Annotated in this window: 53 protein-coding genes (1 of these 53 running past the window's edge); 32 read left to right on the forward strand and 21 right to left on the reverse strand. The window is 71.6% G+C overall.

From position 1 onward, the window contains the following. Nucleotides 1-122 precede the first annotated feature (122 nt). Nucleotides 123-392 carry a 30S ribosomal protein S15 gene (gene rpsO / locus ACFRAL_RS15930; RefSeq protein WP_039401864.1) on the forward strand — a complete coding sequence of 90 codons (270 nt, stop codon included), beginning with the start codon at nt 123-125 and terminating at the stop codon, nt 390-392. Nucleotides 393-509: 117 nt separating this feature from the next. Here rpsO and ACFRAL_RS15935 read toward each other — a convergent pair whose 3' ends face one another. Next, nucleotides 510-1,529: a 2-oxoglutarate and iron-dependent oxygenase domain-containing protein gene (locus tag ACFRAL_RS15935; protein WP_336399068.1), complete on the reverse strand. Its 1,020-nt coding sequence runs from the start codon at nt 1,527-1,529 to the stop codon at nt 510-512. 71 nt (nt 1,530-1,600) lie between these two features. Beyond that, nucleotides 1,601-2,743, reverse strand: coding sequence for an epoxide hydrolase family protein (locus ACFRAL_RS15940; protein ID WP_378884759.1), 1,143 nt, complete (start codon nt 2,741-2,743; stop codon nt 1,601-1,603). A gap of 69 nt (nt 2,744-2,812) precedes the next feature. Here ACFRAL_RS15940 and ACFRAL_RS15945 point away from each other — a divergent pair, with 69 nt between their 5' ends. After that, on the forward strand, nt 2,813-3,763 hold the full coding sequence (locus ACFRAL_RS15945) for a helix-turn-helix transcriptional regulator (RefSeq protein ID WP_378884762.1): 951 nt from the start codon (nt 2,813-2,815) through the stop codon (nt 3,761-3,763). A gap of 12 nt (nt 3,764-3,775) precedes the next feature. On the opposite strand, the gene ACFRAL_RS15950 is transcribed toward ACFRAL_RS15945, so the two are convergent. From ACFRAL_RS15950 to ACFRAL_RS15970, 5 genes are all read right to left on the reverse strand, one after another. Continuing rightward, complete coding sequence (locus ACFRAL_RS15950; protein WP_378884765.1) at nt 3,776-4,951, reverse strand: acyltransferase family protein; 1,176 nt, start codon at nt 4,949-4,951, stop codon at nt 3,776-3,778. Nucleotides 4,952-5,056: 105 nt separating this feature from the next. Beyond that, nucleotides 5,057-5,974 (reverse strand): carbohydrate ABC transporter permease, encoded by a 918-nt coding sequence (locus ACFRAL_RS15955; RefSeq protein WP_378884768.1) that lies wholly within the window; start codon nt 5,972-5,974, stop codon nt 5,057-5,059. Continuing rightward, nucleotides 5,974-6,909, reverse strand: coding sequence for a carbohydrate ABC transporter permease (locus tag ACFRAL_RS15960; RefSeq protein ID WP_378884771.1), 936 nt, complete (start codon nt 6,907-6,909; stop codon nt 5,974-5,976). The genes ACFRAL_RS15955 and ACFRAL_RS15960 overlap by 1 nt, the downstream gene beginning before the upstream one ends. 1 nt (nt 6,910) lies before the next feature. Further along, nucleotides 6,911-8,197: an extracellular solute-binding protein gene (locus tag ACFRAL_RS15965; RefSeq protein WP_336399062.1), complete on the reverse strand. Its 1,287-nt coding sequence runs from the start codon at nt 8,195-8,197 to the stop codon at nt 6,911-6,913. Between the two features lie 37 nt (nt 8,198-8,234). Beyond that, on the reverse strand, nt 8,235-10,403 hold the full coding sequence (locus ACFRAL_RS15970; protein ID WP_378884774.1) for an alpha-galactosidase: 2,169 nt from the start codon (nt 10,401-10,403) through the stop codon (nt 8,235-8,237). Between the two features lie 123 nt (nt 10,404-10,526). Between ACFRAL_RS15970 and ACFRAL_RS15975 the strand changes: the two genes are divergently transcribed. The 3 genes from ACFRAL_RS15975 to ACFRAL_RS15985 all read left to right on the forward strand — a co-directional run bounded on the left by ACFRAL_RS15975 (nt 10,527) and on the right by ACFRAL_RS15985 (nt 13,629). Continuing rightward, nucleotides 10,527-11,642, forward strand: a complete 1,116-nt coding sequence (locus tag ACFRAL_RS15975) for an ROK family protein (protein WP_378884777.1) — start codon at nt 10,527-10,529, stop codon at nt 11,640-11,642. Nucleotides 11,643-11,768: 126 nt separating this feature from the next. Next, complete coding sequence (locus ACFRAL_RS15980; protein ID WP_336399102.1) at nt 11,769-12,980, forward strand: LLM class flavin-dependent oxidoreductase; 1,212 nt, start codon at nt 11,769-11,771, stop codon at nt 12,978-12,980. A gap of 1 nt (nt 12,981) precedes the next feature. Next, nucleotides 12,982-13,629, forward strand: a complete 648-nt coding sequence (locus ACFRAL_RS15985; RefSeq protein ID WP_336399059.1) for an FMN reductase — start codon at nt 12,982-12,984, stop codon at nt 13,627-13,629. A 10-nt stretch (nt 13,630-13,639) separates the two neighbouring features. Here ACFRAL_RS15985 and ACFRAL_RS15990 read toward each other — a convergent pair whose 3' ends face one another. Both ACFRAL_RS15990 and ACFRAL_RS15995 read right to left on the reverse strand, forming a co-directional pair. Beyond that, nucleotides 13,640-14,482 carry a DNA/RNA non-specific endonuclease gene (locus tag ACFRAL_RS15990; RefSeq protein WP_378884781.1) on the reverse strand — a complete coding sequence of 281 codons (843 nt, stop codon included), beginning with the start codon at nt 14,480-14,482 and terminating at the stop codon, nt 13,640-13,642. A 26-nt stretch (nt 14,483-14,508) separates the two neighbouring features. Further along, nucleotides 14,509-15,117, reverse strand: a complete 609-nt coding sequence (locus tag ACFRAL_RS15995) for a VTT domain-containing protein (protein WP_336399057.1) — start codon at nt 15,115-15,117, stop codon at nt 14,509-14,511. A gap of 139 nt (nt 15,118-15,256) precedes the next feature. Between ACFRAL_RS15995 and ACFRAL_RS16000 the strand changes: the two genes are divergently transcribed. After that, on the forward strand, nt 15,257-17,230 hold the full coding sequence (locus ACFRAL_RS16000; protein ID WP_378884785.1) for a GDSL-type esterase/lipase family protein: 1,974 nt from the start codon (nt 15,257-15,259) through the stop codon (nt 17,228-17,230). A gap of 9 nt (nt 17,231-17,239) precedes the next feature. On the opposite strand, the gene ACFRAL_RS16005 is transcribed toward ACFRAL_RS16000, so the two are convergent. After that, the gene (locus ACFRAL_RS16005) at nt 17,240-17,950 is read right to left on the reverse strand and encodes a response regulator (protein ID WP_336399055.1); all 711 of its coding nucleotides are present in this window, start codon (nt 17,948-17,950) and stop codon (nt 17,240-17,242) included. Then, nucleotides 17,947-19,215 carry an ATP-binding protein gene (locus ACFRAL_RS16010; RefSeq protein ID WP_378884789.1) on the reverse strand — a complete coding sequence of 423 codons (1,269 nt, stop codon included), beginning with the start codon at nt 19,213-19,215 and terminating at the stop codon, nt 17,947-17,949. The genes ACFRAL_RS16005 and ACFRAL_RS16010 overlap by 4 nt, the downstream gene beginning before the upstream one ends. A 182-nt stretch (nt 19,216-19,397) precedes the next feature. Here ACFRAL_RS16010 and ACFRAL_RS16015 point away from each other — a divergent pair, with 182 nt between their 5' ends. Beyond that, the gene (locus ACFRAL_RS16015; RefSeq protein ID WP_336399053.1) at nt 19,398-20,849 is read left to right on the forward strand and encodes a cation:dicarboxylate symporter family transporter; all 1,452 of its coding nucleotides are present in this window, start codon (nt 19,398-19,400) and stop codon (nt 20,847-20,849) included. 51 nt (nt 20,850-20,900) lie between these two features. Here ACFRAL_RS16015 and ACFRAL_RS16020 read toward each other — a convergent pair whose 3' ends face one another. Both ACFRAL_RS16020 and ACFRAL_RS16025 read right to left on the reverse strand, forming a co-directional pair. After that, nucleotides 20,901-21,086, reverse strand: coding sequence for a hypothetical protein (locus tag ACFRAL_RS16020; RefSeq protein WP_336399052.1), 186 nt, complete (start codon nt 21,084-21,086; stop codon nt 20,901-20,903). A 64-nt stretch (nt 21,087-21,150) separates the two neighbouring features. After that, nucleotides 21,151-21,333 carry a DUF5302 domain-containing protein gene (locus ACFRAL_RS16025; protein ID WP_336399051.1) on the reverse strand — a complete coding sequence of 61 codons (183 nt, stop codon included), beginning with the start codon at nt 21,331-21,333 and terminating at the stop codon, nt 21,151-21,153. Between the two features lie 331 nt (nt 21,334-21,664). Here ACFRAL_RS16025 and ACFRAL_RS16030 point away from each other — a divergent pair, with 331 nt between their 5' ends. The 3 genes from ACFRAL_RS16030 to ACFRAL_RS16040 all read left to right on the forward strand — a co-directional run bounded on the left by ACFRAL_RS16030 (nt 21,665) and on the right by ACFRAL_RS16040 (nt 25,997). Further along, complete coding sequence (locus tag ACFRAL_RS16030; protein ID WP_378884794.1) at nt 21,665-23,944, forward strand: polyribonucleotide nucleotidyltransferase; 2,280 nt, start codon at nt 21,665-21,667, stop codon at nt 23,942-23,944. Nucleotides 23,945-24,234: 290 nt separating this feature from the next. After that, nucleotides 24,235-25,272, forward strand: a complete 1,038-nt coding sequence (locus tag ACFRAL_RS16035; protein WP_378884797.1) for an aldo/keto reductase — start codon at nt 24,235-24,237, stop codon at nt 25,270-25,272. Between the two features lie 122 nt (nt 25,273-25,394). Further along, nucleotides 25,395-25,997, forward strand: coding sequence for a histidine phosphatase family protein (locus ACFRAL_RS16040; RefSeq protein ID WP_336399048.1), 603 nt, complete (start codon nt 25,395-25,397; stop codon nt 25,995-25,997). A 10-nt stretch (nt 25,998-26,007) separates the two neighbouring features. On the opposite strand, the gene ACFRAL_RS16045 is transcribed toward ACFRAL_RS16040, so the two are convergent. Beyond that, nucleotides 26,008-26,481, reverse strand: a complete 474-nt coding sequence (locus ACFRAL_RS16045) for a GNAT family N-acetyltransferase (RefSeq protein WP_378884800.1) — start codon at nt 26,479-26,481, stop codon at nt 26,008-26,010. A gap of 71 nt (nt 26,482-26,552) precedes the next feature. Here ACFRAL_RS16045 and ACFRAL_RS16050 point away from each other — a divergent pair, with 71 nt between their 5' ends. Continuing rightward, nucleotides 26,553-27,368, forward strand: a complete 816-nt coding sequence (locus tag ACFRAL_RS16050; RefSeq protein ID WP_378884803.1) for a 4-hydroxy-tetrahydrodipicolinate reductase — start codon at nt 26,553-26,555, stop codon at nt 27,366-27,368. Beyond that, a complete protein-coding gene (locus ACFRAL_RS16055) occupies nt 27,365-27,814 on the forward strand; it encodes a hypothetical protein (protein ID WP_378884806.1) in 450 nt (149 codons plus the stop codon). Before ACFRAL_RS16050 ends, ACFRAL_RS16055 begins: the two co-directional genes overlap by 4 nt. A gap of 15 nt (nt 27,815-27,829) precedes the next feature. Here the strand turns inward: ACFRAL_RS16055 and ACFRAL_RS16060 are convergent, their stop codons facing one another. From ACFRAL_RS16060 to ACFRAL_RS16075, 4 genes are all read right to left on the reverse strand, one after another. Continuing rightward, nucleotides 27,830-28,768, reverse strand: a complete 939-nt coding sequence (locus tag ACFRAL_RS16060; protein WP_378884809.1) for a TIGR01777 family oxidoreductase — start codon at nt 28,766-28,768, stop codon at nt 27,830-27,832. Then, complete coding sequence (locus ACFRAL_RS16065) at nt 28,761-29,186, reverse strand: OsmC family peroxiredoxin (RefSeq protein WP_336399043.1); 426 nt, start codon at nt 29,184-29,186, stop codon at nt 28,761-28,763. Before ACFRAL_RS16065 ends, ACFRAL_RS16060 begins: the two co-directional genes overlap by 8 nt. Before the next feature lie 103 nt (nt 29,187-29,289). After that, nucleotides 29,290-29,832 (reverse strand): DUF4395 domain-containing protein, encoded by a 543-nt coding sequence (locus ACFRAL_RS16070; protein ID WP_378884812.1) that lies wholly within the window; start codon nt 29,830-29,832, stop codon nt 29,290-29,292. Next, nucleotides 29,825-30,262, reverse strand: coding sequence for a TlpA family protein disulfide reductase (locus tag ACFRAL_RS16075; RefSeq protein ID WP_378884815.1), 438 nt, complete (start codon nt 30,260-30,262; stop codon nt 29,825-29,827). Before ACFRAL_RS16075 ends, ACFRAL_RS16070 begins: the two co-directional genes overlap by 8 nt. A gap of 128 nt (nt 30,263-30,390) precedes the next feature. Here ACFRAL_RS16075 and ACFRAL_RS16080 point away from each other — a divergent pair, with 128 nt between their 5' ends. The 17 genes from ACFRAL_RS16080 to dapF all read left to right on the forward strand — a co-directional run bounded on the left by ACFRAL_RS16080 (nt 30,391) and on the right by dapF (nt 46,632). Further along, nucleotides 30,391-31,200, forward strand: coding sequence for a thymidylate synthase (locus ACFRAL_RS16080; protein ID WP_378884818.1), 810 nt, complete (start codon nt 30,391-30,393; stop codon nt 31,198-31,200). Next, entirely contained in the window at nt 31,197-31,721 is a 525-nt protein-coding gene (locus ACFRAL_RS16085) for a dihydrofolate reductase (RefSeq protein ID WP_378884821.1), read from the forward strand. The genes ACFRAL_RS16080 and ACFRAL_RS16085 overlap by 4 nt, the downstream gene beginning before the upstream one ends. Nucleotides 31,722-31,740: 19 nt before the next feature. Further along, on the forward strand, nt 31,741-32,505 hold the full coding sequence (locus ACFRAL_RS16090; RefSeq protein ID WP_378884824.1) for an SDR family NAD(P)-dependent oxidoreductase: 765 nt from the start codon (nt 31,741-31,743) through the stop codon (nt 32,503-32,505). 68 nt (nt 32,506-32,573) lie between these two features. Further along, on the forward strand, nt 32,574-33,551 hold the full coding sequence (dapA, locus tag ACFRAL_RS16095; RefSeq protein WP_336399037.1) for a 4-hydroxy-tetrahydrodipicolinate synthase: 978 nt from the start codon (nt 32,574-32,576) through the stop codon (nt 33,549-33,551). A 72-nt stretch (nt 33,552-33,623) separates the two neighbouring features. Continuing rightward, nucleotides 33,624-35,300 (forward strand): ribonuclease J, encoded by a 1,677-nt coding sequence (locus ACFRAL_RS16100; protein WP_378884827.1) that lies wholly within the window; start codon nt 33,624-33,626, stop codon nt 35,298-35,300. Between the two features lie 70 nt (nt 35,301-35,370). After that, nucleotides 35,371-35,865 carry a GNAT family N-acetyltransferase gene (locus ACFRAL_RS16105; protein WP_336399035.1) on the forward strand — a complete coding sequence of 165 codons (495 nt, stop codon included), beginning with the start codon at nt 35,371-35,373 and terminating at the stop codon, nt 35,863-35,865. A gap of 81 nt (nt 35,866-35,946) precedes the next feature. Continuing rightward, entirely contained in the window at nt 35,947-38,673 is a 2,727-nt protein-coding gene (locus tag ACFRAL_RS16110; RefSeq protein ID WP_378884831.1) for a DNA translocase FtsK, read from the forward strand. A gap of 50 nt (nt 38,674-38,723) precedes the next feature. After that, complete coding sequence (gene pgsA / locus ACFRAL_RS16115) at nt 38,724-39,296, forward strand: CDP-diacylglycerol--glycerol-3-phosphate 3-phosphatidyltransferase (protein WP_336399033.1); 573 nt, start codon at nt 38,724-38,726, stop codon at nt 39,294-39,296. After that, a complete protein-coding gene (locus tag ACFRAL_RS16120; protein ID WP_378884834.1) occupies nt 39,293-39,796 on the forward strand; it encodes a CinA family protein in 504 nt (167 codons plus the stop codon). Before pgsA ends, ACFRAL_RS16120 begins: the two co-directional genes overlap by 4 nt. 162 nt (nt 39,797-39,958) lie before the next feature. Beyond that, nucleotides 39,959-40,267, forward strand: a complete 309-nt coding sequence (locus tag ACFRAL_RS16125; protein ID WP_109211855.1) for a helix-turn-helix domain-containing protein — start codon at nt 39,959-39,961, stop codon at nt 40,265-40,267. A 41-nt stretch (nt 40,268-40,308) separates the two neighbouring features. Continuing rightward, nucleotides 40,309-40,530, forward strand: coding sequence for a DUF3046 domain-containing protein (locus ACFRAL_RS16130; RefSeq protein WP_336399031.1), 222 nt, complete (start codon nt 40,309-40,311; stop codon nt 40,528-40,530). Between the two features lie 266 nt (nt 40,531-40,796). Next, nucleotides 40,797-41,852: a recombinase RecA gene (recA, locus tag ACFRAL_RS16135; RefSeq protein ID WP_336399030.1), complete on the forward strand. Its 1,056-nt coding sequence runs from the start codon at nt 40,797-40,799 to the stop codon at nt 41,850-41,852. Next, nucleotides 41,852-42,682: a regulatory protein RecX gene (locus ACFRAL_RS16140; RefSeq protein ID WP_336399029.1), complete on the forward strand. Its 831-nt coding sequence runs from the start codon at nt 41,852-41,854 to the stop codon at nt 42,680-42,682. The genes recA and ACFRAL_RS16140 overlap by 1 nt, the downstream gene beginning before the upstream one ends. Nucleotides 42,683-42,745: 63 nt before the next feature. Beyond that, the gene (gene miaB, locus ACFRAL_RS16145) at nt 42,746-44,296 is read left to right on the forward strand and encodes a tRNA (N6-isopentenyl adenosine(37)-C2)-methylthiotransferase MiaB (protein ID WP_378884838.1); all 1,551 of its coding nucleotides are present in this window, start codon (nt 42,746-42,748) and stop codon (nt 44,294-44,296) included. A gap of 87 nt (nt 44,297-44,383) precedes the next feature. Further along, nucleotides 44,384-45,286 (forward strand): tRNA (adenosine(37)-N6)-dimethylallyltransferase MiaA, encoded by a 903-nt coding sequence (gene miaA / locus ACFRAL_RS16150; RefSeq protein ID WP_378884923.1) that lies wholly within the window; start codon nt 44,384-44,386, stop codon nt 45,284-45,286. Further along, entirely contained in the window at nt 45,283-45,705 is a 423-nt protein-coding gene (locus ACFRAL_RS16155) for a GNAT family acetyltransferase (protein WP_336399027.1), read from the forward strand. The genes miaA and ACFRAL_RS16155 overlap by 4 nt, the downstream gene beginning before the upstream one ends. A gap of 39 nt (nt 45,706-45,744) precedes the next feature. After that, nucleotides 45,745-46,632 carry a diaminopimelate epimerase gene (gene dapF / locus ACFRAL_RS16160; protein WP_336399026.1) on the forward strand — a complete coding sequence of 296 codons (888 nt, stop codon included), beginning with the start codon at nt 45,745-45,747 and terminating at the stop codon, nt 46,630-46,632. 58 nt (nt 46,633-46,690) lie between these two features. Here the strand turns inward: dapF and ACFRAL_RS16165 are convergent, their stop codons facing one another. Continuing rightward, a complete protein-coding gene (locus ACFRAL_RS16165) occupies nt 46,691-47,338 on the reverse strand; it encodes a methyltransferase (protein WP_336399025.1) in 648 nt (215 codons plus the stop codon). A 157-nt stretch (nt 47,339-47,495) separates the two neighbouring features. Between ACFRAL_RS16165 and hflX the strand changes: the two genes are divergently transcribed. Further along, nucleotides 47,496-49,013: a GTPase HflX gene (gene hflX, locus ACFRAL_RS16170; RefSeq protein WP_378884842.1), complete on the forward strand. Its 1,518-nt coding sequence runs from the start codon at nt 47,496-47,498 to the stop codon at nt 49,011-49,013. A 68-nt stretch (nt 49,014-49,081) separates the two neighbouring features. Here hflX and ACFRAL_RS16175 read toward each other — a convergent pair whose 3' ends face one another. Next, nucleotides 49,082-51,022: a S9 family peptidase gene (locus ACFRAL_RS16175; protein WP_378884845.1), complete on the reverse strand. Its 1,941-nt coding sequence runs from the start codon at nt 51,020-51,022 to the stop codon at nt 49,082-49,084. A 269-nt stretch (nt 51,023-51,291) separates the two neighbouring features. On the opposite strand from ACFRAL_RS16175, the gene ACFRAL_RS16180 reads away from it, so the two are divergent. Both ACFRAL_RS16180 and metE read left to right on the forward strand, forming a co-directional pair. Continuing rightward, the gene (locus ACFRAL_RS16180) at nt 51,292-52,254 is read left to right on the forward strand and encodes a methylenetetrahydrofolate reductase (RefSeq protein WP_378884848.1); all 963 of its coding nucleotides are present in this window, start codon (nt 51,292-51,294) and stop codon (nt 52,252-52,254) included. Nucleotides 52,255-52,348: 94 nt separating this feature from the next. Continuing rightward, nucleotides 52,349-54,679: a 5-methyltetrahydropteroyltriglutamate--homocysteine S-methyltransferase gene (metE, locus tag ACFRAL_RS16185; protein ID WP_378884851.1), complete on the forward strand. Its 2,331-nt coding sequence runs from the start codon at nt 52,349-52,351 to the stop codon at nt 54,677-54,679. Here metE and ACFRAL_RS16190 read toward each other — a convergent pair. Continuing rightward, nucleotides 54,676-55,865, reverse strand: partial view of a hypothetical protein gene (locus ACFRAL_RS16190; protein WP_378884853.1) — the 3' portion only. 343 nt of this gene lie beyond the right edge of the window; only the last 1,190 of its 1,533 coding nucleotides appear in the window; its start codon lies beyond the right edge, outside the window — the gene reads right to left on this strand; it ends in the stop codon at nt 54,676-54,678. The two genes, metE and ACFRAL_RS16190, sit on opposite strands and share 4 nt — an antisense overlap.

Consider the following 55,865-nt stretch of genomic DNA (forward strand, 5'->3'; position numbering starts at 1 on the left):
CGGTTCGCCGCGGCATCCCGCTGCTGGTAGACTCTTCAGGTTGCCGTTGGATCGGCCGCGGAGAAAGAGAGCTCGCACATCGGGTGACGGGCACCGCGCAACAAGGAGAGAGGGGATCACCTATGGCACTGGATGCAGACGTCAAGAAGGCGATCATCGAAGAGTACGCGACGCACCCCGGTGACACCGGATCCCCCGAGGTGCAGGTCGCGATGCTGACGCAGCGCATCAAGGACCTCACCGAGCACCTCAAGGAGCACAAGCACGACCACCACTCGCGTCGTGGGCTGTTCCTGCTCGTCGGTCAGCGCCGTCGTCTGCTCGGCTACCTCCAGGACATCGACATCAACCGTTACCGGTCGCTGATCGAGCGTCTCGGACTCCGCCGCTAATCGCAGCCAGCGTTCAATCGCGCAAAACATTCTTGAGAAGGCCTCCCCACGGTGTGGGGAGGCCTTCATCGTTGCCGGGAGGGGTCGGCGGCCTCGCTGCGGAGGGGGACGGATGCCTCACCCCGTCGCGGCGCGGGCGGCGACGAGATCCGCGTGGTGGATCCCCGCGACGTCGGGGTGCGCCCGCAGGCGAGACTTGAGGGCGTTCTCGCCGTAGAGGGCGTGGATCGGGTTGGCCGGATCCTGCGTGACGCCGCGAGCCTGGGCGGCGAGGTCAGCAGGCAGCTCGATGAGCGGGAGGCGCTTGTCCAGCGCGGGGTTGAAGAAGAACGGCACCGAGATGCGGTCGTCGGGGTAGCGCGGCGAGATGACCCGGTGCTTCGTCGCGATGAGGTAGCCCTGCGTCGCGTACTCGAGCAGCTCGCCGATGTTGACGACGAACGCGCCCGGCACCGGCGGCGCGTCGACCCACTGTCCGTCGCGCTCGACCTGCAGGCCGCCCTTGCCGGGCTCGACCCACAGCAGCGTCAGCACGCCGGAGTCCTTGTGCGCGCCCACGCCCTGCTGGGGCGCCGGGTCGTCCTTGCCCGGATAGCGGACGATCTTGATGAGCGTCGACGGCTCGCCGAAGTGCTCGTCGAAGTACGTCTCGGGGGCGCCGAGCGAGAGCGCCCACGCCCGCAGCAGCTTGCGGGCGACGCCCGAGAGGTGGTCGTGCCACTCCGAGACGACCTCCCGGAGCTCCGGCTGCGCCGCGGGCCACAGGTTCGGGCCGATGAGGCGCGCGAAGTCGGGGGCCGCCGGGTCGGCGACCGCGTCGCGCTCGGGACCGATGTCGATCTGCTCGCGCCAGTCGACCTCGCCCTGCGTGCGCTCGCCGCCGACGCGCGTGTACCCACGGAAGTGCGGGCTGTTCACGTTCTCGATCGCGAGCTTGTCGGCCTCGGGCAGGGCGAAGAAGTCGCGGGCCGCGCGATGCAGCCGACCCTCCAGCTCGGGCGTGACGCCGGTGCCGGTGAGGTAGAAGAAGCCCACGTCGTGGGTCGCGGCGCGCAGGTCGTCGCGGAACCGCGCGGCGGCCTCCGGACCCGCGTCGAGCCGGGACAGGTCGAGGATCGGCAGGTTGAGGTCGGTCATGAGGCGAGGCTAGGCGGATGCCGCGGCATCCGCCCGTTTTGTTGCCTCCCGTTTCTTCCGCCCGTGTTCAGTCAGGGACGGGCGAAGAAGGTGCGGAGATCCTCGACGACGAGCTCGGGCACCTCGAGCGCCGCATAGTGCCCGCCGCGCTCGAAGCGGCTCCAGTGCACGATGTTCGGGTTGTCGCGCTCGGCGAACACCCTGATCGTCTGGAAGTCGTCCTTGAAGACCGCGACGCCGGTGCGGGCGCCGCTCACGCGGGGCTCCGACTCGAGAAGGGCGTTGTCGCGATAGGCGCGGCTCATGCCGGCCGAGGCGTTGGCGAACCATGCCACGCTGACCTCGGTGAGGATCGCGTCCAGCGGCACGAGCGCCGTCCCGTTGCCGAAGGAGTTGAACAGCTCGGAGTACGCGAGCTGACCGACCGGCGAGTCCGACAGCGCCGCGGCGATCGTCTGCGGCCGGGCGGCATTCATCGTGTTGTACGCCCCCACGGACTGGAACCACTGCATGTGCTCCAGCCCGGCGTAGTCCTGCGGCTCGAGCCTCTCGAACTCGGCCGGATCGCCGGAGGGGAAGGAGAACAGCTGCAGCACGTGCAGTCCCAGGAAGCCCTCGGGATCGAGCAGCCCGAGCTCGCGGGCCACCATCGCGCCGTTGTCGCTGCCGTGGATCCCGTAGGAGTCGTAGCCGAGCCGGCGCATGAGGGTGTCGTACGCCGCGGCGACGCGGGCGACGGTCCAGCCCGCGTCCGTCACGGGCTGGCTGAACCCGAAGCCGGGTGCGTCGGGGACGACGAGGTCGAAGGCGTCCTCCGCGCGACCGCCGTGGGCGACGGGGTCGACGAGCGGTCCGATCACGTCGAGGTAGTCGGCGAACGACCCGGGGTAGGTGTGGGCCAGCAGGAGCGGCGTCGCGCCGGGGTGGGGGGAGCGGACGTGGACGAAGTGGATGGTCTGCCCGTCGATGTCGGTGGTGTAGTGCGGCAGCTTGTTCATCCGCGCCTCGACCGCGCGCCAGTCGAAGCCGTCGCGCCAGCGGGCGACCGCCTCGGACAGGTAGTGGTTGGGGGTGCCTGCTTCCCAGTCGTCGCCGGGCGCCGGCTGCGGGAGACGGGTGCGCGCGAGCCGCTCGTTCAGGTCGTCGAGAGCTGCCTGCGGCACGTCGATGCGGAAGGGGCGGATGCCGGCGGGGGAAGTGGTTGCGGTGTTCATGTCTCCGACGTTACGGTCGAATCAGGCACGCTTCCTTCCTGTTATCCAGGCCTTTTCGAATCGAGATCCATGGCCGCGACGTCCGCCCGCATGCTCGCGCTCCTCGCGCTCCTGCAGAGCCGCCCGCGCTGGCCGGGACCCGAGCTGGCGGCCCGGCTGGACGTGTCGGAGCGCACGGTCCGCAACGACGTGGGGCGCCTCCGATCGCTCGGGTATCCGGTCGAGGCCGAGCGCGGCCGCGCCGGCTCGTACCGCTTGGCCGCGGGCGGCAAGCTGCCGCCGCTGCTGCTGGACGACGAGGAGGCCGTCGCCGTCGCCATCGGCCTCCGGGTGACGCGCGGGATCGCGGGAGTGGACGAAGCCGGGGCGAGGGCTCTGGCGAAGCTGCTTCAGGTGCTGCCCGAGCGGTTGCGTCCGACCGTCGACGCGGTCGCCGCCACGGTCGACAGCGGACCCGAGGACGTCGCGACGGATGCCCCCGATCCGGAGGTCGATCCCCACGTGCTGAGAGCGGTCGCGCAGGCCGTGCACGGGCGGGAGTGGCTGCGGTTCGACGACCGCGGGGTCCCGCGCCGCGTCGAGCCGTACCGGCTCCTCAGCTGGCAGCGTCGCTGGTACCTCGTGGCGCGCGATCCGGACAGCGCCCAGTGGGAGACGTTCCGGCTGGACTGGATCGAGCCGAGGATGCCCACCCGCCGCGTCTTCCAGCCGGTGCCCGTTCCGGGAGGGGACTTCACCGCGTTCGCGCTCCGCTCGATCGCCGCGGGCGGATGGAACGTCCACGCGCGCCTCCGCATCGCCGCGCCCGCCGAGGCCGTTGTCGCACGCATCAACCCCACCGTCGGCGTCGTCGAGGCCGTGGACGCCACCACCTCGGTCCTCGTCACCGGCGCCGACAGCCTCGAGACGATCGCGGCCTACATCGGCATGCTCGGCATGGACTTCACCGTCGACGCGCCCGCCGAGCTGGTGCCGCACCTCCGCCGCCTCGGCGAGCGGTACCTGCGCGCCGCAGGGTGACCGCGGCGCGGCTCAGCCGTTCTGGCGCGGATCCGCCCGCGGCGTCCTGGGCTGTTCGCGCGGCCGACGCGAACCCGTGGGGTCGCTCCGCCGTCCCTCCCGGCCTGCGAGCGTCCGATCGGCGAACAGCCACGCGGGCCGCGGCTCGATCAGCGGGCGGAACAGCCTGCGGACGGGTCTGGTGGCCAGGCCCAGCGCGATGACCACCGACATGACGATCACCAGCGGCAGCCACAGCCACGTCGGCTCGGCGTTGCGCAGCACCCCGCTCTCGCGGAACGGGTAGAGCACGAACGAGTGCAGCAGGTAGACGTACATCGTGTACTGGCCGAAGTGCGTCCACCAGTGGGTGTCACGGGGGACCAGGGCGAAGAAGGCTGCCGACAGCAGCACGGCGATGATCATGAGCGCGAGCCGCCCGCCGCCGGCCCACCACTGGGTGCCGCCGATCGCCGCGTAGTTCTCGTCGTAGAACAGCCACTCCCGCAGATTCATCTCGCGCCACTGGTCGACGAAGAACCACGCCGCCCACGCCGCGAGCACGAACAGGCCCAGTCCGCCCGCGAACACCCACCAGGGGCGACGGTCGAGCAGGCGCAGGCGCGCGACGACGTCGTGCTCGCGCAGCCACCATCCGAGCGTGAAGAAGGGCAGCAGTCCCAGAGTGCGCGACAGCGAGAACGTCGAGTCGATGTTGGGCAGGTAGCCCGCACCGATCGAGATCACGACCGTCCACACGAGCGGCCAGCGCAGCAGCGCGAGATAGGGGAGGACCACGCGGAAGATGCCGAGCGCGAGCAGGAACCACAGGGTCCACGACGGCTGAGTGAGGTTGGGGTTGGCCTGCCCCTCGACGAGCCACTTCGTGAGCGTCCACAGGCCTTCGAACACCACGTACGGCACGAGGATGTCGGTGATGACCCGGGCCATCTGCCGGCGGGTCGGGGCGTCGGACTTCGAGAAGTACCCCGAGATGATGGCGAACGCCGGCATGTGGAACGCGTAGACCAGCAGGTACAGGCTCAGCGCGATGTCGGAGTCGTATGTCAGGCGCTGCACCGCGTGGCCGAGCACCACGAGCACGATGCACGCGAATCGCGCGTTGTCCCAGAACGGCGTGCGCCGCTTCTGCCGGGGGATCGACCCCGTCGGCGTGGTCGCCGTGGGTGGGCTGCTGCTGCCGGTCATCGTCACCTCTCGCGCGGGCCCAACCAGACTATCCGTGAGATGACGACGCGACGGATGCCGCCACCGGCGTCGGTGGCGGCATCCGTCGTCCGTTCGCCTGATCGGCTACTTGATGGAGCCCCGGGTGACGCCGGAGATCACCCAGCGCTGGCTGAAGATGTAGACGATGAGCAGCGGCGCCATCGCCATCAGATAGGACGCGAACGCCACCGTGTAGTCGGTGTTGAACTGCCCCTGGAAGACGTACTGCGCGAGTGGCAGGGTCCTCGCCGACGGCTCCGTCAGCACGACCAGCGGCATGATGAAGTCGTTCCACGCCCACACGCACGTGAGGATGCCGACCGTGGCGTTCATCGGCATGAGCAGCGGGAAGACGACCTGCCAGAACACCCGCCACGTGCTCGCCCCGTCGACCCTCGCCGCCTCCTCGAGCTCGATCGGGATCGAGCGGATGTACGCGGTGTAGATGAAGATGTTCAGCGACAGCCCGTAGATCGTGTAGAGGATGATCATGCCGGCCTGGTTGTCCAGCCCCAGGATCGAGGTCTGCTTCACCAGCGGAAGCATGATGATCGGGAACGGGATGAACAGGGCCGCCAGCAGGTAGAAGAACACGCCCTTGAAGAACGGCCGGTGGAGGTTGCGGGCGAGGGCGTAGGCCACGATCGAGCTCGTCAGCAGCGTGAACACCACCGACCCGACGGTGATGATCGCCGTGTTCAGCAGCGCCTGCGGGAAGCTGGTGCGCACCCACGCGTCGGCGAAGTTCTCCCAGCGGATCGGGTTCGGCAGCTCGAACCCGGTGCCCGCGCTGAGCTGGTCGGGCGTCTTGAGCGCGACCACCACCGCGAGGTAGAGCGGGATCAGGACCGTGAGCGAGCAGACTGCGATGAGAGCCGTGGCCCACCAGTTGGTCTTGCGCGTGTCGTCGTCGGGCTCGGTGCGGCGTCGCCGGCGGCCGTTCGCCGTGACGGCGTCGGCCTCCTGCTCGAGCTGCGATGCCGTGTTGGTCATGGTGGTCATCAGAAATCGGCCTCTCTGCGCTGAAGGACCCGGAATTGGAAGAGCGAGACGACCGTGATGACGATGAAGAAGATCACCGCGTTGGCCGTCTGGTAGGCGAACTCCCCGCCGGAGAAGCCGCCGCGGAAGATCAGGAGCGTGACCGATTCGGTCGACGTCCCCGGTCCGCCGTTGGTGAGCGCGACGATCGGGTCGAACACCTGAAGGAAGCCCTTCAGGCTCAGCACGACGTTGATGGTGAAGAAGGCGCCGATGAGCGGGAAGGTGATCGAGCGGAACTGCCGCCAGGGTGACGCACCGTCCAGCGACGACGCCTCGTAGAGCTCTGCCGGGATCGTCTGCAGACCCGACAGGTAGATGATGATCGCGAACGCGCACGCCTGCCAGACGGCCAGCGCGACGATCGCGGTCCATGCCCACGTCTCGTTCGTCAGGATGTTGTCCCGGAAGACCGGGATGCCCGCCAGGATCTTCGGCAGCGAGTTCGAGAAGAAGAACTGGAACACGTAGCCGATCACCAGGATCGCGAGGATGTAGGGGACGAAGTAGACGCCTCGGAAGAAGTTCCGCGCCCTGATCTTGGCGTTGAGGCCGAGCGCGATCGCCAGCGAGAACGCGTTCGTGAGGATCGTCGCCACGATCGCGAACAGGAACGAAAAGCCGTACGCCTGCAGCACGCGGTCGTCTTTGAACAGGTTCAGGTAGTTCGACAGACCGACGAAGTTCCAAGCGCCGTACCCGGCGTAGTTGGTGAAGCTGAAGAAGATGCCGACGACGACCGGGAGCGTGTGGAAGGCGGCGAAGGCGATCACCGCGGGCCACACCATCCAGTAGTAGGTCGACGGTGCGCGGCGGCTGTCGCTGCGCAGGCGGGCGGCGCGCTTGCCGGAGGCGCCCGTCGAGCTCGAGCGGACCGCCTGGGTGAGGGTTGTCATGTCACTCCTCCGTCACGGGGATCGTGCGGGCGGCCACCTTGGCCCACTCGCTGTCGAGGGTCTTCAGCGCGGCCTCGGCGTCGCCGTCGAAGAGGAACTGCTGATCGGTGGGGATGAGCGGGATCGACGGCGGGATCTGGTGGTCGATGAAGCCGGTGATCCGCTGATCCTCGAAGTAGGGGCGGACGGACTGCAGGGCGGGGTCGTCGCTCAGCTCGGCGCCCTCGACCGAAGGGATCATGTTCTGCGACGCGGCGAAGCGCTCGATGACGTCGGGCTGGAACACGTACTCGATGAACCGCATCGCCGCGTCGTGCTTCGGGTTGTCCTTGCCGAGCGTGAACACCACGTCGACGCCGGAGACGAGGAGGCTCTCACCGGGCTCGTCGGTCGGGTAGGGGAAGATGCCCATCCGGATGTCGGGGTTCACCTGCGTGATCGGATTCGTCGCCCAGATGCCCTGCAGGAGCATCGCCGACTCGCCGCGGGCGAACGCCGCGTTCCCGTCGTCGTACGTCCTGCCGCGGTAGCCCTCCTGCATGTACGAGTACAGCTGGTACTGCCGGTCCATGACCTCGGCGAAGTCCTTCTGGAACGACACCTCCGAGTCCGGTCCCACGTCCTCGCCCTGTTCGCGCATCTTGTCGAAGAAGCCGTCCTGCGCGGGATACGCACCGAGGGCGTTCCACGACGGGATGGCGGTCCACGAATCGGCGAGCGTGCCGTAGAACGGCTGGATGCCCGCGGCCTCGAGGGCATCGCACACGGCGATGAACTCGTCCCACGTCTCGGGCACCTCGAGCCCCTGCTCCTCGAAGATGTCCTGGTTGTAGATGACGCCGTTGGCGTTGTTGACGTAGCCGAGCCCGTTCACCTCGTCGCCGTAGGTGCCGAGGTCGGCGAGGATCTCCTGCACCGCCGGGTTGATCGTCTCGAGCACCGGCTCATCGGAGAAGTCGTAGAACACGCCGGCCTGCGCCAGCCTGCCGAAGTTCCCGTTGGCGTTGAGCGTGATGACGTCGGGGACGCGGTCCTTCACCAGCAGGGTGCGGATCGCCGTGTCGGCGTCGGCGACCTGGTTCTGCACCACCCTGATGTCGGGGTTCTCGGCCTCGAAGTCCGCGATGATCTCGTTGAAGTCCTCGAGGGCCTCGCCCTTGAACTGGAAGAAGTTCAGCTCGGTCACCCCGTCGCCGGGCTGCTGTGCGCAGCCGCCGATCGCGGCGGCCGCTGCGGCGACGGTCAGAGCCGCGAGCGGCCGGACCCATCGTCGATGACTGGTTCTCATGGTGCGCCTCCTTGCGCGTGGATGGATGGTGGTCCGTTCAGCCCGCTGCGGTGATCTCGAGGACCATCGCCTGCTGCGGACGCTGGACGGGAGGACGGACGCCGGCCTCGGCCAGCTCCAGGCCGGTCATCACGATCTCGGCGCCCGCCCATTCGAGGGGCGACTGGCCGGCGTCCTCGCCGTCACGCATCCGCACCTGCACCCGGTAGACGCGGGCGGGGTCGAGCCCCGGCATCCGCACCCGTCCCGCCGGGTAGGCGGCGCTCGAGGCGGTCTGCACGACGGTGAAGACGGCGGAGGCGGCGTCGGCCGCCACGACGCCGCGCACGTCGATGCCGGGCTCCGTGCCGTCGACGTGCACCACGCGCCCGCTCGCGATGAGCGGGCGCAGGCGCTTGGCGAGCGCCACCCACTCCGCGATCTCTTCGCGCTTGCGCTCGTCGACCGTGGTGAGGTCCCACTCGATGCCGAAGTGGCCGAACAGGGCGACCGCGCCGCTGAGGCCGAGCGAGACCGTGCGGCCGGACGAGTGGACGACGGGGCTGGTGAGGTGCATGCCGAGCATCTCGGGAGGGACGACCAGCCCGGTGTGCTTCTGGTTCTCGAGGCGCTCGAGCGGGTCGAGGCTGTCGCTGGTCCACACGCGATCGGTGCGGTCGAGGATGCCGAGGTCCACCCGGGCGCCGCCCGAGGCGCAGCTCTCGATCTCCAGTCCCGGGTGTGCGGCCTTGAGCTCGTCCAGCAGGCGGTAGACGGCGAGGGTGTGGGCGTGCACGCGAGCTGCGCCGGCCGGTCCGCCGGCGGCGTCGACGAGGTCGCGGTTGTGGTCCCACTTGAGGTACGCGATGGGGTACTCGTCCAGGAGCGCGTGCAGGCGTGCGGCGATGTGGGCGTACGCGTCGGGGATCGACAGGTCCAGGACCTGCTGCTGCCGACCGGACGGCGGCAGCGACATCCGCCCACGGAGGATCCAGTCGGGATGCCGTCGCGCCAGCTCGCTGTCGGGGTTGACCATCTCGGGCTCGACCCAGAGGCCGAACTCCATGCCGAGCGCCCGGACGTGGTCGATGAGCGGGTGCAGGCCGTGCGGCCACACCTCGCGGTCGACGGTCCAGTCGCCGAGGCCCGCGGTGTCGTCGCGCCGGCCCTCGAACCAGCCGTCGTCGAGGACGAAGCGCTCCACGCCGACGGAGACCGCCGCATCGGCCAGCGCCGTGAGGCGCTCGAGCGAGTGATCGAAGTAGACCGCCTCCCAGGTGTTCAGCGTCACCGGGCGCGGGCGCCGCGGGTGCTGGGGGCGGGCGCGCCACTCGTCGTGGAAGCGGTGCGACAGCGCCGTGAGGCCGTCGCCCCACGAGCCGATCACCCACGGCGAGCTGTACGCGGCGCCGGGCGCGAGCACCACCTCACCGGGCAGGAGCAGCTCGCCGCCCGCGAGGAACGCGTCGCCGGTCACGGTCCGCTCGGCGAGGACGCGGTGGTTGCCGCTCCATGCGACGTGGATGCCGTGCACGCGGCCGCGCTCGAAGCCGAAGCCGGGCCGGCCCGCGGCGAGCACGATCGTGGAATCAGCGCCGGTGCGGCCGCGACGGCTCTCCCGCACGTGCGTGGCGATCCCGAGCTGCCTCCGCTGCGGCGAGCGCTCGCGCAGGTGGTGCCCGGTCGTGTCGAACACCTCGGTCGCGTCGGAGGGGACGGGGAACGTCGTCTGGAGCGACTGGAGCGTGTAGTCGGTGGCGCCGGTGTTGCGGACCGTGATCCGCTGGTGGAGCAGACCACTCGGTCCGAGCCGCAGCTCCACCCGGACCGCGAGGCCGGCTTCGGCGTCTGCCAGGGCGATGCTCGCGCGATGCTCGGCGGCCTGCACGTCGACGGTCGCGAGACGGATGCTGACGCCGCTGCCGTCGCGGTGTCCCTCGAGCCCGGGCGTCCCGAACCAGCCGTCGGCCGCGACGGGGACGAGCGAGAGAGCGGGGGTCGCGTCCAGGCCGCCCGACACGCGCTGAGCGCGGGCGGCGATCGCCGTCCCCCGCAGGGTGGCGGGCGTGGAGCCGGTCAGCGCGGCGCCCCAGTGCACGATCGACGGACCGGGCGACGCGTCCAGGTCCAGCACGACGCTCGTGCCGCCCCGGGTCAGGTGGAGGACGTGCGGAGCGGAGGTGGTCACGGTCTGCTCGGCGTCGAGCTGCGAGTCGCTGCGGTGCATGAGTTAGTTCTACCATGGAACTAATGCAGGGAGCAAGAGTCGCCTCCAGTGACAATTTCCCGGGGAGAACGGCCCATTGGTGCCACAATGGAACCATTTCGGGGTCGAGGAGGTTCATCGCCGATGCTGACGGACAGTGAACGCGCGCTCGCACGGGCCGTGCTGATCCACGGGCCGATCGCCCGCAGCGCCCTGACGAGCCGCCTCGGCCTGTCGCCGGCGAGTCTCACCCGGCTCGCCAAGCCGTTCCTCGACCGCGGATACCTCGTCGAGCTCGAGGACCTCGCCGACGGCTCGGTCGGTCGCCCGGTGCGCCCGCTGGACGTCGCGCCCGGGCTGGGGCGGTTCATCGGCGTCAAGATCACCGGCGACGCGATCCACGTCGTCGCCACCGACGTCCGCGCGGACCTGCTCGCGCAGCGCACCGAGGCCCTGCGCTCGCACGAGCCCGAGGTGGTCGCGGCGCAGATCGCCGATGCGGTGGCCGCGATCGGCGTGGACGGCGTGATCGGTGCCGGCGTGGCCCTGGGTGGCGCCGTCGACGGCGCGATCGCCCGCTACGCGCCGTTCCTCGAGTGGGAGGACGTCCCCTTCGGCGCACTTCTCCAGCGCGGGCTCGGCGTCCCCGTCGTCCTCGAGAACGATGTCATCGCGCTCAGCGAAGCCGAGAGGTGGTTCGGGCTCGGGCGCGGCATCCCGGGCTTCTTCGTCATCACCATCGGCGCCGGCGTCGGCTACGGGCTCGTCGTCGACGGTGAGGTCGTGCGATCGACCGAGGCCGGGCTGGGCTTCGGCGGCCACATCCCGCTCTCCGACAGCGGCCCGCTCTGTCCGTCGGGCCACCGCGGCTGCTCGCAGGCGATGCTGACGTCCGGCTCGATCGCCGCGCAGGTCTCCGCGGCGCTCCAGCGCACGGTGGGCTACCCGCAGGTCCTCGAGCTGGCGTCCGCGGGCGATCCTGCCGCGCTCGCGGTCGTCGATGCGGCGGCGGATGCGCTCGGGCGGTTCATCGCGCTCGCGGCCAATCTCACGTTCCAGCCCGCGGCGGTGCTCGCAGGGGAGGGGATCGCCCTCTTCGACATCGCCGAGGAGCGCGTCCGCGCGGCGATCGCGGCGGGGCGCGATCCGCGGGCGGACGCGGTGCGGCTCTATGTCGACGACTCGGGGTTCACCGCCTGGGCGCGAGGCGCCGCCGCCGTCGCGATCCAGGCGGCCGTCGATCGGCTCCGCCTGGATTAGGGAATAACCTCGACCTGCACACGTTGCACGATATACATTCATTTGCATAGATTCGTCCGCGACGGAGAACCCGCACGGCGAAAGAGCGGAGAAGCGATCGTGAGCGAGAGCACCACGTGGTCGGGAATGCAGTTCGGAATCTTCACGGTGAGCGACATCACCGAGGACCCGACGAACGGCACCACCCCCAGTGAGGCCGAGCGCATCAAGGCGACCATCGAGATCGCCAAGCACGCCGAGGAGGTGGGGCTCGACGTCTTCGCGCTGGGCGAGCACCACAACCCGCCGTTCTGGTCGTCGTCGCCGACGACGACCCTCGCGTACATCGCCGCGCAGACCGAGCGCCTGATCCTGTCCACCGCGACGACCCTCATCACCACCAACGACCCGGTGAAGATCGCCGAGGACTACGCGATGCTCCAGCACGTGTCGGACGGTCGCACCGATCTCATGATCGGCCGCGGCAACACCGGCCCGGTGTATCCGTGGTTCGGCAAGGACATCCGCCAGGGTCTGCCCCTGGCGATCGAGAACTACAACCTGCTGCACCGCCTGTGGCGCGAGGACGTCGTGGACTGGGAGGGTCAGTTCCGCACCCCGCTGCAGGGGTTCACCTCCACGCCCCGGCCGCTCGACGGCGTCGCGCCGTTCGTCTGGCACGGATCGATCCGCACGCCCGAGATCGCCGAGCAGGCGGCGTACTACGGCGACGGGTTCTTCGCGAACAACATCTTCTGGCCGAAGGAGCACTACCAGCGTCTGATCGCGCTGTACCGCCAGCGCTTCGCGCACTACGGCCACGGCACGCCCGAACAGGCGATCGTCGGGCTCGGCGGACAGGTGTTCATGTCGAAGAACTCGCAGGACGCCGTCAGCGCGTTCCGGCCGTACTTCGACAACGCGCCGGTGTACGGCCACGGCCCGTCCCTCGAGGACTTCAGCGAGATGACGCCGCTGACCGTAGGCTCGCCGCAGCAGGTCATCGACCGGTACGCCGCGATGCGCGAGACGTTCGGCGACTACCAGCGCCAGCTGTTCCTCATCGACCACGCCGGCCTCCCGGTGAAGACGGTGCTCGAGCAGCTCGACATCCTGGGCGGCGAGGTGGTGCCGGTGCTGCGCAGGGAGCTGCAGCAGAACCGGCCGGCAGAGGTCCCGGATGCCCCGACCCACGCCAACCTGGTCGCCGCCGCGTACGGCGACCAGGCGCCGCGCCAGGCGGTGCCCGGAGCCAACCGCGGCGACAACCTCGTCGGTGCGAGCCCTTACCGGGATGCGGCCTCGAAGGCCGGATCCGCCGCAGGCGCGTCGTTCGGCCTCGGCCGGAAGGGAGCCTGACATGACCACGGCACGCCGTATCGCCGTCGTCTCGGCAGGGCTGTCGAACCCGTCGTCGACCCGCATGCTGGCCGACCGGCTCGCCGCCGCGACCGTCGAGCACCTGACCGACCGCGACATCCAGGTCGAGGTCGACGTGTTCGAGCTGCGCGACTACGCGCACGACATCACCAACAACCTGCTGACCGGCTTCGCGCCGCCGGCCCTGGAGTCCGTGGTCAACGCGGTCGTCTCGGCCGACGCGGTCATCGCGGTGACGCCGATCTTCTCGACGAGCTACTCCGGGCTGTTCAAGTCGTTCATCGACGTGCTCGACCCCGACGCGCTCACCGGCAAGCCGGTGCTGATCGGCGCGAACGCCGGCACCGCGCGTCACTCGCTGGCGATCGATTACGCGATCCGGCCGCTGTTCACGTACCTCCACGCCGAGCCGGTGTCCACCGGCGTCTTCGCGGCCTCCAGCGACTGGGGTGCGTCGGCAGACAACGTCGCGCCGCTCGCGGAGCGGATCGAGCGCGGTGCGCGCGAGCTCGCCGACGCGGTCGCGCGGCGCGAGCCGGCGACCGACGCCGACCCGTTCGACCCGGCGAACTATCTCGGCGAGGGCCGTTCGTTCGGGCACCTGCTCGGCGGGCTGGCGGGGGAGTAGCCCCCCGGCCTCATCCGAGGCAGATGTCCTCGGGTGCGCGGAGGGGACGCCATTCGTCCTCTCCGCGCGCCTCCCTGCCCCTGAGCTCGTCGACGGGCGGCAGCACGTCGGCCTCCACGAGCGGTCCGAGATCCACGCCGGCCAGCTCCTCGATGTCGGCGATCGGCACCTGGAACGTCCGGAACGCCCCGAGCGCCGGCACGGCCAGCGCTCCCTGCCTCACGTCGATGAGCGCGGACTGGTCCAGGACGAATCCGGCCGCCGCGAGCTGCGGCATCCGCTGGTCGTGCGCCGACGCCCACGCGGCGACCTTGAAGAAGCGACGCGGGATCCGGATGCCTCGGTACGGCGGGTCGTCGGGCGCCAGCACGGGCGCGGTGAAGACGCTGAGGCGCTGGTCGGTGGTGTCGGCGAACTCGAGCACGTGATCCTCGAGGCCGAGCCACAGCTCCTTCGACTGGTTGAAGCCGCTCGCCTGCGGTGCGGCGTTCGGGTATGCGAACGTCGCCTCGGTCGCCCGCCTGGCCTCGGCCGGCATGCCCCACCCGGGGTCACGGCGGCGCACCAGGTGACCGCGGTCGAGGTCGTTGGCGGCGTAGACCTCGGGCCCCGCCTGCCGGGCTGCGGGCACACGGGGGTCCAGCCGCCACTGGCCGGTGCGAGGAAGGTCGTGCAGCGTCGAGCCGTCGATGTTCACCGCGGTCGCCACGGCGAGGCGGCGGACCGTGTCGAGCAGGACCGTGAAGCGCGGGTACGTCAGCTCGCGGACCTCGCCGTCGCCGAGCGGCTGCGGGAGGGGGAGCGGGATGCCGAGGAAGCCGCCGTCGTATCCGTCAGGGGTCGCGTCTGCCACATCTCCATCCTGACCTGTCGCGAGACTCACTCGGCGCCGGGTGAGCGCCGGGCACGGAGCCGGCGTGCCAGCACGGCGTCGACCGCGAGCCCGAGTCCGACGGCGACCGCGACGGACACGACCACCGCCGCGACGGGACCTCCCGGCACGAGCGTGGCGACCACCGCGCCCACGAGCGCCTGGTAGAGCGCCCAGGCGAGGGCTGCGAGGGCCGCGACGGCGAGGTAGCGCGGCGCCGGAAGCCTCGTCGCCCCGGCGGTGAGGTTGACCGCGAGCCGGGCGAACGGGATGAAGCGCGCGGTGAACAGCACCAGCGCCGCACGTCGCTCGAGCCGGAGCCGCGCCCACGCGAAGGCGGCCTGGCTGCGGGGTGCGCGCAGCCACCGCCAGCGCTGCAGCCCGATGGTCCGGCCCACGAGATAGCAGGCGCCGTCGCCGGCCAGCGCCGCCGCTGCGGCGACGAGCACGATCGCGGCGAGCGCCGGGCGGCCCTCCGACACGGCCAGCGCGCCGAGCGCCGTCACCGCCGCCTCGCCCGGGACGACCACGAGGAACGCGTCGCCCAGGACGAGGGCGAACAGCAGCGGCAGCGCCCAGGGGCTGTGCGCGATCTCGGTCAGAAGCTCCTCGACCATGGCTCCTTGATAGCCGGGCGTGATGAACGGCGACGGAACAGGGCACGTCCGGTGACCTCCCGCGGTGCATCGGGTGAACACTCCCTTGCAGGGGCCGATTCTCGCCGGCAGGACGTGCCCGCGCCGCCACGCTGGAGGGGTGAGAGTCGCACTCCTCGCCGAATCGTTCCTGCCGCACATGAACGGGGTCACGGGGTCCGTGCTCCAGATCCTGCGTCACCTCGCCGCCGAAGGCCACGACACGCTGGTCATCGCACCCCGCGCCGGCGAGATCACGACCGACCTGCACGGGGCCTGCACGGAGCTGCTGCGCTCGGTGCCGCTGCCGTCGTATCCGCAGGTGCGCGTCGTGTTCGCCCGGGCTGCCCGCCTGGCCTCGATCCTCCGCACGTTCGACCCCGACGTGGTGCACCTGGCGTCGCCCTTCGTCCTCGGCTGGCAGGGCCTCGCCGCCGCCGACGCCCTGCGCGCGCCGGCCGTCGCGGTGTACCAGACCGACGTGGTCGCCTACGCGCAGAAGTACGGCATGCCGCACGCGACCGCGCTGGTCGGCCGCCACACCGCCCGGCTTCATCGGCGCGCGACGCTCACGCTCGCCCCGTCCACGGCCTCGCTGGAGCAGCTGGCCGGTCTCGGCGTCGACCGGCTCCGGCGCTGGGGGCGCGGCGTCGACACCGAGCGGTTCGCCCCCGCCCGCCGCAGCGACGCCTGGCGGGCCGCGATCGCGCCCGGCGACACCGTCGTCGGCTACGTCGGTCGCCTCGCGCCCGAGAAGCAGGTGGAGGATCTCGCGGCGCTCGCGGGCCTCGCCGGGACCCGGCTGGTGATCGTCGGAGACGGGCCCGCGCGGCCGGCCCTCGAGCGCGCACTGCCGGGGGCCGTCTTCACCGGGCACCTCGCCGGCGATGCGCTGGCCGCGGCGATGGCGAGCTTCGACGTGTTCGTCCACCCCGGCGAGAGCGAGACCTTCGGGCAGACCATCCAGGAGGCGCTCGCCAGAGGCGTGCCCGTCGTCGCGACGGGGAGCGGCGGCCCCCTCGACCTCGTCCGCTCGAGCGTCGACGGGTGGCTGTACCGCCCCGGCGATCTGCGGGACCTGCGTGCGCGCGTGACGGACCTCGTGGGCGACGACGGCAAGCGCCGTGCCTTCGCCGCGGCCGCCCGCGCGTCGGTCAGCGACCGATCGTGGGGCGCGGTCTGCCGGCAGCTGGTCGAGCACTACGAAGAGGCGCGGATGCTGCGCCCCATCGACGACGCGCTGCTGCAGCGTGCGGCGACAAGACCGGCGGCTCCCGGTCCGACCGCCGCGCCGCCCAGGCCGTGGTCGCGCCTCGTCGCGCTGGGCGACTCGATCACGGAGGGGCTGTGCGATGCCTCCCGTATGCCGGCCGGGCAGTACCGCGGCTGGACGGACCGGCTGGCGCAGCTGCTCGCGCACGCCTCAGGCGCCGGCGCGCCCTTCCGCTATGCGAACCTCGCGGTCCGCAGTCGTCGGGTGCAGCACCTGGTCGAGGAGCAGCTGCCGCACGCCCTCGCGCTGCGTCCCGACCTCGCCGCAGTCCTCATCGGGGCCAACGACCTCGTGGGCGCGCGGGTCGACCCTGTCGCGGTGGCGGCCCGGCTCGAGGAGGCTGTCCGCGCGCTGCGGGCCGCGGGCGCCGACGTGCTGCTGGTGACGCCGTTCCTCCCGCGGCGCCGCGCCGCGCTGCTGTTCGCACGCCGCTTCGCCGTCTACGCCTCGGAGCTGCGGCGCATCGCCGCCGAGGCGGGTTCCGTGCTGCTCGACCTCGAGGCGCTTCCGGTCATCGGGGACCCCGAGCTCTGGGCGGACGACAAGGTGCACCTGCGCCCGCGGGGACACCGCTTCCTGGCGTATCGGGCGGCCGAGGCGCTGGGGGTTCCGCACGCCGAAGCGCTGGGCGAGCTCGACGCGAGCCTCCACGCCGACGACGATCCGGCGCTGCCGGGCTCGTGGCTGCGCCGTGACGCGCTGCCATGGGTGTGGCGGAGGCTGCGCGGCGCGACGGCGGGTGACGGGCTCACCGCCAAGCACACCGGGTACGTGCTCGTCGGCCCGCAGGGGAGCGTGGCGGCGTCCGAGCGCGCCGGCTGAGGCATCCGCTCACCCGTCCGCGGTGCCGCCGTGCGTCTGGGCGTCATGCACCCAGCCGTACTCCGACTCGGGGCGGCCGCCGGTGCCGTAGCGCGGCGCCCGGTGCGCTCGGCCGGCCGTGACGAGGTGCTCCAGGTATCGCCTCGCCGCGACGCGGGACATCCCCAGGCGGTCCGCCGCCTCCGCGGCCGAGACCGGACCGCGCTCGCGGACCTCGTCGCTGATGCGGGCGAGCGTACCGGCGGAGAGCCCCTTCGGCAGCGCCACCGGCACGGCGGGGCGAAGCGCCCCCAGCAGCGCATCGATCTCGGCCTGAGTGGGTGCGCCTGCGGCCTCGACGGCGCGGCGGCGGAACTCACGGTACTGCTCGAGGCGCTCGCGGAAGGCGGCGAAGGCGAAAGGCTTCACCAGATACTGGGCGACCCCGAGCGCGACCATCTGGCGCACGACCTCGGCGTCGCGCACGCCCGTGATCGCGATGACGTCCACGGCGATCCCACGCGCTCGCAGGTGCCGAAGCACGTCGAGCCCCGTGCCGTCGGGCATGGTCACATCGAGCAGCACCAGATCGATGTCGTCGTGGCGCGTGAGCACGGCGTCGATCGCGGCGCGGGCGCCGGTGCACTCCGCGACCACCCGGAAGCCGTCCAGGCGCGCGACGTACTCCCGGTGCAGCTCGAGCGTGAGCGCGTCGTCGTCGACGAGCAGGACGCCGATCATGCGTCCGGCCCCGCCGGGAGGGTGACGACGAAGGTCGTCGGGTGGTCCCGCAGGGTGACCGATCCGCCGGCGCCCGTCACGATCGAGTGGACCAGCGCCAATCCGACACCGCGCCCCTCCGCGCCTCGCGGCTTCGTCGAGAAGCCGTGCTCGTAGATCCGGTCGCGCACCCCGGCCGGCACGCCGGGACCGCTGTCGGACACCTCCAGGCGCAGCGCGGGCGGCGACGAGGGCGCGGTGCCGAAGGCGACGCGCACCCAGCGCGGTGCGTCAGCGGCGGCCGCGGCATCCATCGCGTTGTCGATGAGATTCCCGACGACCGACACCGCGTCGACGGGCGAGAGCGCGCTGCGAGGCGCCTGCGGGTCGATCTCGGCCGACCACTCGATTCCGCGCTCGCGGGCCTGCGCGGCCTTGCCGAGCAGCAGCGCGCCCACGGTGGGATCGCCGCCCCGGCGGGAGGCGACCTGATCCACCAGCTCCTGACTCTGGCGCGAGGTCTCGGTGAGGATGTCGATCGCCTCGCGCGTGCGGCCGAGCTCGAGGAGCGAGACCGCCGTGTGCATGCGATTCCCATGCTCATGGGTCTGCGCGCGCAGCGCCTCGCCGAGGGTGCGCACCGACTCGTACGAGGCGACGGCGTCGCGGATCGTGCCGGCCGGCAGGTCGCCGGCCAGGCGACGCGTGGTGCGACGGGCCAGCCATGCCCCGATCAGTCCCGCGGCCAGCAGCGCGAGCGCGATCGACACGACGAAGGGCAGCCGCGGCGCGATGTCCGACCAGATGCTGCCGATCGTCACGCCGACCGACACCCAGCCGACGAGCTCGCCGGCGGACTCCACCGGCACGATCGTGCGGACGGAGGGGCCGAGCGTCCCGGTGAACTCCTCGGTGACCGCTTGCGGCGCTGCGGGGATCGTGCCGAGGTAGTGCCGGCCGATCTGGTCCCGGTCCCGGTGGGTCACGCGGATGCCGTCGGGCGTCATGATCGTCACGAAGTCCACCCCCGCGCGCGTCATCACGTCCTCGGCGACCGGCTGCAGTCGCGCCGAGGCCCCCGCCTCCGTCAGCGCGGCGCCCACTTCGGGAAGGACGGCGAGGGATGCCGCCACCGCCCGGGTCACCTCCTCGGCCTCGCCCCTCTCGGACCGTTCCGCGTCCAGCACCAGCACGCCGGCCAGAGCGGCCACGATGACCGCGGCAGAGAGCGCGACCACGGCGAAGACGCGGGATGCCGCGCTGCCGCGCTCTGTCTTCGCTGACATGGCTCTCCTCCTCGATGCCGCCGCATCCATCCTCGCGCCTGCGCGCTGCTGCGCCGAGCGTCCGGGCGCGACCAATACGACCACAAGTAGGACCATGCCGGTGCCTGCGCGCACGCTGTGGTCACGCCGCCGGATCGTGCGGCACCGCGGACACACCGTCGTACATCCCGCAGGAGGCAAAGATGGCTCTCTCGACCCGCACCACGTCGTTCACGCTCCCCGGCTTCAACGCCAGGCGCGGCAAGCAGGCGTGGGACAAGCACACCTGGCTCTACATCGCCGTGATCGTCGCGGTGGTGCTCGGCGCCGTCGTCGGCCTCGTCTGGCCCGACGTCGGCGTGGCCCTCAAGCCGCTCGGCGAGGGCTTCGTCGCCCTCATCAAGATGATGATCGCACCCATCATCTTCTGCACGATCGTGGTCGGGGTGGGCTCCATCGCCAAGGCCGCGACAGTCGGCAGGATCGGCGGGCTCGCGCTGCTGTACTTCATGGTGATGTCGACCTTCGCGCTCGCCATCGGCCTCGTGGTCGGCAACCTCCTCCACCCGGGCGAGGGCCTCAACATGACCAGCGCGAGCTACGAGTCCACCGCGGAGGCCAAGACCACGCAGGAGTTCATCCTCGGCATCATCCCGACCACGTTCTTCTCGGCCTTCACCGGGGAGAGCGTGCTCCAGGTGCTCTTCATCGCGCTGCTGGTGGGCTTCGCCCTCCAGCAGATGGGCGACAAGGGCGCGCCGATCATGAATGCCGTCAAGCATCTGCAGAGCCTGGTGTTCCGCATCCTCGGCATGATCCTGTGGCTCGCGCCGATCGGCGCGTTCGGAGCCATCGCGGCGGTCGTCGGCAACACGGGCATCGCCGCGATCTGGGCCCTGGGCACGCTGATGATCGCCTTCTACATCACGTGCATCGTCTTCATCGTCGGCATCCTGGGCACACTGCTGTACCTCGTCGCTCGCGTCAACCTCTTCAGCCTCATGAAGTACCTGGCGCGTGAATACCTGCTGATCGTGGGCACATCGTCGTCCGAATCAGCGCTGCCGCGGCTCATCGCGAAGATGGAGCACCTCGGCGTCTCGAAGCCGGTCGTCGGGATCACCGTGCCGACGGGCTACTCGTTCAACCTCGATGGCACGGCGATCTACCTCACGATGGCGTCGCTGTTCATCGCCAGCGGCATGGGAGCGCCGATGTCCATCGGCGAGCAGATCGGCCTGCTCGTCTTCATGATCATCGCCTCGAAGGGCGCGGCGGGTGTGACGGGCGCAGGCCTGGCGACCCTCGCAGGCGGTCTGCAGGCCTACCGCCCCGACCTCGTGAACGGGGTGGGCGTCATCGTCGGCATCGACCGCTTCATGTCGGAGGGGCGTGCGCTCACCAACTTCACCGGCAACGCCGTCGCGACGGTGCTCGTCGGCACCTGGACCAAGGAGTTCGACGCGGGCCGCGCGCGCCGCGTCCTCGCCGGAGAGCTGCCGTTCGACGAGACGACGCTGTCAGGGCACGACCACGACGGGATGTCGGCATCGCCCGAGGCCGTCGGCGTGCAGGGTCTCGAGGAGGCCGCGATCACCGAGGCCGAGGCCAAGGAGCGGCGCGCCCGCGAGCGCGACGCCATCCTCTCGCGCTGAGGAGGACGAGGAAGGGAGGGTGCGGGGAGCCGCACCCTCCCTTCCTGCGTCTCAGTCGTGGGGGTCGATCTCGCCCGATTCGATCGCCGACTCGCGCTCCTCGAACTCGAGCTCGTCGACGTCTTCCTCGACCGCTTCGAGCGGGTCGATGGTCGGCGGCGGCAGCTCGAGCTCGACGTCGTCGTCGATCGGCACGTCGCGCTCGTCGTCCGGCACGCGCTCCCGGAAATCGCTCATGGCGCGCCCCGATCGTGCCCCGCCGCCCTGGCGTGGTCTCTGGTCGGCCCGAGGCTCATGTTTCCTATCCGCTCTTGCGCCGGAACTCGCGCTTGGTCATCGCGCCGTGCGTGCCGTGGATGGCCGAGTCCGCGTCGAGGTGGGACTCGCCCTGGCGGTGGTTGGCGTTCTTCCTGTCGAGAGCCTCCTTGAACTTGCGCTTCATCTCATCGGATGCCGAGGACGCCGGCTTCTCGTCGGTGCTCATGCCCCCCACCCTAGGCGGGGCACCCGACGCCCGCCAGGGTTCCTGAGAAGGAGGACCCCGCTGGTAGGCTTGTGCGGGTTGCCCCCTGGGCATCCGCTCAAATCAATATGAGCACCGTGCCCGAGACGGGCATTGTGGAGCAGGCCGGCAGGAAGCTGGTCCCCTGTGGTGGGTTCCCCGACGCGAGAAGCGCCGGGTGATCTTCGACTGGTGACCAGCGCTGGCGAGTCCGCGGAATCACCGCGCGCCGAGATCTGCCTGTTCCTGCTCCTTCGATTGACCCTCGCCCGGCACACGGCCGGACGAGGCTAAACAAAGAAGGAGGGACCTCTTGGAAGGTCCGGAAATCACCGCCGCCGAAGCCGTCCTCGACAACGGCCGCTTCGGCACCCGCACCGTCCGGTTCGAGACCGGCAGACTCGCGCAGCAGGCACAGGGTGCCGTCGCCGCGTACCTCGACGAGGAGACCATGCTCCTGTCGGCCACCAGCGCCGGCAAGCACCCCCGCGAGGGCTTCGACTTCTTCCCGCTCACCGTCGACGTCGAGGAGCGCTCGTACGCCGCCGGCAAGATCCCGGGATCGTTCTTCCGTCGTGAGGGCCGCCCCTCGACCGAGGCGATCCTCGTCTGCCGTCTGATCGACCGCCCCCTGCGCCCGTCGTTCGTCGACGGCCTCCGCAACGAGGTGCAGATCGTCGTCACGGTGCTCTCGATCGCGCCGGGCGAGTTCTACGACGCGCTCGCGATCAACGCCGCCTCGCTGTCGACCCAGATCTCGGGTCTGCCGTTCTCGGGTCCGATCGCGGGTGTCCGCCTGGCGCTCGTCCCCGGCCACGGCGAGCACGCCGACCAGTGGGTCGCGTTCCCCACCGCGAAGCAGCTCGAGGAGGCCGTGTTCGACCTCATCGTCGCCGGCCGCGTGCTCGACGACGGCGACGTCGCGATCATGATGGTCGAGGCCGAGGCCACCGAGGGCTCCTGGAACCTCATCAAGGGCGGCGCGACCAAGCCGAGCGAAGAGGTCGTCGCGCAGGGCCTCGAGGCCTCGAAGCCCTTCATCAAGGAGCTCGTCGCCGCGCAGAACGTCGTCGCCGGCTCCGCGGCGAAGGAGATCCAGTCGTACCCGGTCTTCCCGGCGTACAGCCAGGAGACCTACGACTTCGTGGCGGGTCGCGCGTACGACGAGCTCGTGGGCATCTACCAGATCGCCGACAAGCAGGAGCGTCAGAACGCCGACGACGCCGTCAAGGACCGCGTCAAGGCCGAGCTGATCGCCGCGGTCGAGGCCGAGCAGCTGCCCGGCACGGCGACGCTGGAGTTCAGCGCCGCGTACAAGTCGGTGACGAAGAAGATCGTGCGCGGTCGCATCCTCACCGAGGGCGTCCGCATCGACGGTCGAGGCCTCGCCGACATCCGCCCGCTCGACGCCGAGGTGCAGGTCATCCCGCGCGTCCACGGCTCGGCGATCTTCCAGCGCGGCGAGACCCAGATCCTGGGCGTCACCACGCTGAACATGCTCAAGATGGAGCAGCAGATCGACTCGCTGTCGCCCGTCACGCACAAGCGCTACATGCACCACTACAACTTCCCGCCGTACTCGACGGGTGAGACGGGCCGCGTGGGCAGCCCGAAGCGCCGCGAGATCGGTCACGGCTTCCTGGCCGAGCGCGCGCTCGTGCCGGTGCTGCCCGGACGCGAGGAGTTCCCCTACGCGATCCGCCAGGTCTCCGAGGCTCTCGGCTCGAACGGCTCGACGTCGATGGGCTCGGTGTGCGCCTCGACCCTGTCGCTGCTGAACGCGGGTGTGCCGCTGCGCGCTCCTGTCGCCGGCATCGCCATGGGCCTGGTGTCCGACGAGGTCGACGGCCAGACGCGGTACGCCGCGCTGACCGACATCCTGGGAGCCGAGGACGCGCTCGGCGACATGGACTTCAAGGTCGCCGGCACGAGCGAGTTCGTCACCGCGATCCAGCTCGACACGAAGCTCGACGGCATCCCGTCGTCGGTGCTCTCGGCGGCGCTGACGCAGGCCAAGGACGCGCGTCTGACGATCCTGGGCGTGCTGAACGCCGCGATCGACGCGCCCGACGAGATGGCTCCGACGGCCCCGCGCGTCATCAGCGTGCAGATCCCGGTCGACAAGATCGGCGAGCTCATCGGCCCCAAGGGCAAGACGATCAACGCCATCCAGGACGAGACCGGCGCCGACATCTCCATCGAGGAGGACGGCACCGTCTACATCGGCGCCGTCGACGGCCCGTCGGCCGAGGCCGCCCGTGCCCAGGTCAACGCGATCGCCAACCCCACCAACCCGGAGGTCGGCGAGCAGTTCCTCGGCACGGTCGTGAAGATCGCGACGTTCGGCGCGTTCATCTCGCTCCTGCCCGGCAAGGACGGCCTGCTGCACGTCAGCGAGGTCCGCAAGCTCGCCGGCGGCAAGCGCGTCGAGAACGTCGACGACGTCCTCTCCGTCGGCCAGAAGCTCCTCGTCAAGATCACGAAGATCGACGACCGCGGCAAGCTCTCGCTCGAGCCGGTGCTCGAGGAGGCCGCCGACCAGGAGGGTCGCGACGCGGCCAACCCGGGTCCGGAGGCTCCTGCCGAGGGCTGATCGCCCGAAGCGCCGAGCGGCCGGCACGGCCGGCCCATCGCAGCGGATGCCCGCCCCGACACCGGGGCGGGCATCCGTCGTCCGGTTCGCTCGCGCCCCGGCATCGCCGCGCCGGCGGACGCGGATCTCGCCGGACCGGCCATTCGTGATCAAACCGTTATGCAATGTTTATCGACAGTTCGCCTCAGCGCGCGGCGTGCTGTCCGGACTGCCCTACCCTCGAAGTACGCGCCGGGGGGTGCGGACATTTGATCACAAGGTTCGGCGACGAGCTGAGTGGGGGGTGGCACATGGCTTTCTTCGGCGTTGACTCGACGCTTCCGTCGGTGAGCCCGGATGCCGCCGCCGGCGCGCTCGGCCCGCATCCGTCGGCACCCATCCCGGTTCAGGGGCCCTCGGTGGGCAGCAACATCCGCGTGCCGCTCGGTGAGAGCGGCTCGCACGTGTTCCCGCTGATCCTCGGCGCGGCCGAGTTCGGGTGGAACGTCGACCTCGAGTCCAGCCACGCGATCCTCGACACGTACGCTGAGCTCGGCGGGAACGCGGTGCACACCGCCGACAGCTACTCCAGCGGGCGCAGCGAGCACATCATCGGCCAGTGGCTGCACTCGCGCGGGCTCCGCGACGACATCGTGCTGACCGTCCGGGTCGGAGGTCACGCCGACAACCCGGGGCTCGGCCCGGTGAACCTGATCCGCGCCGTCGAAGCGTCTCTGACGAGGCTGCGCACCGACCGGATCGACGTGCTGTCCCTCGACGCGACGACCGACCCCGGATCGTCGCTGGAAGACACCCTCGCGACGGCGGAGTGGCTCGTCGACACCGGCAAGGTGCGCGCGCTCGGCGCGTTCGGCTACACCGCGGCGCAACTGGTGGAGGCCCGCATCTTCTCGTCCGCGGGCTATCCGCGCATCACGGTGCTCGACGTGCCGTTCAACGTGCTGAGGCGCCATGAGTTCGATGCCGACCTGCGCCTCGTCGCCGGTGCGCAGGGCATGGCGGTCACGCCGTCGCACGCCCTCGAGCACGGCTTCCTGGCGGGCCGGCAGCGGTCGAAGATCCGCGGGGCCCTGTCGGTGCGCGGAGCGCAGCTGGCGGCCAATCTGAACCGGCGGGGGAGCCGGACGCTGCGCGCGCTCGATGCCGTCGGCGCGGACCTCGGCGTCCCCGACGCCGCGGTCGCCGTCGCCTGGCTCCTGTCCCAGCGGCTCGTGACCGCGCCCATCGTCAACGCCTATGCGCCGCAGCATGTCGAAGAGCTCGTCCAGGGCGTCGGGGTGCGGCTCAGCCGTTCCCAGCTGGCCGACATCGGACGCGCCTCGGAGTAGCCGCAGCGGTCCGCCGGGCCGGTTGCACGGGCGTGTCCACAGCCCGCCGGCCGGCACGGGCACGTGTCGTAGGGTGGAAGGGTGCCTTCCCCCGGCACGCGACCCCCGACGGAGTGAGCTGCGTGACGCACTACATCTACCTCGTGCGGCATGGTGAGCATCAGGATGCCGAGCACGGTCTCATCGACGGACCCCTCTCCCCGCGCGGACGCCGCCAGGCTTCGCTGCTGGCGGACCGCCTCTCGGGGGTGCCGTTCGATGCCGTGTGGCACTCGCCGCTGGAGCGGGCGAGCCAGACGGCGCGCGCGGTCGCCGAGCGGATGCCGTCGGTCTCGCCCGAGCCCTCGGCCCTCCTCTTCGACTGCGTGCCGACGGGGATGACCGACGACACGCCCGCGGTGTTCGAGCCGTTCTTCGGATCGGTCACCGAGGCCGAGGTCGAGGCCGGGCGCGCCCAGATGTCCGACGCCGTCAGCGAGTACCTGGTCCGCAAGCGCGGCGACGTCCACGAGCTGCTGATCACGCACAACTTCGTGATCGCCTGGTTCGTGCGCGAGGTGCTGCAGGCGCCGGAGTGGCGATGGATGACGCTCAACCAGGCGCACTGCGGGCTCACCGTCATCGCGCAGAAGCAGGGCCGGCCGTGGACGATGCTCTCGCACAACGACATGGCGCACCTGCCGGTCGAGCTGCGTACGGGTCTGCCCGAGATCTATCCCGTCTGACGCCGGACGCTCACAGCGTCTTGCCGTACCACCGCGTCGCGTTGGGGTTGTCGTTGTAGGGATCGATCGGCGTGAATCCGGTGCGGGCGTACAGCGCTCCCGCCGCCTCGAGGGAGTGGTGCGTGTCCAGCACGAGCTCGGCGGCCCCGAACCCGCGCGCCCGGCGCTCGAGGTCCTCGACCAGCAGCCGGCCCCATCCCCGCCCGCGCGTGCCCGGTCGCAGATACAGGTGCTTGAGCTCGTAACGGGTGCCGAGCGCACCCGGGGGGATGAGACGGATGCCGCCGCAGCCCTGCGCGACGCCCTCGTCGTCGTCCAGCACGACGAAGACGCCCGCCGGCGGGACGAATGCCGCGGGGTCGGGGAAGGAGGTGCGGTAGGAGACGTCCATGAGCGCGAACCCCTCGGTGCGCGCGCGGAAGTACTCGGCGAGCAGCTCGTGGGCGTCGGGGGCGTCAGCGGGGGAGGGGCGCAGTGTCACCACCGCTCCAGCGTAGGCGCCGGCGACCCCGCGGCCGCCCGGCCGGGTGCAGGGCGCCCGCCTAGGATGGACGCATGACGACACGCGTGGCCATCGTCGGCGGCACCGGAAAGCTCGGCGGCATCATCCGCGACGTGGTCGAGGCGGAGCCCGGCTTCGAGCTGACCGCCGTGCTCACCTCGCGTTCGGACCTCTCCGACCTCGACGGCGCCGACCTCGTCGTCGACGCGTCCACGCCTGCCGTGTCGATCGACGTCGTCCGGGCCGCCATCGAGCGCGGGATCAACGTGCTCGTCGGCACGTCCGGCTGGTCGGCCGAGCGCATCGCGCTGGTGCGACCGCTCGTCGACGCCGCGGCGACCGGCGCCGTCTTCATACCGAACTTCTCCATCGGCTCCGTGCTGGGCTCCGCGCTGGCCGCCGCCGCCGCCCCGTTCTTCCCCTCGATCGAGATCGTCGAAGCGCACCGCGAGACGAAGATCGACTCGCCCAGCGGCACCGCCGTGCGCACGGCGGAGCTGATCGCGGCGGCGCGGGAGGGCGTCGGGCCCGTCGAATCGCCGCACGTCGACCAGCGCGCCCGCGGGCAGCAGGTCGCGAGCATCCCCATCCACTCGCTGCGCCGCCCCGGCGTCCTCGCCCGGCAGGAGACGATCCTGTCGGGACCGGGGGAGTCCCTCACGATCGTGCACGACACCGTCGAGCCGGCGAGGGCGTACGGTCCCGGCATCCGGCTGGCACTGGCGGCCGCGCGCGACGCCACGGGTGTGACCATCGGCCTGGACAGCCTGATCGACATCGGGATCGGCCGGCGCGCGGCGCACACCGAAGCGCGCCCGCTGGACGAGGGCGGCGTCACGGGGCAGGTCGCCCGCACCACGTCCGCATGACCGCCCGGATCGGCGTCGCCGTCATGGCGGTGCTGCTCGCGCTGTACATCGTGCTGGTGGGACAGCGCGCATGGCTCCTGATGACCAGCGGCGAGGCCGTCGGCGTCGCGATCGGGATCGCCCTCGTGGTGCTGCCGCTCATCGCGGCATGGGCGCTGGGGCGCGAGCTGTGGTTCGGCGTGCGCGCCGAGCAGCTGGGGCGTCGACTCGAGGCAGAGGGGGGACTGCCCGAGGACGAGGTGGCGGTGCTGCCGAGCGGCAGGGTCGTCCGCGCCGACGGCGACGCGGTGTTCCCCGCCTACCGCGCCGATGCCGAGGCGCACCCCGACGACTGGCGGGTGTGGTTCCGGCTCGGCCTCGCGTACGACGCCGCCGGTGATCGTCGGCGCGCGCGCGAGGCGGTGCGCGCGGCGATCCGCCTCGAGTCGGCCGAGCGAGCCCGCTGACGCGGACGGCCGGGCTCAGACGCGCGCCGGCACGGCGGCGGCGACGGCGTCCTCGACGGTCGGGTGCGCGAAGACGAACCCGGATGCCGTGAGCGCGGCGGGCACGACGTGCGCGTCGGCGGTGAGGATCGCCTCCGTGGCGTCGGCCCCGAGCACCAGCTTCATGCCCCACACCGGAGCACGCAGCAGGAACGGGCGGTTCATCCGCAGTGCCAGCGCGAATCCGAGGTCGTTCGCCGTCGCGCGCGTCGGGCCCGTGAGGTTCACCGGGCCTGTCAGTCGCGCGTCGATGATGTGCCGGATCGCGCGCACCGAGTCTTCGAGCGAGATCCACGGCCAGGCCTGCGTGCCGGGGCCGATCGGCCCGCCGAGCCCGAAGCGCGTGAGGAGCAGCAGCGGCTTCAGCACGCCGTCCGCGTGCACCACGGGCGCCGTGCGCAGCAATGACACCGCGGCATCGGGCCCCGCCCCGAGCGCTGCCGTCTCCCACTCCCCGCACAGATCGGCGAGGAACGTGTCACCGCGCGGCGAATCCTCGGTCAGCCGGGCCCCCGGGGCCGAGCCGTAGTAGCCCACGGCGGAGGCCGCGACGAAGTGCGGGGCATCCGCTCCCCGCTCCCGCACGGCGCGGGCCAGCGCACGCGTCGGCGTGACGCGCGACCACAGCAGCGTGCTCTTGTACGAGGGCGTCCACGGGAACCGTCCGATGTTCGCGCCGTTCAGCCCGACGACGGCGTCGGCGCCGTCGAGCACCGCGGGGTCGAGCGGCTCGTCCGTCGTGAGCCACTCGATCTCTCCGGCCTCGACGGGCGGGCGCCGCACGAGTGTGACGACCTCGATCCCATCGGCCCGCAGGCTCTCGACGAGGGCCGCTCCGATCAGCCCCGACGCGCCGGAGACGACCACCTTCCGCGGGGTCGCCGGGGCGTCGGCGGCGCCCGGGGAATCAGGCAAGCGTGGCCTCGATGGTGATCTCGACGCCCGCGAGGGCCTGCGAGACCGGGCAGCCGGCCTTCGCCTCCTGCGCGATGCGCTCGAACTCCTCGGGCTCGATGCCCGGGACGACGGCGTTGACGTTGAGATGGCTGCCGGTGATGCCGGTGCCGGGCTTGAAGGTCACCGACGCCGTGGTGTCGATCGACTCGGGCGGGGTGCCGTTCTCGGCGAGGGCGAGCGAGAACGCCATGCTGAAGCAGGACGAGTGCGCGGCGGCGATCAGCTCCTCGGGCGTCGTGACCGAGGTGGATCCCTCGCTGCGCGCCTTCCAGTTGACCGGGAACGTGCCCAGGCCCGACGAGACGAAGGTGGTCTCTCCGGAGCCGTCGAACAGTCCGCCGTTCCAGGCGGTGGTCGCTTCGCTCGTGACGGTCATGGGGGCCTCCTCGCTCGCGGTGCGCCTGCGTCGCAGGCGTCTCGCGTCAGCCTAATCAACACGGATGCCGCGCCGCGACGGTTGCGCGGCGATGCGCGACGTGTCAGGCGGAGGCCGGCCGGGCGCGGCCGACGATGCCCGCGCGCTGCAGCAGCAGGTACAGCTGGCACCCCAGGCAGAGGCCGAAGACCGCGTTGAGGAAGGCCGCGACGAAAGCTGCTGCGGCCGCGATGGTGAGGCCCCAGGGCACGCCGAGCAGGTGCAGCGCAAGTCCGATGACGGCGACGAGGAGACCGACGCCCTGCGCGAAGCGCGGCGGGCGCGGGTCCTCGAGCTCGGTCGGGGCGCCGAGGCGGGGCGCGACGAGCGCGCGGTACAGCGCGCCCCACGGCGCCGTGCGCGGCGAGGCCACTCCCCAGGCGAACAGCACGGCGATCGCGAGGAGGAGGAGGAAGGCATGGTCCAGGAACCGCTCGCCGGGCGTCGCCGAGGCGATCGCCCAGCCGTCGGCGGTGCGCGCGGTGGACAGGCCCGTCAGCCCGAGGAACACGTCGACGAGGAGCAGCACGGCGGTGATGCCTGCCACGAACCGCGGTCCGCGCGGATCGATGCCGCGCGGGGTCGCGGCATCCGCTCTCTCAGACACTCGCACCCTCCGCACTCAGCCGGTTCAGCTCGAGCTCGAGCACATCGCGCCCCGGGGTGCCGCCGAAGCGGGTCTGCACCACCCCGTTGCGGTCCAGCACGAGGGTGGTGGGGGTCTGCAGCACGTGGAAGTGCTTGGCGATGTCGGGGCGATGCGTGAGGTCGACGTCGAGGTGCAGCACACCCTCGTGATCGTCGGCGATGGCCGCGAGCGTTCGGTGCACCCCGGGGCAGCGGGCGCACATCTCGGTGCTGAACTGCAGCAGCGTGGCGACTTCGCCCAGCCCCTCGGCCCCGAGCCGGTGGGGCTCGACGACTTCGTGGGCCACGTTGCGGCGAGCGTGCGACTGGCGCCAGTTCAGGTACGCGCCGAGCGCGATCGTCGCCGCGAGGAGCACGGCGAGTGCGATGAGGGCGCCGACGAGGGTCACAGCAGACCAGGCTAACCCCTTTCCGCGGCCGAGGACGCGCCGATCGCTCAGATGACGCGACGCGGCGTGACGCGAAGCGCTGCGCGGCTGCCGGGCCGGACGTGCTGGCGGCGGGTATCGTGGCAGCCGTGACGACGCCGATCCCGACTCCGTACGAAGACCTCCTGCGCGACGTGCTCGAGAACGGCACCCACAAGGACGACCGCACCGGCACCGGGACGACGAGCGTCTTCGGCCGTCAGATCCGCTTCGACCTGTCGCAGGGTTTCCCCCTCGTCACCACGAAGCGGGTTCACTTCAAGTCGGTCGCCTACGAGCTGCTGTGGTTCCTCCGCGGCGAGTCGAACGTCGCCTGGCTGCAGGAGAACGGCGTCACGATCTGGGACGAGTGGGCCGATGCCGACGGGGAGCTCGGTCCCGTCTACGGGGTGCAGTGGCGCTCGTGGCCGACGCCGTCGGGCGAGCACATCGACCAGATCGCGCTCGTGCTCGACCAGCTCCGCGCGAATCCCGACTCGCGGCGGCTCATCGTCTCGGCGTGGAACCCCGCCGACATCCCCGACATGGCCCTCGCGCCGTGCCACGCGATGTTCCAGTTCTACGTCGCCGACGGCCGGCTGTCGTGCCAGCTGTACCAGCGCAGCGCCGACCTCTTCCTCGGCGTCCCGTTCAACATCGCCTCCTACGCGCTGCTGACCCTCATGGTGGCGCAGCAGGCGGGCCTCGAGCCGGGCGACTTCGTGTGGACCGGCGGCGACTGCCACATCTACGACAACCACCTCGAGCAGGTGCGCGAGCAGCTGACCCGCGACCCCTACCCGTACCCGACGCTGCGCCTCGCGCGCACACCCGGCTCGATCTTCGACTACCGGTACGAGGATTTCGTGCTCGAGCACTACCAGCACCACCCCGCGATCCGCGGCGCGGTCGCGGTATGACCGCCGCTGACCCGCGTCGCCCGATCGGCCTGATCTGGGCCGAGGCCCGCGACCGCGTGATCGGCGCGCAGGGGGGCATGCCGTGGCACGTCCCCGAGGATCTCGCCCATTTCAAGGCGGCGACGCTCGGCGCGCCGGTGGTGATGGGCAGGCGCACGTGGGAGTCGTTCCCCGCCCGCTTCCGGCCGCTGCCCGGGCGGCGCAACATCGTGGTCACGCGCCGGGACGACTGGGCGGAGGCCGGCGCCGAACCCGCCGGCTCGCTCGAGGCCGCGCTCGCGCTGGCGGCGGAGGGCGACCCCGACCGGATCTGGGTGATCGGCGGCGGGGAGCTGTTCCGCGAGGCGATCGGGCAGGCGGATCTCCTGGAGGTCACCGAGTTCGACCTGCGGGTGCCCGGCGACACCACCGCCCCCGAGCACGAGGGGTGGATCCCGTCGAGGATCGATCCGCCGGAGGGCTGGCACACGTCGAGCTCCGGCATCCGCTATCGGTTCCTGACGCTCGTGCGGGCGCAGTAGAGCGGCGGGACGAGGCGACGTGGCGAAGACCGCTCTCATCACCGGCGCGAGCTCGGGCCTCGGCGCCGAGTACGCCCGCCAGCTCGCTGCCAAGGGCGCCGACCTCGTGCTCGTGGCGCGCGACCGCTCCGCGCTCGAGGCCCTCGCGTCCCGCCTGCGCGCCGTGTACGGCGTGGAGGTCGAGGTGCTCGCCGCGGACCTGCTGAAGCCCCGGCAGCGGGACCGCGTGATCGAGCGGGTGGCCGACGAGGCCCGCCCGATCGAGATCCTGGTCAACAACGCGGGTTTCGGGCTGCCGTTGGCGTTCGAGAGCAACGACATCGCCGACGAGGTCAGCCACCTGCGCCTGCACGTCGACGTGCCCATGCGCCTCACCCACGCGGCGCTCGGTGGAATGCTGGCGCGCGGCCGGGGCCGCATCCTCAACGTGGCGTCGGTCGCGGCGTTCATCCCGCGCTCGACCTACGGCGCGTGCAAGGGGTGGCTGGTCAGCTTCAGCCGCTGGGCCAACGGTCGCTACGGACCGCGCGGAGTGACCGTGACCGCCGTCTGCCCCGGCTGGACGCACACGAGCTTCCACGAGCGCCTCGGCCTCCCGCCGGGGCACGAGGGCGTGCCGGACGCCCTCTGGCTGGACGCGCGGGACGTCGTGGCGGCGTCCCTGCGCGACGCCGCGCGCGGCGTGCCCGTCTCCATCCCGTCCCTGCGGTACAAGCTGCTGGTGTGGGGTGCCCGATTCGCCCCGCCGGCGCTCGCCGCCCGCATCGCCGAGCGCGGGCGCTGAGCGCGCGCGAGCCACACGGGCCTGCTCCGGCGGCACGCGGAGTCGCGGCATCCGGATAACCTGAGAACATGACGCATCCGGGCAATCCCTTCGGACAGGTGCTCGTCGCCCTCGTCACCCCCATGACGGCCGACGGCGAGGTCGACTGGCCCGCTGTCGAGAAGCACATCGACGACGTCATCACCGCGGGCGCCGACGGCATCGTCGTGACCGGCACCACGGGTGAGACGTCGACCCTCACCGATGCGGAGAAGATCCGCCTGGTCGAGGTCGGCAAGGATGTCGCGGCCGGGCGGGCGAAGATCATCACCGGCGGCGGATCCAACGAGACCGCGCACGCTATCGAGCTGTACAAGGCCAGCGAGAAGGTCGGCGCCGACGGCATCATGATCGTCACGCCGTACTACAACAAGCCCACGCAGGCGGGCATCCTGACGCACTTCCGCCTCGTCGCCGACGCCACCGATCTGCCGGTGATCCTCTACGACATCCCCGGGCGCACCGGCGTGCCGATCCGCTACGAGACGATCCTGCGCCTCGCCAAGCATCCGAACATCCTCGCCATCAAGGACGCCAAGGGCGACTTCAGCGAGGTGAGCCGCGTGCTCAACCAGACCGACCTGATGTACTTCTCCGGCGACGACGCCAATGTGCTGCCGCACCTGGCGATCGGCGCGACGGGCCTCATCGGCGTCACCGCGAACATCGCGGCCCAGCCGTACCGCGTGATCGTCGACGCCGTCAACCGGGGCGACCTGAAGGCGGCGACCGCGGCCCACAAGCAGCTGGAGCCGCTCGTGCGCGCCGTGATGACCCACGTGCCCGGCACGGTGTCGGCGAAGTACATCCTGCACGGCCTGGGCCGAATCGGCAGCCCGCGCGTGCGCCTGCCGCTGGTGGGCCCCGAGGAGTGGGAGGCCGCCAAGATCGAGGACGAGCTCGCCCTGGTGACCGACGTCCCGGGTGCCGACTTCTCGAACTTCCGTCCCGACCGCAACGCGGCCGCCGGCGGTGCGCTGCCGAAGGTCTCGGGCACGACCAGATGACGATGTGCCGTCGCCGATGGGGCGCCGGCACGATGATGAACGGATGCCACGGCATCCGGAGGAGGCTTCACAATGCCCACCACCCCGTACGATCCCCCCGAGCTGGAAGCGGGCACGCTCCGCGTCGTGCCGCTCGGCGGCCTCGGCGAGGTCGGCCGCAACATGACCGTCTTCGAGTACGGCGGCAAGCTCCTCGTCGTCGACTGCGGCGTGCTCTTCCCCGAGGAGCACCAGCCCGGCGTCGACCTGATCCTGCCGGACTTCGAACCGATCAAGGGACGCCTCGACGACATCGTCGGCGTCGTGCTCACCCACGGCCACGAAGACCACATCGGCGCGGTGCCGTACCTGCTCAAGCTCAAGAGCGACATCCCGATCGTCGGCTCCGGCCTGACGCTCGCGCTCACCGAGGCCAAGCTCAAGGAGCACCGCATCCGGCCGTACAGCCTCACGGTGACCGAGGGGCAGCGAGAGAACCTCGGGCCCTTCGAGCTCGAGTTCATCGCCGTGAACCACTCGATCCCCGACGCGCTGGCCGTCGCCATCCGCACGCCGGCCGGCACGGTGCTCGCGACCGGCGACTTCAAGATGGACCAGCTCCCGCTCGACGGGCGCCTCACCGATCTGCGCGCTTTCGCGCGGCTGGGGGAGGAGGGGGTGGACCTCTTCCTCGTCGACTCCACGAACGCGGACGTCCCCGGCTTCACGCCGCTGGAGCGCTCGATCGGCCCGGTGCTCGACCAGGTCATCGGCAAGGCGCCGCGGCGGGTGATCGTCGCCAGCTTCTCCAGCCACGTCCACCGCGTGCAGCAGGTGCTCGACGCCGCGGCCGCCCACGGTCGCAGGGTGGCTCTCCTCGGCCGCAGCATGCTGCGCAACATGACCATCGCGGAGGACCTGGGCTACCTGCACGTGCCCGAGGGCGTGCTGATCGACTACAAGAAGGCGCGCGACCTCCCCGACGACAAGATCGTCTACATGTCCACCGGCTCGCAGGGCGAGCCCATGGCCGTCCTGAGCCGCATGGCGAACCTCGACCACGCGATCGAGCCCGGCGCCGGCGACACGGTGATCCTGGCGTCGAGCCTCATCCCCGGCAACGAGAACGCCGTGTACCGCGTCATCGACGGGCTCACCAAGCTCGGCGCCAACGTCGTGCACAAGGGCAACGCCAAGGTCCACGTCTCCGGACATGCCGCCGCCGGCGAGCTGCTGTACTGCTACAACATCCTCAAGCCCCGCAACGTCCTGCCGGTGCACGGCGAGTACCGCCACCTCATGGCGAACGCCCGCCTCGCCCAGGACACCGGGATCGCGCCCGAGCGCACGCTCCTCGCGGAGAACGGCACCGTCATCGACCTCAAGGACGGCGACGCGCACATGGTCGGCCAGCTCGACCTCGGGTTCGTGTACGTGGACGGCTCGACCGTCGGCGAGATCACGGATGCCGACCTCAAGGACCGCCGGATCCTCGGCGAGGAGGGCTTCATCTCGGTGATCGTCGTGGTCGACGCCGCGACGGGCAAGGTGATCTCGGGTCCCGAGATCCACGCGCGCGGCTTCGCGGAGGACGACCGCGTCTTCGAGGACGTCAAGCCGAAGATCGCCGCGGCGCTCACCGAGGCCGCCAAGTCGGGCGTGCGCGACCCGCACGCGCTGTCGCAGGTGGTGCGCCGCACGATCGGGCGCTGGGTGAACCAGTCGCTGCGACGCCGGCCCATGATCGTCCCGCTCGTGATAGAGGCATAACGGGATCACCGCCGGGCGGAGAATCGAAGCGTAGCCCGCACGTAACACGGATGGCCGTACCATCGGCCTCGTGGGTACCTCGTTCCGGATCCGTCCCGCTGTGCCGGCGGACGGCTCGTTCCTCGGCGACATGGTCGTCGAGGCGGCGAACTGGCGGCAGGGCGGCGCACGGCCGCGGCACGAGGTGATCGGCGGGGAGGAGCACGGGCGGTACGTCGCCGGCTGGATGCGGCCTGGCGACGCGGGCTTCGTCGCCGAGGCCGCGACGGGAGAGCCGATCGGCGCCGCCTGGTACCGGATGCTTCCGCGCAGCGATCCCGGGTTCGCATACGTCGGCACGGGCGTCCCCGAGCTGATCATCGGCGTGAAGCCGATCTGGCGCGCCCACGGCGTCGGCCGGGCCCTGCTGCAGCGGCTGTGCGAGCACGCACGCTCCGAGGGGTTCGCGCGCATCAGCCTCAGCGTCGAGCGCGACAACTTCGCCTCGACGCTGTACCGCAGCGAGGGGTTCGCGGTGACACAGCGGGGGACGGGCCGCGACACCATGGTGAAGCGCCTGCGCTGAGACGTCCGCCGTCGTCGCGACTCGTGGGCCCGGGCGGCGTGGTTGCCCCGATTTGTCGGAGTCCCCGCCTACCGTGGAGGGATGGCCAGGAGCACAAGCCCGACCAAGGGGTCGCGTGCGTCTTCGAGCGCGTCCGCGAACGCGCGATCCGGTGCGCCGTCGACGCCGCGCAAGCCCGCCGCGGCCAAGCCCGCGCCGGCGCCCAAGCGCTACGTCGGGGACGCGGACCGGCCGCCGGTGATCGTGCGCGCCTGGATGGGGCTCGCGCACGGGACCGGCGGACTGTTCCGGGCGTTCGGCCCGGAGTCGCTCGAGAAGGAGCAGCGCCGCGACGGCTTCCCGTTCCTGCTCGTGCTGCTGGCGATCGCCGGCGCCGTGAACGAGTGGTTCTTCATCGGCAGCGAGGTCGCGAAGACCATCAGCGCCTACACCGTCGGCGGCCTCATCGGCCGTGAGGCCTTCGTGCTGCCGGTGCTCCTGCTGCTGCTCGCGGGCTGGATGTTCCGGCATCCGTCATCCGTGCACGACAACGGGCGCGTCGGCATCGGCTTCGGCCTGCTGATCCTCACGATCGCCGGCTTCTGCCACGTCGCCGGCGGCCGCCCGCAGCCGAACGAGGGGCTTCCCGCGCTGAGCGAGGCGGGCGGGCTCTTCGGCTGGATGGTGGGCGAGCCGCTCGCGCTGGTGCTCACCGACGTCGGCGCCTACATCGTGCTGTCCCTCCTGGCGGTGCTGAGCGTGCTGATCATCACCAAGACGCCGCCCAACCGCATCGGTCGGCGGCTCGGCGAGCTGTACCTGTGGATGTTCGGCGCCGAGCCCCGAGAAGACAAGACGACGGATGCCGCCGGCGACGACTCCGACGACGACGGCGACCCCTCCCTCCCGTGGTGGCGCCGCAACAAGACGGGTCGCGAGACCGACCCCGAGGACGGGCTCGGCTCGGACGCCCTCACCGAGCTCCTGCCTCCGGGGTCGTCGCAGGGCGGCTTCGAGCAGGCGATCGCACCGACGGTGACCCCGCCCCCGGCGGCCGTCACCGACGACCTCACGGAGGTCATCGACCCGGCGGTGCTGTCGGCGGCCAAGGCTGCCACCTCATCGCGCACGTCGCTGCGCGACGACGCCGAGATGATCGAGGACGACGGCACCCTGCCCGGCCTGGACGGCATCGGGTCGTCCACCGCGGTCGACTCGCCCTCGGCGCCGTACCGCCTGCCGTCGGTCAACTCGCTCGCGGCCGGATCGCCGCACGTCGCCCGGTCGCAGGCGAACGACGACACGGTGCGCGCCATCACGAGCGTGCTCGACCAGTTCGGGCTGGACGCGCGCGTGACGGGATTCTCGCGCGGCCCGACCGTCACCCAGTACGAGATCGAGCTCGGCCCGGGCGTCAAGGTCGAGCGCATCACCGCCCTGACGAACAACATCGCCTACGCCGTGGCCTCGAACGAGGTGCGCATCCTCGCGCCCATCCCCGGCAAGAGCGCCATCGGGGTCGAGATCCCCAACACCGACCGCGAGATCGTGACCCTCGGCGACGTGCTCCGCTCGACGGCGGCGACGAATCAGACGCATCCGATGACGATCGGCGTCGGCAAGGACGTCGGCGGCGGCTACGTCGTGGCGAACCTGGCCAAGATGCCGCACCTGCTGGTGGCCGGCTCCACCGGCTCGGGCAAGTCGAGCTTCGTCAACTCGATGATCACGAGCCTGCTCATGCGCGCCAAGCCCGCCGACGTGCGGATGGTGCTCATCGACCCCAAGCGCGTGGAGCTCACCTCCTACGCCGGCGTGCCGCACCTCATCACGCCGATCATCACGAACCCGAAGAAGGCGGCCGAGGCGCTGCAGTGGGTCGTGAAGGAGATGGACATGAGGTACGACGACCTCGCGTCCTTCGGCTTCCGGCACATCGACGACTTCAACAAGGCCGTCGTCGCGGGCGAGATCACGCTCCCGCCCGGCAGCGAGCGCGTCCTGAAGCCCTACCCGTACCTCCTCGTGGTGGTCGACGAGCTCGCCGACCTCATGATGGTCGCCCCGCGCGACGTCGAGGACTCGATCGTGCGCATCACGCAGCTCGCCCGGGCGAGCGGCATCCACCTCGTCCTGGCGACGCAGCGGCCCTCGGTCGACGTCGTGACCGGACTCATCAAGGCCAACGTGCCGTCGCGTTTGGCGTTCGCGGTCACGAGCGTCACCGATTCGCGCGTCATCCTCGACCAGCCCGGCGCCGACCGCCTGATCGGCCAGGGCGACGGGCTGTTCCTGCCGATGGGGGCCTCCAAGGCCCTGCGGGTGCAGGGCGCGTGGGTCAGCGAGAGCGAGATCGAGGCCGTCGTCAAGCACGTCACGGCGCAGGCGCGCCCCGAGTACCGCTCCGATGTGCAGGCCGCCGCCGAGAAGAAGGAGATCGACGCCGACATCGGCGACGACCTCGAGCTGCTCCTCGCCGCCGCCGAACTCGTGGTCTCGAGCCAGTTCGGGTCGACGTCGATGCTGCAGCGCAAGCTGCGGGTCGGCTTCGCGAAGGCCGGCCGTCTCATGGACCTCCTCGAGTCCCGCGAGATCGTCGGCCCCTCCGAGGGCTCCAAGGCCCGTGACGTGCTGGTGACCGTCGAGCAGCTGCCGACCGTTCTGGCCCGTCTGCGCGGCCAGGACGTGCCCGACGAGGCCCCCGCGGCACCCCCGGTCGCCGAGGACCCCTACGGCTCGGATGCCGTCGGCGCGCAGTACGACGGCTACCCGGTCGTCGACGGCGACGAGGGCCCCGAGGACGCCTGGGGCCTCACCGGACGCGACTGAAGCCTTCAGCCCCGTCACGGGGCGGGTGCGTGCGCCGATAGGCTCGGGCCATGGCGATCCCGCGGCAGCTCCCCAACGCGATCACGATCGTGCGCATCCTCTGTGCGCCGGTGTTCCTGTGGATGCTGCTCGCCGACGGCGGCGCCGACGGTGCGCTGCGCTGGTGGGCGGCGGTGCTGTTCATCGTGGCGATCGCGACCGACGGGATCGACGGCTATCTCGCGCGGGCGAACGACATCGTCACCGACCTCGGCAAGCTGCTGGATCCGATCGCGGACAAGGTGCTGACGGGCTTCGCCTTCATCGGGCTGTCGATCCTCGGGGAGCTTCCCTGGTGGATCACGATCGTCGTCCTCGTCCGCGAGGTCGGGATCACCGTGTACCGCTTCGCGGTGGTCAGCGACCACGTCCTGGCGGCGGCGTGGATGGGCAAGCTCAAGACGCTGGCGCAGGGCGTCGCGCTGTCGCTGGCGCTCCTGCCCCTGTGGACGCTCGTCGGCGAGTGGATCTACTGGGTCAACGGCGTCACGATGGCGATCGCGGTGATCCTCACAATCGCCAGCGGCATCGACTACGTCGTCAGCGAGGCGCGCGCCGCCCGCGCGAAGCGGGGGAGGAAGTGAGCGGCTCGACGCCCGACGGCGAAACGGCGCCGTCTGCTCCCGACCCGGCTGTCGCCGTGCTGCGCGCGCTGGATGCGCGCGGGTGGTCTGTCGCCGCGGCGGAGTCGCTCACCGGCGGGCGTCTGACCGCGGCCCTCGTGGACGTCCCCGGCGCCTCCGCGCATCTGCGTGGGGGCATCGTGGCGTACTCCACGGATCTGAAGACGAGCGCGCTCGGCGTCGAGGCGGACCTGCTGGCCGCCCGTGGCGCCGTCGACCCCGCGGTCGCGGAGCAGATGGCGCAAGGCGTGCGGCATGTGCTCCGCGCGGACGTCGGCCTGGCCACCACGGGGGTCGCCGGGCCGGATCCGCAGGACGGTCAGCCTGTCGGCACCGTCTTCGTCGCGGTGTCCACGCCCGAGACGACCGTCGTCACGTCGCTGACGCTGTCGGGCACGCGGGACGAGATCCGCTCCCGGGCGGTGATCGGGGCGCTCGAGCTGGCGCTCACGCTGCTGTGACGCGCCCCGCGATCGTCGACTCGGGAACAGACCGTGTTTCGTCTCGGTTACATTCGGTGATTCCCACCCGATGCTCAGCGCACGGGTCTAAATTGGCATCAGCTGGTGCTGTACTGTTGTCCACCCGGACAACGCGGAATCCGAAGTGAGGAGGGGGCCAAAATGATCCTGGTACGTCAAGAGATCGGCGAAGTGCTTCGTGATTTCCGCCAGCAGAAGGGGCGCACCCTCCGTCAGGTCGCGAGTCGCGCGAGCGTCGCGCTGGGCTACCTCAGCGAGGTGGAGCGCGGCCAGAAGGAGGCCTCGAGCGAGATCCTCGCGTCGGTGGCCGAGGCGCTCGACGTCCCCATCTCGACGATCATGCGCGAGGTCGGCGACCGCATCTCGGTGCTCGAGGGACTGCAGACCTTCCCCGATGTCGTGCCCGACGACCTGGTCGCGTCGGTCGACGCGGAGCTGTCGCTGCGCTGATCCGCGCCTCCCGTACGAAGTGTCGAAACCAGCGAGCACGCATGCGCCGGAGTGAGTTCCATCGCGCCGTCTCGGACGAGTTCGGCGCCCGGGCGAACGCGGTGGTGACCGACCTGGTCCTGTCGGGCGTCGGCGGCCGCACGGCCACGGATGCCATCGCCGCCGGGGTCGATCCCCGCGAGGTCTGGCTCGCGCTGTGCGAGGAGCTGGACGTGCCCGCCGAGCGGCGGTACGGCGTCGGACGCCTCGAGCCGCGCCGCTGACCTGCCGCGACCGCGCGGCATCGTCCATCGCCGTCCGCCGCGGCGTGTCTGCTCGAATCTTCGTTCGATACCGGCGTAGGCTCCTGCACAGCGGGTGTCGAGAACGTGTTTTGCACGGATCCGGGAGGAGCGAGGGCCGATGTCGGAGCCCCTCCCTAACGTGAACACCGTCGAACGACACCTCACGCCTTGTCGCAGCATCCGTCCCGCCGGGTCGGAGCGCGACAGCCTACAGGCGACGGAACGCGAGCATAGAGGAGCACGTCATGCCATCACCCGTTGACCGCGAGAAGGCCCTGGAATCGGCCCTCGCCCAGATCGACCGGCAGTTCGGGAAGGGCTCGGTGATGCGCCTCGGCAGCGACGAGCGCGCGCCCGTCGAGGTCGTGCCCACCGGCTCGATCGCCCTGGACGTCGCCCTCGGCATCGGCGGGCTTCCGCGCGGCCGCATCATCGAGATCTACGGACCGGAGTCGTCGGGTAAGACGACGCTGACCCTGCATGCCATCGCCAACGTGCAGCGCGCCGGCGGAATCGCCGCGTTCGTCGATGCGGAGCACGCGCTCGACCCCGACTACGCGCAGAAGCTGGGCGTCGACATCGACCAGCTGCTCGTGTCGCAGCCCGACACCGGCGAGCAGGCGCTCGAGATCGCCGACATGCTGGTGCGCTCGGGGGCCATCGACCTCGTCGTCATCGACTCGGTCGCAGCCCTCGTGCCCAAGGCCGAGATCGAGGGCGAGATGGGCGACTCGCACGTCGGCCTGCAGGCGCGACTCATGTCGCAGGCGCTCCGCAAGCTCACCGGCGGGCTCAACCAGACCAACACCACGATGATCTTCATCAACCAGCTGCGCGAGAAGATCGGCGTGTTCTTCGGCTCGCCCGAAACGACCGCCGGTGGCAAGGCGCTGAAGTTCTACGCATCGGTGCGCCTCGACATCCGTCGCATCGAGACGCTCAAGGACGGCACCGAGGCGGTGGGCAACCGCACGCGCGTCAAGGTCGTCAAGAACAAGATGGCGCCGCCGTTCAAGCAGGCCGAGTTCGACATCCTCTACGGCGTCGGCATCTCCCGCGAGGGCAGCCTCATCGATTTCGGGGTGGAGCACGGCATCGTCAAGAAGTCGGGTGCCTGGTACACCTACGACGGCGAGCAGCTGGGGCAGGGCAAGGAGAACGCCCGCAACTTCCTCATCAAGAACGAGGACGTCGCCGCCGAGATCGAGTCGAAGATCAAGACGAAGCTCGGCATCGGCGTGCCCAAGGGTGGCGCTGAGGGCTCGGTCGGCGACGAGCTGGCGGCGCGCCGCCCGGCGTGATGGTCCGCTTCGTCGACAGCGGGGACGAGTCCGACGTCGGGACCGACGACGGACTCGCCCCCGTGATCCCGCTCTTCGGCGACCGGGCTCCCGGCTCCTATCCCAAGACCGCGGCGCAGGTGCAGCAGACGCTGGACCGCCTGCCCGGGGCGCGCACGCCGTCACGCCCCGCCGAGGAGGGCGCGACCGTGGGCGATCGTGGCGGCGCCCCCGCCGATGCCGGTGCGCCGACCGCTGACCCCGCCGGTGCGTCGACCGCTGACCCCGCCGGTGCGCGGACTGCTGACCCCGCCGGTGCGCGGACTGCTGACTCCGCCGGTGCCGCCGACGCTGCTGCCGCCGCCGAGGCCGCCGAGCAGGGCCTGGTGAAGAAGCTCCGGTCGCGGCAGCTCTCCGTCTCTGAGGCGAGGACCCACCTCGTCCGGCTCGATGTCGACGCCGACGCCGCCGATGGCATCATCGACGCCTTCATCGCGCGCGGCTACCTCGACGACGCGAGGCTCGCGGAGCAGATCGTGCACGCCGGCGTCGACCGCAAAGGCCAGGGCCGGCAGGTCATCGCGCAGAGCCTCGTCAAGCGCGGCGTGCCACGCGACGTGGTGGACGCCGCCCTCGCCGAGCTCCCCGACGACGACGCGGAGCGGGCCCTGGTGTTCGCGCGAAGCAAGGCGGGGTCGATGCGCGGTCTGGATCGCGACGTCGCACTCCGCCGTCTGGCCGGACAGCTGGCTCGCCGCGGCTACGGCGGCTCGGTCGCGCTGGGCGCCGCGCGGACGGCGCTCGACGAGACGACGCAGTCCTCCGGGCGGGTCCGGTTCGAGGAGCGCTGACGACGCCGAACCGTCCGCGCCCCGCCGTCCGCTCACCGGCACGGCTCGTAGAATGGCGTGATCATGTCTTCGCCCTCCGCAACCCCGACTCTCATCGCGCCGTCCGCGGCTGCGCACGACGTCGACGGCCGCGCCCGCACCTACGAGGTGCGCACCTTCGGCTGCCAGATGAACGTGCACGACTCCGAGCGCCTCTCCGGCTCCCTCGAGAGCGCGGGCTACGTCCGCGCCGAGGCGGGCGAGGACGCCGACGTCGTCGTGATCAACACGTGCGCGGTGCGCGACAACGCCGCCGGCAAGCTGTACGGCACGCTCGGCCACCTCAAGTCCCGCAAGGACAAGCACGAGGGCATGCAGATCGCCGTCGGCGGCTGCCTCGCGCAGATGGACAAGGACGTCGTCCAGCAGAAGGCGCCGTGGGTCGACGTCGTGTTCGGCACGCACAACATGGGCTCGCTCCCCAGCCTGCTCGAGCGCGCCCGCCACAACGGCGAGGCCGAGCTCGAGATCCTCGAGGCGCTCGAGATCTTCCCGTCGACCCTCCCGACCAAGCGCGACAGCGTCTACAGCGGCTGGGTGTCGATCTCGGTCGGCTGCAACAACACCTGCACGTTCTGCATCGTGCCCAGCCTGCGCGGCAAGGAGAAGGACCGCCGGCCCGGCGACATCCTGAACGAGATCCGCCTGCTCGTCGACGACGGCGCCATGGAGGTCACCCTCCTGGGGCAGAACGTCAACTCGTACGGCGTCGAGTTCGGTGACCGCCAGGCATTCGGCAAGCTCCTGCGCGCCGCCGGCGAGATCCCGGGCCTCGAGCGGATCCGCTTCACGAGCCCGCACCCGGCGGCCTTCACCGACGACGTCATCGACGCGATGGCAGAGACCGCTGCCGTGATGCCGCAGCTGCACATGCCGCTGCAGTCCGGCAGCGACCGCATCCTCAAGGCGATGCGCAGGTCCTACCGCAGCGAACGGTTCCTCGGCATCCTCGACCGCGTCCGTGCCAAGATGCCCGACGCCGCGATCTCCACCGACATCATCGTCGGCTTCCCCGGCGAGACCGACGAAGACTTCGAAGACACGATGCGCGTCGTCGAGCAGGCCCGGTTCGCCAGCGCGTTCACCTTCCAGTACTCCATCCGCGAGGGCACGCCGGCGGCGACCATGCCCGACCAGGTGCCCAAGGAGGTCGTGCAGCAGCGCTACGAGCGCCTCATCGCGCTGCAGGAGCGGATCTCGCTCGAAGAGAACCAGAAGCAGGTCGGCCGCGAGGTCCAGGTGCTCGTCTCGACCGGCGAGGGCAAGAAGGACGCCGAGACCCACCGCCTGACCGGACGCGCCGAAGACAACCGCCTCGTGCACTTCGAGGTGCCGGCCGGGTCTGAGACGGCCCGCCCCGGCGACGTCGTGTCGGTCGTCGTGACGCACGCGGCGCCGTTCCACCTCCTCGCCGACGCGCCGGACGGCGCGCCGCTGCGCATCCGCCGCACGCGGTCCGGCGATGCGTGGGACCGCGCGCAGGCCGAGTCGTGCGGCATCCCGGCACCGGCGGGCGACGCCGGAGCACCGCGGGCGGTGTCCCTCGGCCTGCCGACGCTGCGCATCGGCGTCTGACACGACGTGGTGACCTCCGAGGCGGGGGAGCGCCCGACTGCCGCGCCGCGCCCGGCCGCGACGCCGCGCCCGGCCGCGGCGCCGCGCCTGTGGGCCGTCGTCGGCGCGACCGGGACCGGTAAGACCGCGCTCTCGCTCGACCTGGCCGACGCGCTCGCGGAGCGCGGCCGCCCCGCCGAGATCGTCAACGCCGACGCGATGCAGCTGTACCGGGGCATGGACATCGGGACCGCCAAGCTGCCTGAGACGCAGCGGCGCGGCATCCGTCATCATCTCTTCGACGTGCTGGAGGTCACCCAGGAAGCGGCGGTGGCGTGGTACCAGGAGGCGGCGCGCGAGGTGATCGCCGACATCCACCGGCGGGGCGCGGACGCCGTGCTCGTCGGCGGGTCGGGGCTGTACGTGTCGAGCGTGCTGTTCGACTTCCGGTTCCCGCCGCGCGACACCGACGTCCGCGCACGACTGGAGTCGGAGCTCGACGCCCACGGACCGGGCGCCCTGTTCGCCCGCCTGCGCACGCTCGACCCGGCGACCGCCGAGCGGATCGACCCCCGCAACGGACGCCGCATCGTGCGCGCGCTCGAAGTGCTCGAGCTCGGCGAGCGCACCCACGGGGCCGCGCTTCCCGAGGCGCCCACGCTGTGGCACGACCGAACGCGGATCGTCGGCGTCGCGGTGCCCCGCGACGAGCTCGTGCGGCGACTGGACCTGCGCGTCGAGGCGATGTGGCGCGACGGCATCGTCGACGAGGTGGCGCGGCTGCGCACGCAGGGACTCGATCGAGGAGTCACCGCCCGGCGCGCCATCGGCTACGCGCAGGCCCTCGCCCAGCTGGCGGGCGAGATGACCCAGGCGGAGGCGATCGCCGAGACGCAGGCGCTCACCCGGCGGTACGCCCGCCGGCAGGTGTCGTGGTTCAAGCGCTACGACGGCGTCCTCTGGGCCGAACCGTCGACGGATGCCTCGTCCCTGGCAGACTCGATGCCATGACGATCGCCATCCGCCCCTTCGACGTCGCCGACACGGAGGACGTCGTGTCGCTCTGGCAGGCCACCGGGCTGACGAGGCCCTGGAACAACCCGTACCAGGACATCAGCCGCAAGCTCTCGGTGCAGCCGGAGCTGTTCCTGGTCGCTGTCGACGAGCGCGCTGTGGTGGGGTCGGTGATGGCCGGCTACGACGGCCACCGCGGGTGGCTGTACTACCTCGCGAGCGCGCCCGAGCGTCGCGGCGAGGGGATCGGCAGGCGACTGGTCGGCGAGGCCGAGGATCGGCTGCTGGCGATGGGGTGCCCGAAGGTGCAGCTCATGGTGCGGCCCGAGAACGGCGTGGCGCGCGGGTTCTACGACTCCCTCGACTACGAGCCGTTCGAGATCTGGGCGACGGGCAAGCGCCTCATCGCCGACTGAGGCGGCGGTCGCGCATCGTCGCGACCCTAGACTGGGACGATGCCGCAGACGATCGCGTTCACCAAGGGCCACGGCACCGGCAACGACTTCGTGATCGTCCCCGACCCCGACGGCGCGCTCGATCTCACCGACGACCAGGTCGCCGTGCTGTGCGACCGCCGGTTCGGCATCGGCGGCGACGGCATCCTTCGGGTCGTGCGCGCGAACGCGATCGCCGAGGGCGCCCAGGCAGCCGCCTCCGGCGCCGAGTGGTTCATGGACTACCGCAACGCGGACGGCTCCAAAGCGGAGATGTGCGGCAACGGGGTGCGCGTGTTCGTGCGCTACCTCGTGGACGTGGGCTGGGCCGACGTGGAGGACGCACCGCTCGCGGTGGGCACGCGGGCGGGTGTCAAGACGGTCACTCGCAGCGACGGCACGCTCGGCGAACGCGGCTACGAGGTGGATCTGGGCCCGTGGCGCGTGGAAGACGCCGAGGTGCTCGTCCGCACGCGCGGGGGCGGCGCGCCGCGCCCGGGCATCGGGATCGACGTCGGCAACCCCCACGTGGTCGTCGCGCTGCCCGACGAGACGGAGCTGGAAGGCCTCGACCTGGCCGCACAGCCCCTCCTGCAGCCCGAGCCGCCGCACGGGGCCAACGTCGAGTTCGTCGTGCCGAGCGATCCGCTCGTGCGGGAGGGCGTCGGCTCCATCCGGATGCGGGTCTTCGAGCGCGGCGTCGGCGAGACCCTCAGCTGCGGCACCGGCGTCGCGGCCGCGGCGCTCGCGGTGCGTCACTGGGCGGGGCCGGCTGCGCCCGATCGCTGGATCGTCGACGTCCCCGGCGGGACGCTGGGGGTGCGGATGCCGGAGGTCGACGGCGAGCGCCATGTGCTGCTGTCCGGGCCGGCGACCCTCGTCTACTCCGGCGAGGTCACGCTCGCCTGAACTGCCTCCGCCGACGGCGGGACGCGGTGGGACGCGGGGGGACAGCCCTGGCGCGTTGTCAGAGCTCCGGGATCCGGATGGGCTCGCTCGGGGGAGACCCGTGCCGGCGGATCTTCAGGACGCGGAACCCGCGCGCCGTCGCCGCGCGATGCACGCTGAACCTCCGGTCGAGCGTCGCGGCGAGCCACCGCTGGAGCGAGTCCGAGCCGAGGTTGCGCTGCACGACGAGCCAGGCATCCGCTCTCTCGTCCAGCCGCGGGATCCATCGCTCGAGCAGACCGTGCAGCTCGTGCTTGCCGACGCGGATCGGCGGGTTCGACCGGATCGTGCGGAACATCACGTCATCGGGAACATCGTCGGGCAGGACGGCGTTGACGTTCTCGAGGCCGAGATCGGCCGCGTTGCGGCGCACCAGATCCAGTGCCCGCTCGTTCACGTCGACGGCCCACACCGTCGCACGAGGGGAGTCCATGGCGAGGCTGAGCGCGATCGGGCCCCACCCGCAGCCGAGGTCGAGGAAGTGCCCGCCCGCGGGCGGCGGGGGCGTGTTCGACAGCAGCACCGCGGTGCCGGAGTCCACGTGGTCGGGGCTGAAGACGCCTCCGGCCGTCGTGACCTCCAGGTCGCGTCCGGCGAGCCGGACGCGGACACGGCGCAGATTCTCGGGGCTGGCGGGCGTCGCACTGAAGTAGTGGTCGCTCCCCATGGGTGACGAGCCTAGCGGAGGTGCTGCCCGAGCTGGGAGCGCATCGGACGACCGCCATTCCCTGTCCAGGCCCACCTCGGAGGACTAGAATTCACGGATGCCGCGAACCGGCCGATGAGCGTCGGAAAACGGCATCCCATCCACAACGAAGGAACACATGACGGATACGACAACCCCCCAGAGCACCGACGAGACGCCGGTCGACCCGGTGGATCGCGTGCTGGCGCGCGCCGAGGCGCGCTCGGGGGTGCACGTCTTCGGAGCCGCGCAGGCGCTCCAGGACGAGGCCACCATCGGGCTGGGCGACAGCGACGGCGAGCAGTGGGACCGTGAGGAGCGCGCGGCGCTGCGGCGCGTCCCCGGCCTGTCGACCGAGCTCGAGGACGTCACCGAGGTCGAGTACCGGCAGCTGCGGCTCGAGAACGTCGTGCTGGTGGGCGTCCACCCGCAGGGTGAGACGGAGGACGCGGAGAACTCGCTGCGCGAGCTGGCGGCCCTCGCCGAGACCGCGGGCGCCGTCGTCCTCGACGGCGTGCTCCAGCGACGCCCCCACCCCGACCCCGCGACGTACGTCGGCCGGGGCAAGGCCGAGGAGCTGCGCGACATCGTGGCGGCCGTCGGCGCCGACACGGTGATCGCCGACACCGAGCTCGCACCCAGCCAGCGGCGTGCGCTCGAGGACGTCGTCAAGGTCAAGGTCATCGACCGCACGACCGTGATCCTCGACATCTTCAGCCAGCACGCGAAGAGCCGCGAGGGCAAGGCCCAGGTCGAGCTCGCCCAGCTCGAGTACCTCCTGCCGCGACTGCGCGGCTGGGGTGATTCGATGAGCCGTCAGGCCGGTGGGCAGGTCGGCGCGGGCGGGGCGGGCATGGGCTCGCGCGGCCCCGGTGAGACGAAGATCGAGCTCGATCGCCGGCGCATCCGCACCCGCATGGCGCAGCTTCGCCGGCAGATCCGCGACTTCGCGCCCGCACGCGACGCCAAGCGCGCCGAGCGCAAGCGGCACACCGTGCCGTCGGTCGCCATCGCCGGCTACACCAACGCCGGCAAGTCGAGCCTGCTGAACCGGCTGACCAGCGCCGGCGTCCTCGTCGAGAACGCCCTGTTCGCGACCCTGGACGCCACCGTGCGCCGTTCCGAGGCGGCCGACGGCCGGGTCTACACGCTCACCGACACGGTCGGCTTCGTCCGGAACCTCCCGCACCAGCTCGTCGAGGCGTTCCGCTCGACGCTGGAAGAGGTCGGCCAGGCCGATGTCATCCTGCACGTGGTCGACGGGTCGCACCCCGACCCCGCCGCACAGCTGGCGACGGTGCGCGATGTGATCGGCGACGTCGGTGCGCGCGACATCCCCGAGATCGTCGTGTTCAACAAGGCCGATCTCGTGGACGCCGACACGCGCCTCGTGCTGCGCGGACTCGAGCCCCAGGCGCTCTTCGCCTCCTCCCGCACGGGGGAGGGAGTCGACGAGCTGCGCGCCGCGATCGAAGCGGCGCTGCCGCTCCCGGCCGTCGAGGTGCACGCGCTCGTGCCGTACGACCGGGGCGACCTGGTGTCGGCGATCCACGAGCAGGGGATGATCCTGTCGCAGGCGCACGAGGAGGGCGGCACGGCCGTGCACGCCCGCGTCGGCGAGCATCTCGCCGCCCGCCTCGCCCCGTTCTCGGTCTGAGACGCAACCTCCGCCCGAGACGCCGCCGACGGCCCCGCACCCTGTCCGGTGCGGGGCCGTCGCGCGTCTCAGTCGAGGGGGAGGGGCGGGATGCCGGGAGTCTCGAACCCGAACACCTGCCCGAGGAACGCCACCTCGGCCTCGAGGGTGCGCACCAGCGTCTCGGCGCCGCGGAACCCGTGACCCTCGCCCTCGAACGCGAGGTACGCGTGCGCGACGCCGTTGGCGGCGAGCGCGTCGCGCACCGCCTCCGACTGCGACGGAGGGACCACACGGTCCTCAAGGCCCTGCTCGATGAGCAGCGGCGTCCGCAGCCGGTCGAGGTGCGTCAGCGGCGATCGCTGGACGTACAGGTGCTCCGCGTCGGGGAGCGGCCCCACCATGCCGTCGAGGTAGCTCGCCTCGAAGTCGTGCGTGTCCTCCGCGAGGCGCCGGAGGTCGGCCACCCCGTAGCGGCTGATGCCGGCGCCGAAGACGTCGGAGCCCGTCAGCGCGCAGAGCACCGTCCACCCGCCGGCCGAGCCGCCGGCGATCGCCAGCCGCTCCGGGTCGGCCGCGCCGGCCGCGGCGTGACCTCGCGCGGCGGCGACCACATCGTCGACGTCCACGACGCCCCACTGTCCGAGCAGGCGCTCGCGGTACGCGCGGCCATAGCCGGTGGAGCCGCCGTAGTTCACGTCCAGCACGCCGATTCCGCGGCTGGTGAGGTACGCGATCTTCCCGGATGCCGCGCCGCCGACATGGTCGGTCGGCCCGCCGTGCACGAAGACGACGTAGGGCGGCCGCTCGTCCTGCGGACCGCGGGCCTCGGGATTGCGGGGCGGGTAGTCGAACGCGTGCACCGGGCCGTGCGGCCCGGGGAAGGTGACGGCGCGGGAGCGCGGCATCCACTCGTCACCCCAGGGTGATTCCCCTCCGACGATCAGCCGCCGGGCGTCGAGACTGTCGACGTCGAGCTCCCACAGTCCCGCTCCGCGCGAGCCGGCGCCCGACAGCAGGAGGCGTGTGCCGCGGACGTCCTCGATCGACAGGCGGGTGACGGCGTCGGATGGAAGGTCGTGCGCAGCGCCGTCCGTGCCGATCAGCACGAGTGCATCCGCCCCGTTCGTGCGGACGGCGACGATGCGGCCGTCCTCCAGCGCCGCGAACCAGCGGGTGCCGAGCACCCACAGCGGGCCGCCGGTATCGGCGTCGGCCTCGGCGACCGGCTCGTGCGGGAGGTCAGCGGTCAGGCGCATCCGCCACACGTTCCAGCGGCCCGACGGGTCGTCGGCGAACAGGAGGGCGTCGTCGGCGGTCCACACCGGCTGCAGCGGCGAGGAGTCGCCGCCGGCGACGGTCGTCCACTCCGCCACGGCGCCGTCCTCGATCCGGCCGATGCGCAGCTCGGCGCGGTCCCACGCCATGTGCGGATGGTCCCACGCGATCCACGCCAGGTGCCGCCCATCGGGCGAGAGGGCGGGGTGGGCCACGAAGTCGCTGTCGCTCGCGAGCGACACGATGCGGGCGGCATCCCTCGCACCCGATCCGTCCAGCGGGATCTCGACGATGTCGCGCAGCGGCGGGCGGCCTTCGCGGTGCGCCTCGCGCACCGCGAGCAGGCGTCCGCGCTGCAGGCTCAGGCCGCCGTAGCGCACGTCGCCCGCGTCGGGGGTGAGCGGCTGCGGCTCGGACCCCGGCCGCAGACGGCGGACGCGCTGGTCGGCCTTCTCGACGAAGTAGAGCACGCCCTGGTCGTCGGCGGTCCACGAGCCGCCGCCGTACTCGTGCACGCGCGACCGGGCGCTCCACGGCGCGGGGAGGACGTCCTCGACCGACCCGGACGAGGTGCGCCGCCGCACCGCCGACCGGCCGGCTTCCTCCGGGACCGACTCGCCCCACCACACCTGGGGCGCACTGCCGCCGCCGACGAACCGCGCCCCCTCGATGCGCGGCGATGCGGCGGACACCGCCGCGGCGGAGATCGGAGAGGGCCAGCTGCCGTAGGGGAGTGCGCGGGTGGTTGTCACGACACCACGGTACGACGAAGGCCGCCACCGCTCGACCGAAACAGTAGGTCACAGGACGGTGCACGCCGCCCGCCTCCGCTACCGTGGACGCATCGTCGCCCGGTCGTCCTCACGGACGCCCCGAACCACGGGGTACCGGGCAGGAGCGACAGCCGAGCCCGGCACCCGCCCGCGATGACACCCCTTCCGCTGCGGCGGTGAGCGTGGTGCCGCGGCCGCCCGGGCTTTCCGTTCGGCCCAGCCCTGTCCCCGACCTGAGAAGCAGACCCATGCCGATCGATCTGAGCACACCTGGCGTGCCGATCTCGTTCGAGGTGTATCCGCCGCGCTCCGACGCGGGCTTCGCCGCACTGCACGAGACGATCCGCCACCTCGCCGCCGTCGACCCCCGGTTCATCTCGGTGACGTACGGCGCCGGCGGCTCCACCGGCGGCCGCTCCCTCGAGCTGCTGACCCACATCCTCCGCGAGACGCACGTCGAGCCGCTCGCGCACCTGACCTGCGTCGGCAACGGCTACGCCGGCGCGACCTCGCTCATCCGCGAGTTCCTCGATGCCGGCATCACGAGCTTCCTCGCCCTCCGGGGCGACCCGCCCGCCGGATCGTCCGAGGACGACGCGTTCCTCGGCGACCTGGAATCCGCCGCACAGCTCGTGCAGCTGATCGACTGCGTGCAGGCCGAGCGGGCCCCGTACACCGAGGCGCCCGTCCCCGGCGTGCCGGGCGCCGTCCGCGTCGCGGAGAGACCGCGGGTCGACATCGCGGTCGCCGCCTTCCCGAACGGGCACCCGCGGGCCCGCCACGCATCGAGCGACATCGACGCGCTCCTCGCCAAGCAGGCGGCCGGTGCCACCCTGGCCATCACGCAGCTCTTCTTCCACGCCGAGGACTATCTCGGGTTCGTGCAGCGCGCGCGCGACGCCGGCGTCACGATCCCGATCCTGCCGGGGATCATGCCCATCACCTCGCCCGCGCGGCTGCGGCGCGTGCTCGAGCTCACGGGGGAGCAGCTGCCCGCCGAGCTGGCCGTCGCGCTCGACGTCGAGCCGACCGCCGAGGGGCAGCGTGCGGTGGGCGTCGCCCACGCCGCGCAGCTGGCCCGTGAGGTCGTCGAGGGCGGGGCCCCCGGCATCCACCTCTACGCGTTCAACAACCACGACACGGTCCTCGAGGTCCTGGGCGAGGCCGGGGCGCTCCCGTCGGCGTCACGGCTGCCCGATCCCGTCCACTGACACGCGGGCGCCGCGCTCCGTCGGAGAGCCCGACGGTGTCTTCGGCGACCCCGGAAACCCCCTGCCGCACACCCAGAAGGAAAGAGAGACGCACATGTCCGACCCTCGCCCGCAGTTTCCGAGAGGCACCATCCTCGGCTACCCGCGCATCGGCCGCCGCCGCGAGCTGAAGCGCGCCGTGGAGGCGCACTGGTCCGGAGCCACGGACGTCCAGACGCTCGAGCGCGCCGCGGCCGAGCTGCGCCGCGCGACGCGCGAGCGTCTGGCCGCCCTCGGCCTCGGCCGCGACGACTCGTCGATCCCGGAGTCGTTCTCGTTCTACGACCAGGTGCACGACGCCGCCGTCGCGGTCGGCGCGCTGCCCGAGCGCTTCGGCGCGCGGCGCGGTGACGACGGCCGGATCGGCCTCGACGCCTATTTCGCGGCCGCCCGCGGCGCGGGCGACGATGCGCCGCTCGAGATGACGAAGTGGTTCGACACCAACTACCACTACCTCGTCCCCGAGATCGGCCCCGAGACCGCGTTCGCGATGTCGTGCGACCGCTTCGCCCGCCAGGTGGCGGAGGCCAGGGCCGACGGCTTCACCGTCCGGCCGGTGCTGGTCGGTCCCGTCACGCTGCTCGCCCTTTCGAAGGCGACGGATGCCGCGCCCGCCGGCTTCGACCCGCTCAGCCGCCTGGACGACCTGCTGCCGGTATACGTCGAGCTGCTCGAGGGACTGCGGGCAGCGGGCGCGGAGTGGGTCCAGCTGGACGAGCCCGCCCTCGTGAGCGAGAGCCTTCCGGCGACCACGGCGCAGCTGGCGGATGCCGCCGCCAGGGCGTACGAGGTGCTCGGCGCCGCCACAGGCCGCCCGTCGCTCCTCGTCGCCGCCCCGTACGCGCAGTTGTCCGATGCGGCGTGGGCGGCGCTGGGCGCGGCGCCGATCGAGGCGATCGCGGTCGACCTCACGCGCGGTGGCGTCCCGGCCGCGGTGGGCGGCCTCGCCGGCAAGACGCTCGTGGGCGGCGTGGTCGACGGCCGCAACGTGTGGCGCGGCGACCTGGAGGCGGCGTGGGGCCGTCTGTCGGACCTCGCGGCGCTCGGCGCCGGTTCTGTCGCCGCCGCCACGTCGACCTCTCTGCAGCACGTGCCGCACGACGTCGACGACGAGTCCGCGCTCGATCCGCGTCTGGCGTCGTGGCTCGCGTTCGCCGACCAGAAGGTGGGGCAGGTCGTGACGCTCGCGACCGGTCTGGCGGAGGGACGCGCGGCGATCGAGGACGCGCTGATGGAGGCATCCGTCGCCCTCGCCGCCCGGCGATCATCGCCCGGCGTGCGCGACGGTGCCGTGCGGGCGCGCACGGCCGGCCTGGTCGATGCCGACTTCGACCGCGGCGCGTACGGCACGCGCGTCGAGGCCCAGGACGCGCAGCTGGCCCTGCCGCTGCTGCCCACGACGACGATCGGCTCGTTCCCGCAGACGGACGAGATCCGGCGTGCGCGTGCGCGGCACGGCCGCGGCGAGCTGGGCGCCGCGGAGTACGAGCGGTTCCTCCGCGACGAGATCGCGCGCGTCGTGACCCTGCAGGAGGATCTCGGGCTGGACGTCCTCGTCCACGGCGAAGCCGAGCGCAACGACATGGTGCAGTACTTCGCCGAGCACCTCGACGGATTCGCCGTCACCGAGAACGGCTGGGTGCAGTCCTACGGCTCGCGCGCGACCCGGCCGTCGATCCTGTGGGGTGACGTGTCGCGTCCGGCGCCGATCACGGTGGCGTGGTCGACGTTCGCCCAGTCGCTCACCGACAAGCCGATGAAGGGCATGCTGACCGGGCCGGTGACGATCCTCGCCTGGTCGTTCGTCCGCGACGACCAGCCGCTCTCCGAGACCGCGAACCAGGTCGCCCTCGCGCTGCGCGACGAGATCGCGGACCTCGAGGACGCGGGCATCCGGGTGATCCAGGTCGACGAGCCGGCGCTGCGAGAGCTGCTCCCGCTGGCGGTGGCCGACCAGCCGGCGTACCTCGCGTGGTCGGTGGCGTCCTTCCGCCTCGCCACAGCCGGCGCGGCACCCGCGACGCAGGTGCACACGCACCTGTGCTACTCGGAGTTCGACGTCGTGATCGATGCGATCGCGGCACTGGACGCCGACGTCACCTCCATCGAGGCCGCCCGCAGCCGCGGCGAGGTGATCGGCGACATCGCGTCGTCGGGCTTCGCGGCCGGCATCGGGCCGGGCGTGTACGACATCCACTCGCCGCGCGTGCCGTCCGTCGACGAGATCTCGGAGCTCCTCGACCGCGCGGTCGCCGAGCTCCCGCTGCGCCGCGTGTGGGTGAACCCGGACTGCGGCCTCAAGACGCGGGGGTACGGCGAGACGGTGACGTCGCTGCGGAACCTCGTCGAGGCGACGCGGGCGGCGCGGACGCGCGTTCCGGCCTAGCGGCGCTTCTTGGTCCCGGATGCCGCGGCCCCGCCGGTCGCGGCATCCGGCGTCTCCACCACCACGGTGTCGGCATCCGCGTCGATCACGAGGGTGTCCGCCTCGGAGTCGAGGACGAGGGTGTCGCCGTCGGTGACGCCCGCCGGCCCCGCGCCGTCGGCGGGGGGCACCGCGACCACGTCGGCCGCGGCCGCCGCCTCGGCGTCCTCCGGCCGGCGCTGCAGCAGTTCGGTGACCCACCACACCAGGAGCCAGACGATCAGGACCAGGAAGACCTCTCCGACCGACAACGGCCGCAGGAGCATCAGCCACAGCACCGCGAGGACGCCGAGGACCACCCGGACGAGCACGCGCTGTGCGAAGAGCCACGAGCCGACGCGGCCGGTGTCCACGCCCCGCCGGAGCGCGGCGATCCGGATCCCGGCGTTCATCGACGCCACCCCGTGGCGTGCCGCCTGTGCGCCGCGCCAGCGCCCCGACATCCAGGCGATCACCGCGATCACCAGGCCGAGGAGCGTCAGCACCACCGCGGTGTCGCGCATGGCGCCGGTGATCTGCTCGTACATCGAGGCGAGCGCGCCGGCCGGCACGCCGAGGTTCGGTCCGCTCAGCGCGAGCACGGCGCCGCCGGCGCCCAGGGCGATCGCGAGCGCGGCCGCGCCGACCGCGATGCCGACGCCTGTTCCCAGGACCGCCGTGGAGCGCCGCCGGGCGATGGCGATCCCCGCGACGAAGAGGACGAGGGCCAGCAGCGGCGTCCACCACCCCGCGGCCACCGCGAGGTTGTAGACCGTGCCGACGACCGTGAGGGCGTCGCTCTGGGCCACCACGATCGTCCTGTCGATCTCGGGGATCTGCTCGGCGATCCCGATGCCGCGGTCGACGAGGCGGTCCTTGACCTCCGCGATGATCGGGCCCAGCTGGATGCCGATCTCCCCCTCGCCGGTGATCACCACGGCGCCGCCGGCCGTACCTCCCGCCGCGACGGCCTGCAGCGAGCGGTGACTGGCTCGCAGAGCCGTCTCCCACACGTCGGCGAAGGCCTCCGACTGCACGAGGCGCGTGACGGTCGTGTCGACGAGGTTCTGCACCCCCTGCGCGGCGGGGGAGCGCAGCAGATCGAGGGCGGCGAGGGCGCGCGGCGGCAGATCGAGCTGCTGGATGCCGTCGAAGAGATCGTTCACGA

The organism is Microbacterium sp. NPDC056736, from assembly GCF_042790415.1.
Classification (GTDB): Bacteria; Actinomycetota; Actinomycetes; order Actinomycetales; family Microbacteriaceae; genus Microbacterium.

Bases quoted from the DNA above. Each gene is read 5' to 3' on its own strand.
- rpsO (WP_039401864.1), top strand. From the start codon at position 123: ATGGCACTGGATGCAGACGTCAAGAAGGCGATCATCGAAGAGTACGCG.
- ACFRAL_RS15935 (WP_336399068.1), bottom strand. From the start codon at position 1,529: ATGACCGACCTCAACCTGCCGATCCTCGACCTGTCCCGGCTCGACGCG.
- ACFRAL_RS15940 (WP_378884759.1), bottom strand. From the start codon at position 2,743: ATGAACACCGCAACCACTTCCCCCGCCGGCATCCGCCCCTTCCGCATC.
- ACFRAL_RS15945 (WP_378884762.1), top strand. From the start codon at position 2,813: ATGGCCGCGACGTCCGCCCGCATGCTCGCGCTCCTCGCGCTCCTGCAG.
- ACFRAL_RS15950 (WP_378884765.1), bottom strand. From the start codon at position 4,951: ATGACCGGCAGCAGCAGCCCACCCACGGCGACCACGCCGACGGGGTCG.
- ACFRAL_RS15955 (WP_378884768.1), bottom strand. From the start codon at position 5,974: ATGACCACCATGACCAACACGGCATCGCAGCTCGAGCAGGAGGCCGAC.
- ACFRAL_RS15960 (WP_378884771.1), bottom strand. From the start codon at position 6,909: ATGACAACCCTCACCCAGGCGGTCCGCTCGAGCTCGACGGGCGCCTCC.
- ACFRAL_RS15965 (WP_336399062.1), bottom strand. From the start codon at position 8,197: ATGAGAACCAGTCATCGACGATGGGTCCGGCCGCTCGCGGCTCTGACC.
- ACFRAL_RS15970 (WP_378884774.1), bottom strand. From the start codon at position 10,403: ATGCACCGCAGCGACTCGCAGCTCGACGCCGAGCAGACCGTGACCACC.
- ACFRAL_RS15975 (WP_378884777.1), top strand. From the start codon at position 10,527: ATGCTGACGGACAGTGAACGCGCGCTCGCACGGGCCGTGCTGATCCAC.
- ACFRAL_RS15980 (WP_336399102.1), top strand. From the start codon at position 11,769: ATGCAGTTCGGAATCTTCACGGTGAGCGACATCACCGAGGACCCGACG.
- ACFRAL_RS15985 (WP_336399059.1), top strand. From the start codon at position 12,982: ATGACCACGGCACGCCGTATCGCCGTCGTCTCGGCAGGGCTGTCGAAC.
- ACFRAL_RS15995 (WP_336399057.1), bottom strand. From the start codon at position 15,117: ATGGTCGAGGAGCTTCTGACCGAGATCGCGCACAGCCCCTGGGCGCTG.
- ACFRAL_RS16005 (WP_336399055.1), bottom strand. From the start codon at position 17,950: ATGATCGGCGTCCTGCTCGTCGACGACGACGCGCTCACGCTCGAGCTG.
- ACFRAL_RS16010 (WP_378884789.1), bottom strand. From the start codon at position 19,215: ATGTCAGCGAAGACAGAGCGCGGCAGCGCGGCATCCCGCGTCTTCGCC.
- ACFRAL_RS16015 (WP_336399053.1), top strand. From the start codon at position 19,398: ATGGCTCTCTCGACCCGCACCACGTCGTTCACGCTCCCCGGCTTCAAC.
- ACFRAL_RS16020 (WP_336399052.1), bottom strand. From the start codon at position 21,086: ATGAGCGATTTCCGGGAGCGCGTGCCGGACGACGAGCGCGACGTGCCG.
- ACFRAL_RS16025 (WP_336399051.1), bottom strand. From the start codon at position 21,333: ATGAGCACCGACGAGAAGCCGGCGTCCTCGGCATCCGATGAGATGAAG.
- ACFRAL_RS16035 (WP_378884797.1), top strand. From the start codon at position 24,235: ATGGCTTTCTTCGGCGTTGACTCGACGCTTCCGTCGGTGAGCCCGGAT.
- ACFRAL_RS16050 (WP_378884803.1), top strand. From the start codon at position 26,553: ATGACGACACGCGTGGCCATCGTCGGCGGCACCGGAAAGCTCGGCGGC.
- ACFRAL_RS16055 (WP_378884806.1), top strand. From the start codon at position 27,365: ATGACCGCCCGGATCGGCGTCGCCGTCATGGCGGTGCTGCTCGCGCTG.
- ACFRAL_RS16065 (WP_336399043.1), bottom strand. From the start codon at position 29,186: ATGACCGTCACGAGCGAAGCGACCACCGCCTGGAACGGCGGACTGTTC.
- ACFRAL_RS16085 (WP_378884821.1), top strand. From the start codon at position 31,197: ATGACCGCCGCTGACCCGCGTCGCCCGATCGGCCTGATCTGGGCCGAG.
- dapA (WP_336399037.1), top strand. From the start codon at position 32,574: ATGACGCATCCGGGCAATCCCTTCGGACAGGTGCTCGTCGCCCTCGTC.
- ACFRAL_RS16100 (WP_378884827.1), top strand. From the start codon at position 33,624: ATGCCCACCACCCCGTACGATCCCCCCGAGCTGGAAGCGGGCACGCTC.
- ACFRAL_RS16110 (WP_378884831.1), top strand. From the start codon at position 35,947: ATGGCCAGGAGCACAAGCCCGACCAAGGGGTCGCGTGCGTCTTCGAGC.
- pgsA (WP_336399033.1), top strand. From the start codon at position 38,724: ATGGCGATCCCGCGGCAGCTCCCCAACGCGATCACGATCGTGCGCATC.
- ACFRAL_RS16125 (WP_109211855.1), top strand. From the start codon at position 39,959: ATGATCCTGGTACGTCAAGAGATCGGCGAAGTGCTTCGTGATTTCCGC.
- ACFRAL_RS16130 (WP_336399031.1), top strand. From the start codon at position 40,309: ATGCGCCGGAGTGAGTTCCATCGCGCCGTCTCGGACGAGTTCGGCGCC.
- recA (WP_336399030.1), top strand. From the start codon at position 40,797: ATGCCATCACCCGTTGACCGCGAGAAGGCCCTGGAATCGGCCCTCGCC.
- ACFRAL_RS16140 (WP_336399029.1), top strand. From the start codon at position 41,852: ATGGTCCGCTTCGTCGACAGCGGGGACGAGTCCGACGTCGGGACCGAC.
- miaB (WP_378884838.1), top strand. From the start codon at position 42,746: ATGTCTTCGCCCTCCGCAACCCCGACTCTCATCGCGCCGTCCGCGGCT.
- ACFRAL_RS16155 (WP_336399027.1), top strand. From the start codon at position 45,283: ATGACGATCGCCATCCGCCCCTTCGACGTCGCCGACACGGAGGACGTC.
- dapF (WP_336399026.1), top strand. From the start codon at position 45,745: ATGCCGCAGACGATCGCGTTCACCAAGGGCCACGGCACCGGCAACGAC.
- ACFRAL_RS16165 (WP_336399025.1), bottom strand. From the start codon at position 47,338: ATGGGGAGCGACCACTACTTCAGTGCGACGCCCGCCAGCCCCGAGAAT.
- hflX (WP_378884842.1), top strand. From the start codon at position 47,496: ATGACGGATACGACAACCCCCCAGAGCACCGACGAGACGCCGGTCGAC.
- ACFRAL_RS16180 (WP_378884848.1), top strand. From the start codon at position 51,292: ATGCCGATCGATCTGAGCACACCTGGCGTGCCGATCTCGTTCGAGGTG.
- metE (WP_378884851.1), top strand. From the start codon at position 52,349: ATGTCCGACCCTCGCCCGCAGTTTCCGAGAGGCACCATCCTCGGCTAC.